Origin of the sequence: Enterococcus sp. DA9 (genome assembly GCF_008000875.1) — a bacterium.
In the GTDB taxonomy this organism is placed as follows: domain Bacteria; phylum Bacillota; class Bacilli; order Lactobacillales; family Enterococcaceae; genus Enterococcus_B; species Enterococcus_B lactis.
Genome location: NZ_CP042839.1, coordinates 2290586 through 2348256, shown reverse-complemented (window position 1 = coordinate 2348256; position 57671 = coordinate 2290586). Strand labels below are relative to the sequence as shown.

The following is a 57671-nucleotide window of genomic DNA, read 5'->3' as shown; positions in this document are numbered from 1 at the left end:
GAATTAGCAAAACATAGTTATTAGAAACAAGGGACTGGGGCGGATACAGATGTTTGCTCCAGCCTTCCCATTTTAAAAAGTAAGTCGAAGTTGGAGGAATGGCAATGACTGTTATTATTCAAAATGACCAGCTGATCGCTGAAATCGCTGAACACGGTGCGGAATTGATCAGTTTAAAATCAAAAGAACACGGTTTAGAGTATATCTGGCAAGGTGATCCAGCGTATTGGGGCAGACATGCACCAGTTTTATTCCCTTTTGTTGGACGTTTAAAAGATGACCAGTATGTTTACCAAGGGAAAACATATCAAATGGGACAACATGGATTTGCCCGAGATATGGATTTTGAAGTCATTGAACATGGACAAGAAATGGCTAGTTTCATCTTGCGGAGTACACCGGAGACATTAGAAAAATATCCTTTTGATTTTGAATTAGTGATTAGTTATGAATTAGGAGGAGACGGTATCACGGTCCATTACCAAGTAGCAAATACAGGTGAAGAAGAAATGTTCTTTTCTATCGGTGGACATCCTGCTTTCAATGTACCTCTTGAAGAAGGATTGTCATTCGAAGACTTTTATCTAGCATTTTCTCCATTGAAATCAAGATTACGCCTACCTTTAAAAGGCCCATTCATTGATATGGAACAAAAGACGTTAGGACAGACAAATACGAATCTGGCTTTGAATCGTGAACTTTTTGATCAAGATGCATTGGTTTTTGAAACAAGAGGACTAAATGCGTACGCCATTCGGAGTGAAAAATCTTACCATAGCATAACTTTAAGCTACAAAGATATGCCTTATGTAGGAATCTGGTCTCCTTATCCAAAAGAAGCCCCTTTCGTGTGTATCGAACCATGGTGTGGAATTGCTGACACGGTGAATAGCAGTGGAAACTTGATGGAAAAAGTAGGAATCAATCAACTAGGTGCCCATGAAATCTTCAAGACAAAATATTCGATCACAGTGAAGTAAGAGGGTGTAAAAAGCTATTCTACATCAAGTAATAAGAGGTTGTGACAGAAGTGGTCAGCTTCTGGAATACCGTTTGTTCGAAAAAAGGGAGTGTGACAAATCCATGTCACACTCCTGTTTTATCTCTTTGGACTGAAAAAATGTCAGGATTTTTTCTTGCTGCTGTTCAAACCAAATGGGATTCGACTTTCCGTATGGTTTCTGATACGCTTGATATTGTCTTTATGACGATAGAAGATAAAGGAAGAGACTAAAAAGGCAATGATCGTCAGCAACCAATTGGGCTTAGCCAAAATCACAGGAGCTACATAAGGAAGGACGATCGTGGAGAAAGTGATCAACGCTGCACTGATCATACTGCTCAAACTCACCATACTTGTACAAAATAGACTAACGATAAAAATGATACAGGAATAAACAAAAAATACAGGATTAAATCCTAAAAGCATTCCTGCACTTGTCGCAACAGCTTTTCCTCCTTTAAACCCAGCAAATATCGGAAATGTATGACCAAGAATCGCACATACCCCAAACCAAAGAGGGTTAATCCCAGAAAGGTGAAAAATCATCGGCAGACAAGTAGCCAATGTACCCTTTAAAATATCCATAAGAAGGACAACAATCCCGGCGGTTTTGCCTAATACCCGAAATGTATTGGTGGTTCCAGTATTACCGCTCCCATGTTGCCGGATATCTTTTTTGAAAAACAATTTGCCAATCCAGACGCCGGAAGGAATAGAACCTAAAAGATATGCTAAAATAAGTAATAAGATCAATTTCATTTTTTACCCTCTCTCAAGTTGAAAACTATCCTTTATTTTAGCATGAATAGGTAACAGGAACAATTGAAAAAATGAAAGATAGAAGTATAATAGATGAAATAAAAAGAAAAGCAAGGGGTGACAGAAATGTCTATAAAAAATCCAACACAAGAAACGATTTTTAACTATTTGAAAGAAGCAAAAAATATTGCCATCGTAGGCTTGAGCAATAAACCAGAGCGAACAAGTTACATGGTTGCACAGGTATTGCAAGACAATGGATATAAAATCATACCAGTAAATCCATTATTGGCTGGTGAAGAAATTCTAGGAGAGAAAGTCTATGCAAATTTAACAGAAATCGATGATTCAATCGATATCGTAGATGTATTTAGACGGAGCGAATTTTTACCTGAAGTAGCAGCTGATTTTTTGAAAACCGATGCTAAAGTGTTTTGGGCACAACTAGGGATCGAAAACGAAGAAGCAGATGAGATGCTAAGAAAAGCAGGACGCACAGACGTCGTAATGGATCGCTGTATCAAGATTGAACTTGGTAAGTTGAAAGAAAACCAAAAATAAAAATGACCACAAAGAAGAGATGATCGATAGAGAGGAATGTCGAAAAAGCGGTTAGGAGATAATTAAAATTGATTTCTCATCTAACCTCTTTTTTTTCACGACCTTTTCTAGTATGATAATCGTGGTGCGGTTTTGCCGCAAAGTATTATTGAAGGAGCGTTTGCCTTGGCAAAAAAAGTAAACAACGAATATAATGACTCGTCCATCCAAGTATTGGAAGGATTAGAGGCAGTTAGAAAAAGACCAGGGATGTACATTGGATCCACTGACAGCCGAGGCTTGCATCATTTAGTCTATGAAATCGTCGATAATGCAGTTGATGAAGCATTATCAGGATATGGCAGTGAGATTGATGTGACCATCCATGAAGACAATAGTATAACTGTTGCAGATAGCGGACGTGGGATGCCTGTAGGGATGCATGCTTCCGGTATCCCAACAGTTGAAGTGATTTTTACTGTGCTGCATGCTGGCGGAAAGTTTGGTCAAGGAGGATACAAAACTTCTGGTGGGCTTCACGGTGTAGGAGCCAGTGTGGTAAATGCCTTATCGAAATGGCTGACTGTAACAATCGTTAGAGATGGCGTAGAGTATCAGCAGAAATTTAAAAACGGCGGTAAACCTGACGGTACGTTGAAAAAGATAGGAAAAACAAAAAAAGCAAATGGGACGATTGTCCATTTTTTACCAGACGATACAATATTCAGTACAACAAAATTTTCATATGAAATTTTAGCCGAACGGTTAAGAGAATCTGCCTTTCTTCTAAAAGGCGTTAAAATCTCACTTTCTGATCTTCGGGGAGAAGAACCAGTCAAGGAAGTTTTCCATTATGAAGAAGGAATCAAAGAATTTGTTGATTACCTGAATGAAGAAAAAGATACATTGACACCGGTCGTTTATTTTTCAGGAGAAAAAGAAGGTATCGAAGTAGAGGTCGCTTATCAATACAATGACGGGTATTCAGAAAATGTCTTATCTTTTGTCAATAATGTTCGAACAAAAGATGGTGGAACCCATGAAGCTGGAATGAAAGCGGCAATGACGAAATCTTATAACGAATATGCGAGAAAAGTCGGCTTGCTGAAAGAACGGGACAAGAATCTGGAAGGTAGTGATTTCAGAGAAGGATTAGCTGCTGTTCTCTCTATCCGTGTACCTGAAAATCTTCTGCAATTTGAAGGTCAAACGAAAGAAAAACTTGGTACGCCAGTTGCTCGAACCGTAGTAGATAACGTCATCAGTGAACAAATGGGCTTTTATTTGCAGGAAAATAGCGAAATGAGCCAGATGTTGGTCCGTAAAGCAATCAAAGCGAGAGAAGCGAGAGAAGCAGCTCGTAAAGCCAGAGAAGAAAGCCGAAATGGGAAGAAGCGTAAAAAAGGCGAATCTCTTCTTTCAGGAAAATTGACACCCGCACAATCCCGAAATCCTAAGAAAAATGAATTGTATTTAGTCGAAGGGGATTCTGCCGGCGGATCTGCTAAACAAGGAAGAGACAGAAAGTTCCAAGCAATTCTACCTTTACGAGGAAAAGTCATCAATACCGAAAAAGCAAAAATGCAAGATATCTTGAAAAATGAAGAAATCAATACGATGATCTATACGATTGGTGCAGGAGTCGGCCCTGAATTTTCTATCGAAGACTGTAATTACGACAAAGTAATCATCATGACCGATGCGGATACAGACGGCGCCCATATTCAAGTATTACTGCTTACTTTCTTTTATCGTTATATGAAACCGCTGATTGAAGCTGGAAAAGTATATATCGCGTTACCGCCTTTATATAAAGTATCCAAAGGACAAGGGAAGAAGCAAGTCATTGAATATGCGTGGACAGATGACGAATTGGCAGCAATGATTAAAAAAGTCGGCAAAGGATATATGCTACAGCGATATAAAGGACTTGGAGAGATGAATGCGGAACAATTGTGGGAAACAACGATGGATCCAACTTCCCGTACGTTGATTCGCGTCCGTATCGACGATGCTGCGCAAGCTGAGCGTCGAGTAACCACACTAATGGGTGACAAAGTAGAACCTCGAAGAAAATGGATCGAAAATCACGTACAATTTACGTTGGAAGAAGATGGCAGTATTTTAGATAAAAAAGAGGATACTGAAATCTCTCCTTCAGTTTCTAATGAATTATTAGATGAAGAACGAGCAGATAAAAACGAAGACAATCAGTTATTTGAAGTAGAATAGGAGGTCACCTGATGGAAAATCGACAAGAAGTACAAGAATTAACTTTAGAAGAAGTGATGGGTGACCGCTTCGGACGTTATTCCAAATATATTATCCAAGAACGTGCACTGCCTGATATCCGTGATGGATTGAAACCAGTGCAACGCCGGATATTATTTGCCATGAACAAAGATGGCAATACGTATGACAAAGGATTCCGTAAATCAGCAAAATCTGTCGGAAATATCATGGGGAATTATCATCCTCATGGTGACAGCAGTATTTATGAAGCGATGGTCCGCATGAGCCAAGATTGGAAGTTGCGGGAAGTACTGATCGAAATGCACGGGAATAATGGGAGTATGGACGGTGATCCACCTGCTGCGATGCGTTATACTGAAGCCAGATTATCCAAGTTAAGTGGAGAGATGCTAGCAGATATCGAAAAAGAAACAGTCGATCTCGTGTGGAATTTTGATGATACAGAAAAAGAACCAACAGTCCTTCCAGCTCGATACCCAAACCTTCTAGTCAATGGATCGACAGGTATATCTGCTGGATATGCGACAGAAATCCCGACTCATAACTTAGCTGAAGTGATCGACGGCACAATCTATATGATCGATCATCCACAAGCGAGCCTTGAAAAATTGATGGAATATATTCCTGGACCTGACTTTCCAACAGGAGGGATCTTGCAAGGGAAAGATGAAATCAAAAAAGCTTATGAAACAGGGCGAGGAAAAGTTATTCTTCGTTCGAAAACAAAGATAGAAGCAATGAAGGGCAATAAACAGCAAATCGTGATTACTGAAATCCCATATGAAGTAAATAAAGCGACGTTGGTGAAAAAAATGGATGAGATCCGTTTGAATAAGAAAATCGATGGAATAGCTGAAGTACGAGATGAAAGTGATCGAACTGGTCTGCAAATTGTCGTTGAATTGAAAAAAGATGCCAATGCTCAAGGAATTTTGAATTATTTGTTCAAAAACACTGAGCTACAGATCAATTACAATTTCAATATGGTCGCTATCGATCATATGACTCCGCACCAAGTTGGACTGAAAGACATTTTAAGAAGTTATATCGAGCATCGAAAGCAAGTCATAACAAAACGCAGCCAATTCGATTTAGCCAAAGCTCAAAAACGACAGCATATCGTGGAAGGCCTGATGAAAGCTTTATCGATTCTGGATGAAGTAATCGCAACGATTCGTGAAAGTAAAGACAAAAAAGATGCTAAAAAGAATTTAGTCGATGTTTTCCAATTTACAGAAGAACAAGCAGAAGCAATCGTCACATTGCAACTATACCGTTTGACGAACACAGATATCACAGAGCTTCAAAAGGAAGCCGAAAGCTTGATTGCACAAATCACAGAGTTGAATAAAATCCTTTCAAACGACAAAGAGCTTTTCTCTGTTATGAAAAAAGAATTGCGAGAAGTGAAAAAAAATTACTCTTCCGCTCGTCTGACGACAATCCAAGACGAAATCGAAGAAATCAAAATCGATACGCAAGTTTTAGTGGCGCAAGAAGACGTAATCGTCAGTGTGACGCGAGAAGGCTATGTGAAGCGAACAAGCCTTCGTTCTTATAGTGCTTCGAAACCAGAAGAAATCGGGATGCGAGAAGGCGATTACTTGCTGTACTCAGGTGAATTGAGCACATTGGACCATGTTCTTCTGATTACGAATAAAGCAAATGTGATCTACCGTCCTGTTCATGAACTACCCGATTTGAAATGGAAAGATGCTGGCGAACACATTTCTCAAACAATCTCCAATCTGTCTGTAGATGAATCGATCTTAGCTGTTTTCCCATATCAAAAAATCCAAGCAGAAAAAACATTTGTATTCATCAGCAAGAATGGATTGATCAAGCAAACACGAATGACAGAGTTCGAACCATGGCGCACCTATAAGAGCCGTCCGCTCAGCTGTATGAAGCTAAAGGCGGAAGAAGATGAACTTATTGCTGTATATCTGAAAGAAGATCAGCCAGGCTTAGATGTGTTCTTAGTAACGCATCAAGGAATGGGCTTGCGCTATCCTTTAACAGATGTTCCCGTTGTTGGAGCAAAGGCAGCTGGAGTGAAGTCTATGAATTTGAAAGATGGAGATAGGATTGTCAATGGGCTGCTTGTGTTAGCAGACGGAGATACGCCAATCGTAATCGTTACTCAGCGAGGAGCCGTGAAACGCATGCTTGCTCAAGAAATCAGCCAAACTTCACGTGCGAAGCGGGGAGTGACGGTCATGCGTGAGCTGAAAAAAAATCCGCACCGTATTATCTATATGTCGGAAGGAAGATCAAAAGAAATAACCTTGATGAATCAAAAAGGACAACAGATAACGATTGATCCAACGGATTTTCCTATAGGTGATCGAACATCGAATGGTTCGTTTGCTATGGACGAGAAAAAAGGTGGAGAAGTCATCGAAGTTATCGATGCTCCTGAGATTTTCATTGAATCATAACTGTTATGATATTTTAGTGAAGAGGGGCCATCTGTATTAATACAGATGGCCCCTCTTTTTCATTCATTTTTAATAAATCCTTATACGTTTGCAAAAAAAGATGAAAGTGTTCACAATGCTTAAATATTGGTAAATCAACGTTACTTGCAATATACATAGATAAAACATAAAAATTGTTAAATAAAAAACAAGAAAACCCTTGCAAAGATAAGGTGCTGTGTTATACTAATCACGTAAAAACTGTTACATAAAACAGAAATTTAGGAGGTCCATACAATGGAGCAATGGAATGGATTTAAAGGTACCAAATGGAAAGAAGGCGTAGACACTAGAGACTTTATTCAAAACAACTACACTGAATATCGCGGTGATGACAGCTTTTTGGAAGGTCCAACAGAAGCAACAGAAAAATTATGGGATGAATTGCAAAAGCTGAATGATATCCAATTCGAACGTAACGGTGTCTATGATATGGACACAGAAATCGTATCAACCATTACTTCCCACGATGCAGGCTATTTGGATAAAGATTTGGAAAAAATCGTCGGTCTACAGACAGACAAACCTTTGAAACAAGCATTCATGCCGTTCGGTGGAATCAATATGGCTAACAATGCGCTGAAAAGCAATGGCTATACACCAAACGATGAATTAACACATATTTTCACTGACTGGCGCAAAACACATAATCAAGGGGTGTTTGATGCTTATACTGCTGAAATGCGTGCAGCTCGTAAAAACAAAATCATTACAGGGCTTCCAGACGCTTACGGTCGTGGACGTATCATCGGCGACTATCGTCGTGTGGCATTGTATGGAATCGACTATTTGATGGAACAAAAGAAAAAAGATCATGATATGACTGGTTATCATACGATGAGTGAAGAAGTGATTCGTTTACGTGAAGAAATCACTGAACAATATCGTGCATTAGCACAAATGAAAGAAATGGCTGCAAAATACGGCTATGATATCTCTAAACCAGCTGCAAATGCAAAAGAAGCTGTCCAATGGTTATACTTCGGTTATTTAGCAGCAATCAAATCACAAAATGGCGCTGCGATGTCAATCGGACGTATCTCAGCATTCCTTGATATCTATATCCAACGTGATTTGGATAATGGAGTAATCACAGAAAAAGAAGCGCAAGAATTGATCGATCACTTAGTAATGAAATTACGTATGGTCAAATTCGCGCGTACACCTGAATACAACCAATTATTCTCAGGATTCCCTATCTGGGCTACTTTATCCATTGCTGGTATGGGCTTAGATGGTCGTTCATTAGTGACGAAGAATGATTTCCGTCTGCTTCACACATTGACAAATATGGGACCTTCACCAGAACCAAACTTGACTGTTTTGTACTCTGAACACCTTCCAGAAGGATTCAGAACATATGCGAGCCGAATCGCTATTGAAAGTTCTTCGATTCAGTTTGAAAATGACAATCAGCTTCGTGAACAATGGGGTTCTGATGATTGTGCGATTGCTTGCTGTGTATCAGGAACAGTTGTTGGAAAAGACATGCAGTTCTTTGGTGCTCGTGCTAACTTGGCTAAAACACTATTATATGCTATCAATGGCGGGGTCGATGAAGTGACTGGCGCCCAAGTTGGACCAGAATATCGTCCGATCACATCAGAAGTACTAGATTTTGAAGAAGTGAAACATAACTTCATGAATATGATGGATTGGTTAGCAGAACTATATGTCAATACGTTGAACATCATTCATTACATGCATGATAAGTATTCTTATGAAGCAGCTCAGCTTGCCTTGATGGATTCTGACTTGCAACGCACATTTGCTACAGGTATTGCTGGAATCTCTCATGCGGCAGACAGCTTGTCAGCCATCAAATATGCAAAAGTAAAAGCAATCCGTAATGAAAAAGGAATAGCAGTTGATTTTGAAGTAGATGGCGATTTCCCTAAATATGGAAATGATGATGACCGTGCAGATGAATTAGTTTCATGGATCTTGGAATACTTCATGGGACAAATCAAACGTCATAAAACTTACCGCAACTCAAAACCAACAACTTCATTATTGACGATTACTTCAAATGTTGTTTACGGTAAAAATACAGGAAATACTCCTGATGGCCGTGAAGCTGGAAAACCACTTGCGCCAGGAGCAAACCCAAGTTACAATGCAGAACAAAGTGGGTTATTAGCCAGCCTGAACTCAACAGCTAAAATGAATTACGGTTGTGCATTGGATGGAATTTCAAATACCCAAACAATCAATCCTTCTGGTCTTGGAAAAGAACAAGATACAAGAATCGAAAACTTGCGTAATGTCTTAGACGGATACTTCTCAAAAGGGGCTTATCATTTGAATGTCAATGTATTCAGTAATGATCTATTGCGTGATGCAATGGAAAATCCAATGAAATATCCGAACTTGACGATCCGGGTATCTGGTTATGCAGTTAAATTCCGTGACTTGACAAGAGAACAACAACTAGATGTCTTGATGAGAACTTCACACGACAGAATGTAAAAAAGTTTGTGAAACAGCCTTTCGACTCAGTGCCGAAAGATCGTTAGATATCCTTCGCATCATAATCGAATGATCAGTATGCTTATTTGAAAGACACGATTTACAGGGGCAGGACATGTATGTTCCGTCCCTGTAAATTTTACACATAACGAAGCGGTGATTGCGAAAAATTTTGTTCAAAAAGCTTCGCTTCGACAGCTAACTTGTACTTAAAATGAAATCAAAGAAAAGATGTGAATTTAAATGGAAGAAAAAACAATCGGCTATGTTCATTCTATCGAAACTTTCGGTTCAGTAGACGGTCCTGGACTGCGCTTTGTCGTGTTTATGCAAGGATGCCGCATGCGTTGCCAATTCTGTCACAATCCTGATACTTGGAATATTGGCGGAGGGAAAGAGTACTCAGCAGATGAACTTTTAGATAAGGCGGAACGCTTCAGACCTTACTGGGGAGATAAAGGTGGTATTACTGTTAGTGGTGGAGAGCCTCTATTGCAGATCGATTTTTTGATCGAACTATTTAAAAAAGCAAAAGAGCGGGAAATGCATACTACATTGGATACATGCGGAAAACCTTTTACGTATGAAGACCCCTTCTTCTCTCGTTTTCAAGAATTGATGAAGTATACAGACTTACTGTTATTTGATATCAAACACATCGATAATGAAGAGCATAAAAAACTAACGCATTGGGACAATGAAAATATTCTAGAAATGGCTCAATATTTGTCAAAAATTAACAAACCGGTTTGGATTCGCCATGTATTAGTTCCTGAGCGAAGTGATTATGATGAATATTTGATCCGACTAGACAACTTTATCCAAACCTTGTCCAATGTAGATAGAGTAGAGATCCTTCCTTATCATACGATGGGAAAATACAAGTGGGAAACACTTGGTTTGAAATATCCATTAGAAGGAATCGAACCACCTACAAAAGAACGTGTCGAAAATGCTAAACGATTGCTTCATACAGAGGAGTATACAAAATATTTAACGCGATAGAACGCATCGGAAAGAAGTTAAGTATTGCTTCTTTCCGTTTTTTTGCTATTATTAAATAGGAGAAATCACAAAGGAGCGAATGACATGTCAAAAATTATAGTTTTTGGTCACCAAAATCCAGATACAGATGCAATTGGGGCAGCCATTGCCTTTTCACACTTGCAAAATGAATTAGGTAACGAAACAGAAGCAGTTGCTCTAGGTACACCTAATGAAGAAACACAATACGCATTAGACCACTTTCAATTATCTGCACCACGAGTAGTAGAGTCAGCTAAAGCAGAAAATGCAGATGTCATGCTTGTGGATCATAATGAATTCCAACAAAGTATTTCAGATATCAGCGAAGTAAATATTTTGGCTGTAGTAGACCACCATCGTATTGCAAACTTTGAAACAGCTAATCCATTGTACTATCGTGCAGAACCAGTTGGATGTACAAGTACGATCATTTTAAAACTATATAAAGAAAACCAAGTAACGATCCCTAAAGAAATTGCTGGGATTATGCTTTCAGCTATCATTTCAGATACATTGTTGTTCAAATCGCCAACATGTACACCTGAAGACGAAGCAGCTGCAAAGGAACTTGCAGCAATCGCTGAAGTAGATCTAACTGCCTATGGTCTTGAAATGTTGAAAGCCGGAACGAATCTAAGTGATAAATCAGCTGCGGTTCTTCTTGATTTGGATGCAAAAAGTTTCCCAATGGGCAGTTCCAATGTGCGTATCGCTCAAGTCAATACAGTGGATCTGAATGAAGTGATGGATCGACAAGCAGAACTAGAAGCAGCGATGGAAGAAGAAATGAAAGCAAATGGCTACGATTTATTCGTATTAGTTGTCACAAATATCTTAGACAGCGATTCAGAATTACTTGTTGCTGGTAAAGGTAAAGAAAAAGTAGAAGAAGCTTTCCAAACAACTTTGACCAATAACCGAGCTTTACTTAAAGGTGTCGTTTCACGTAAAAAACAAGTCGTACCTCAGTTGACGGCTGTAATCAGCTAATCAAATGGTAGGATGAAGCATTCAAAGTGAATGGGATAAGCGATTGAATAAAAAGAAACACAGAACATACTAAAAGTCTAAGAAGTGGAGGAGAATAACAGTCAAACATGACTCTTGTTCTTCCTCCTTTTTATGTAAAAGTCTTTTAAGTAAAATAAAATGGATAGAAAAGAGAACATATATGAACTATTATTATTCAAAAAATAAGGAAAATTTTTATCAAAAACTGACCGGTGATCCGCTTTTTTCTTTATTGACCGATTATCTATATGAACATCGAGAAAAAGAAACGATTCTAAGAGAATTGAAAAAAGAATTTCCGCAAAACAAATTTTCTCATTTTCTTGATCTGTTGATCGATGCAGGATTAATCAAGAGAGAAGAGCGAAGATATCATTTGAACTTTCCAGTATTTGATCCCAACGATTACTTGCAACAAGTCACTTCGGCTGCTGAAACCATAGCCGACCAATTGAAGAGACTCTCTGTTGCTGAACAAAAATTAGCGATGGGAGAAGTTATTTGGGCGTATTGTTTTGAAGATGAACGAAAAGAAGCATATTTTTATGGAGTAAGAAACAGCCGAGAGACAGAATTGCTGAGAACGACTGCAGGAAATCAGAAGTACCGTTTTATTACACTTTCCTCTAAAGAACACTTCCCGCTTACGTTGGCTAATTATTTTTTTATACAAAAGAATCAGCTTCCTGTAACGAAGGCATTCAAAGAATTAGCCGAACTTATTGGAGATGTAAATGAAGCGTACTTTTTTGATCAAATAGAAGTTATCGTTGACAGGATACGTAAAAATAAATATAAAAATCGTCGGCCTAGTATTTTCCATCAGTCATTACTTGTGACGGATACCATAAAGGAAGAAGAATCATTTACACTAGCATTGCCTATTGTCGAAAAAAACAATCCTGAGATTGAATTTCCAACATTGGATCCTTCATTGACAATGGAGGAAACGGCCTTTCTTAAACGACAAATCTTTTCTGAGTTGAGCAAAAAATTTATGCCGCATGCATTTTCTTATATCAAAGAATATGGAGCAATATAGAACAATATAGAACAGCTTTGGTGAGAAGAATCTAAGAGAGCAGTAAGCTAAAATTATGCTGATTCTTGCAAGAGGAGTCTTTCTCTTCTTTTATAGTTAAAAGAATTATTGGAGTATTTTGCCTATCTACCACATATTGGATTCACTACATGGTATGGAAATAAAGGAATGCAAAAAATTGGTGAGAAATGTGGAATGACAAAGGAAGGGGTCATAAGAAAAGTTAGATTTTTAAATAATTAATATTATGATTCAGTCAAGTATGGCATTCTAAGGGAAGAACTAGCGATTAGATTAGGAAGTTCATTTGGTGATCCAGAATCACTCAGAAACGAATGGTAAGTCATTATTAATCATCTATCCAATCTTGGGTTATTCTTTTAGATTGAAGTGTTTAAAATTAAAAAAGCATTTATGAAGTCGTCGTAGTCAGGCTTCAAAATGCTTTTTATTTTGTTTCTTTTTTCTTTGCCACATAAATACACCTAGACTGACGATGAAGAGCATATCCAACAGATTTCCTGCGACTTGGATCGTCGAAGGGTTGGCCAATGGTATCAAAGCAAGGACAAAAAAGGAAAACAAGCTGTAGATAAAACATGTGACAGGAACTAATCGAAAGAAGAGCGGACATCTCATTTGGCTAAAAATGAGTGAAAAAATAAAATAAGTGAAAATAGATAAAATCACGACTAAACCATTCATGATAAAGAAGAAAAGCGTATTGTGATTAAACGAATAAAAAAGGATAGCTAAAAAAGAAAACGTTTTAAATGCAATCAATACACCTGAAGCTTCATTTAACTTACCAGGATGTCGATGAAAAAAATAGGCACTGAAATACACAGAAAACATCAAGGCGCATAGAGAAGATAAAATTAAAAAAAACGGATTTTCTTCTGTTTCTGTAATATCAGAATGATCTAAAAGCAACCAGCCTAATGCACTAGAAGGCGCCTGTGAGGTCTTAACGTACGAATAACATAGAAAAAATAAAATCGTCAAAGTTGCAAAAAAAGAGCCTAAATGTAAAAAATTAGTTGTTTTACGTTGAATTTCCATAATATCTCCAAATTAAATTGATAAGTATATAAAGTATAATAACAAATCAATGAGTATATGTCGATGTTTTTTAATCAAAATAATAAATAAAAAGCTGTCGAACATCTAAAATTTAATTTATATGTTCGACAGCTTTTTAGTTTGTGAGTTATTTTCCTTGTCTTTTTCTTACTTTTTTAGTCCAAAAACCACCTGAAATATATTTTGGTTCATATGAGATGATGAAAGCACGCTCTTCAATTTCTTTGATCAGGCGATACAGTTCACGTTCGCTTTTTCTAGGAGAAAGTATTTCCAGGACCAGTCGCTCGCCTTCTAGACCCATTGCAGAAGTCTGTGTTACACCGTAACCGTGTTCTCTCAGTATACCAGGCAAACTTTTATCTTCCGCGCTATTTGCTGGCAAAATCGTTGTGACCATGATGTATCCTAATGCCAGCTTGTCTTCAATCAAAATCCCAACACTGATACCTACTGCGTAACCTAACGCATAGACAAATAAATTCAGCGGATTATCTAAACGATCCAATACAAGAGATAGCCCTACGATATAGATCGTGATCTCAACCATACTGACAAGGGGAGCAATCAGCCGGTAGCCTTTCATTGTTAGCATAAAACGTAACGTGTTCAAAGTGATATAAGCAAAATTGATGAGGAAGATCATCCCTAACATTTTAGGATCAATCATTTGTAAAACTCCTTTCATTTGTATAACAACAATATCAAAAAAAATCGCAAGTGAAGAAAAATTGAAACTTTATTGGTGCCAAAAAATGATAAAATGATTATAATAGAATTATAAAGATAGGTTAGGTGATTAAAATGAAAACGGTCAATCGAGTATTTTGTGCCAGTCACGTGCTCAGTCTCCTTCTCAGTATATACTTAGGTGTCTATGCGATTCAACAGCCAATTGATGTAGAGAACATTGTTTTTCAGATGTCGCTGACAGATGGTTTGATTCTAAGCGTTTTTTTCTTTTTGATACTATTTATTGGTAATATTTTCGGTAGCGTTGCCAGTTTTTTGAATTTCTCTATTTATCCTCTCCTTTCGCTAGCATTAGGAGTGGTGGGGCTTTGTTCCCTATTCTTATTTCCTGAGCCATTCAGTCCTGCATTTATATTATTTGGTATACTGAACCTGTTCCAGACGACTGTCGGATCATGGTTGCTATGGCGATCAGGAAATTTAATGAAAATAGGTGAGTAGCCATTGAATCCAATTATATTGAAACGTTCTGTCAATCAAATTCCAGTGTTAGAAGTTGTCCTGAAAGAATTAAGAGAAGAACGGATTCCCGTTGTCATCTATTATCACGGATGGCAGACAAGTAAGGAGTTAGTTTTGACACAAGGAAGGAAAATTGCACAGCAAGGTATTCGCGTGATCCTGCCAGATGCGATGAATCATGGGGAACGAAAACAGCCAGTTTCTTCTATTCCATCCTATACATTTTGGGATAGTATCTACGGGAACTTGTTTGAGTTTGACACGCTTATCAAGCATTTAGAAAAAAGAGATCTTTTACATGATCGGCTTGCAGTTGGTGGGGTTTCGATGGGCGGAATGACAACATGCGCGTTGTTAGCTAAGCATCCTCATATAGCAGCAGGTGTATGTTTGATGGGATCTCCTGCGCTTCTGGAATATGGGAAAGAAATCGCAAGACGAGCGTCAGAATACAACTATATCTTGCCAAAAGACTATTTTGATTTGATCTCGTGGGTCAAGAGTTATGATTTATCATTGCAACCGGAAAAGCTAGATGGACGCCCTCTGTTCTTTTGGCATGGACAAGCAGATGAAAAGATCCCTTATATACAAACGGAAAGATTTGTAGAGAAAAACCGGCCTGAGCCTTACGGAAAAGAAATTGTTTTTCGTTCCTCCAAAACACAGCGACACATGGTACAAATACCACTGATGGAGGAAGCTTCCGCTTTTTTAGCAAAGAATTTGATAAAAAAATAGAAATAGCTGAATTGGGAAATCACTTAAGGAGGATAGGAGATTTTCTGATTTTTCTTTTGGGCTATAATGAACCCTGTTAGGAAAATTTGGTATAATTGGTAATAAGAACGACAACATGTTAGAAAGGAAGAGAGCATGCCCACTTTAGCAGATGTTGCAAAACGTGCCAATGTTTCAAAAATGACGGTTTCTCGAGTCATCAATCATCCGGAACAGGTGACGGATGAATTGAAAGAGCTAGTTTTCTCAGCAATGGCTGAATTGGATTACCGCCCAAATATTGCTGCAAAAGCACTTGTCACGAATCGGTCACAGATCATCAAATTATTTATACTGGAAGAAATCGACACAACCGAGCCCTACTACATGAATTTGCTGATGGGGATCGCTAAACGGATCGGAAAAGCGCATTATTCTCTCCAACTAGTTACAAATGACGCATTCGATGTCGGTTCTTGTGATGGATACATCATCACAGGTGTCAGAAAAAAAGACTTCGATTGGATTGACCGCTTGGAAAAACCAGTTGTTTTGTTTGGAGAAAATTGTGAAGGATATGACTATGTAGACAGCGATAATGAATATGGTACAGCAAAAGCAACGCAATATGCCTTAGAAAGAGATTACCAAACAATTATTTATATCGGGATTGAAGTGGACGAATCGTTTGAGCTTTCAAGGGAAGCTGGTTACTTATCTGTGATGAAGGAAGCTGATCTTCCAAGTAAGATCTTGCGATTTCCAAATCATTCGACAGAAGTAGAAAGATATATGATAGAAAACTGGGCAGGTTTCACCGATAAAACTTGTTTTGTATGCAGCTCAGATCGACTGGCACTAGGAGCGGTAAGAGGAATTGTAAATGCTGGTGGGCGCTTGCCGGAAGAATTTGGTGTAATCGGCTTTGATGGCGTGTTTTTAGACCAAATCAGTTCGCCTAAATTGACAACGATCAAGCAAGATATTATCCGTATGGGGGAAGTATGCGGGGAAATGTTGCTGAAAAAAATAGAAGAGAAAGGGGCAAGTCAAGGTTATCGTCGCTTTTTCCCTGAACTAGTTATCAGAGAAACGACAAATTAAGCCTCGTTACTTTTTATATATTTATGAAATTCATCGCTATTTTCTTAAAATAATCAGCGCATTGCTACTGAAAACAAAAAATCTGTGCTATTATTGAGAAAAGTTCCATTTTTGAGAAGGATGGTTTGAATGAAAGAAATCAGACGAAAACATTTCCGTTTTCCTGCGTACGATGACGAGTTAGGCGTAAAATTAACCAGCGAGAAGAAGCGGGTATTATTTGACGGGCAGGAAGATCTTTTGACTGAACAGAATCAGCACCCGTTTGAACAAATGAACGAATTCCATTTCACGAACACAAACACTGAACAGGTCCGACGCAAGCGCCGTGCAACAAATGGATTGAAGTCAGCTCCGCGCAAGGAAAATTTGGAAAAACATAAAGAAAAATTACCGGATTATACTGGACATCATCAATCAGAACTCACGTCGACTGGACGAAAAAAACTTTTTGGTGAGTCTTCTCGTCCTGTCAGGCAAAGTGAAACGAGGACAGAGTCTCGAAATACTATGAGAAATTCATCTGTGGACACAAAGGTACGGGAACGTTCTTATTTTGTTCCTAAATATGTACCTGCATCCATTATTCCAGACCCTAGAGAAAGTAAAATTTCTGAAGAGCATTTGATCGAATCAATGAAAAAAACAGATGACTCTTATCTGTTGTTTGATACAGAACCAACGCCTTATCAAGAAAAAAGAAATGATGAGCCGTCTGTACGCACGTTCAATCGAACAAAAACATTAGGGGAAGCAAAGCAGTCAGAAGAAAAAAAATCGAAAAAAAACCACGGTATCTTAGAACGTTCACTGCAAGGGCTGATTGACGATCAGGGAAATTCTTTAGGAGAGAATAGCTATTTTAAATAAGACAAATACAACCTTGTATTATGTTATAGTGGAGAAGGAAACGCTGCGGCGTTTCTTTTTTTATACTCTACTCGAAAGATTATATCGTAACCTATTTTTTTCTCAGCTGATGTTTTCTGCCGTGAGCAAGAGGAGAAAGGGTGAAGAGTAAAAAACAAACTATTTTAACAGAGTGTCTGCAAAAATAGTTTGTTTTCATATTTTTATAGAAAATTTTATTGAAAAAATATACGTTGTAGTTTACATAATGATTTTTTAGTATAGTAACTAAAATAGTAAAAATAAGAATTAGTGCTCTAACTGTTCAAGAGGATCAAGTGGTTCAAATGTTTCTGTAGTCTGTTTTGCTTCCAAATGGGGCAAAATAGGTCCCATTTCCAGATACTTCACTTTATTCAATGTATAAGATAGAATAGAACAGCTAAGCAATGTATACAGAAAATGTGTGAGATCCAAATAAAGCAAGGAGACAACTAAAATACCAAAAGTAATCAAGAAAAGACTTTTGCCAATCTTAATATGAAAATATTTTTCAATGGCTTGATAAATGATATCTGTTCCGCCTGTGCTTCCGCCAAATCGAAAGACGAGACCGCAACCAATGCCAGAAAGAATCCCTGTCATCAAACTATTGATCAGTAGACTATCTACAGCAAAATGTATATGAAGGCTTTCCCATAAATGTAAAAAGAAAACCAGCGCAAATGTTCCGACGATCGTCCGAAGAAAAGCGTGTTTTCCAAAAAGAAACAATGAGATAAGCAGTAAAGGTAAATTAAAAAGCAGCGAAGTGATAGAAGGCGCGAATCCAAAAAGATTATGCAAGAGTAAAGCAATACCAGTAACACCACCGTCTGCCAGTTTAGATGGAATATTGATGCCTGTCACAGCCAATCCATAGATCCCAGCGCCTAAAATGATTCCGCACAATTCTGTCATTAAATTTAATTTTTTCATTTCTAGCCTCTTTTCTTTTGAAAATTTTCAGCAACCTCTTCATTATACTGACTTATACTCTTTCTTCAAGAGGAAAATGAAAAAAATTTATTTTTGGTTGTTTCTTCCAAATTATCAAAAAGGAGTGGAAAAATGCGAGCAGCAGACTTATTGACAATTCTTACAAAATCACCCAAAAAAACAGATTATCAAGGTGTTTTTTTGGCTCAAGACCAAAAACTGATTCCTGTGACAAGAATCCAGATAAATGAATCGTATCAATTCATCTTTGTGTTTGAACAAGGCAAAGCACCACTTGCTATGAAAGAAATCTTTCTATTTTTGATGAAGAACCGTGAAAAAGCTGTTTATTATCAGTCAAAAGAAGAACTCATTCCGCTTTATGGAGTGAAAGAGATAGAAAATAAAGTGGTGATATAAGTAAAAATAAGAAAACAAGACGTTTATGATGCCAAAACAACCGTTTTTTACATTTTTGGCAAAAAAGTGTCATGATACAGTATAATACTTGTTGAACAGGTCAATAAAGGTGTTCTCCCCCACGAGATTTCTACTTTATTGGCTGTTTCTTTTTAATTAAAAGAAAAGTTGTATATGAAAAACGATACGGTTGATTCCGAGTGATCATTTCGTATAGATGTATTGGATGTTCGTTGTGAAGAAACGAGAACCAATAAATCTATCCGATTTTGTTGCTCGGATTCTTTTTTTATCCGCATATTTAGAGGTGATATTTTTATTAATTACTGACGCCTAGTAGGGTTAAGGTAAGTCAAGTTAGTTGGGAAAATGTAAAGAAATGTTTATACTTAAAGAATAACAGAAAGGAAGGTCGCATGAATAATTTTATACAAACATTAAGTGAAAGAAAAGGCGAGTTGCTGGAAGCTGCATTTCAACATCTGTCTATTTCTCTCATTTCTTTGCTGATTGCAGCACTGATTGCTATTCCTCTAGCAATTTGGGCAGCTAATCATAAAAAAATGGCAGAAGTCTTATTGCAGATCACGGGTGTGCTTCAAACGATTCCTTCACTTGCCTTATTAGGGTTACTTATCCCATTTGTAGGGATCGGAACTGTTCCAGCATTGATTGCACTTGTTATTTACGCTTTGCTTCCGATTTTCCAAAATACGTACATTGGTCTAGCTGAGATTGACCCGTCTATTGAAGAAGCGGCGGTAGCATTTGGTATGTCCAGGATGAGACGCTTGCTGAAAGTAGAACTTCCCATCGCATTGCCTGTCATTATCTCAGGTATCCGAACTGCCTTAGTTTTGATCATCGGTACGGCTACTTTGGCGGCATTGATCGGAGCAGGTGGATTAGGAACATTTATTTTATTAGGTATCGACCGCAACACACCAGTTTTAACATTGATTGGTGCAATCAGTTCTGCCTTGCTTGCCATTATATTCAGCGGATTGATTCGCTGGTTGCAGCATAAGAAACCTCGATATTCTATCATTACTTTAGCAGCCGTGGTGTGTTTAGTTGGGGGCGTTTCTTTATATCAGTCTGCCTTGTTTAAAAATGAAACCATCACGATTGCTGGAAAATTAGGAGCGGAACCTGAAATCCTGATCCAAATGTACAAAGAATTGATTGAAGACAACACAAAAACAGAAGTTGAATTAAAACCGAATTTTGGCAAGACTAGTTTTTTGTTCAATGCCTTGGATCAAGGGCAAATCGATATCTATCCTGAATTCACAGGGACTGTCCTAGAGAGCTTGGTGAAGGTACCTGAAGCAATGAAAAATGCTGATTTGACAAAAGAAAAAACATATGACGAAGCAGAAGAATTATTGAACAAACAATTCGATATGACATTATTGAAACCAATGGCTTATCAAAATACGTATGCCTTGGCGGTCAAGAAATCTTTTGCAGACGAGCATCAACTTAAAAAGATTTCCGATTTAGCAGCAGTTTCTAATCAGATCAAAGCGGGATTCACACTGGAATTTATTGATCGTTCCGATGGATATAAAGGAATTCAAGAAGCATATGGATTGAATTTTTCAAGTGTACAAAGCATGGAACCAAGTTTGCGTTACCAAGCAATCAATAATGGAGATGTCAATATTGTGGATGCTTATTCCACAGATAGCCAACTCAAGGAGTATGATCTAGTCACTCTAGAAGATGATCAAGGGCTATTCCCAGCTTATCAAGGCGCGCCACTGATGAAAACAGATTTCGCCAAGGACCATCCTGAAATCGTTGAAGCGCTGAATAAATTAAGCGGAAAAATAACAGAAAATCAAATGATCGATATGAACTATCAAGTCAATGTCGAAAAGAAAAAACCGGCAGAAGTAGCACGAACCTTCCTGGAAAACGAAGGATTACTAAAGGAGGGAGATCAGTGACTAAATTAATCGAATTCAAACATGTGCAAAAAAAGTACGATGGAAAATATGTCATTGATGACCTAACTCTTGCAATCAAAGAAGGAGAAATCTTTGTTTTGGTTGGGCCTTCTGGTAGTGGAAAAACAACTACTTTGAAAATGATCAATGGATTATCTAAACCATCAGCAGGAGACATCTACTTCAAAGGAAAATCGTTAAATGAATATAATCTGCAGAAAATGCGGTGGAATATGGGGTATGTGCTGCAGCAAATCGCTTTGTTCCCGACCATGACAGTCAAGCAAAACATTGAAGTCATACCTGAAATGTTAGGTTGGGAAAAGCAGAAAAGAGCAGATCGTGTAGATGAACTTCTTCAAAAAGTTGGCTTATCTCCTGATATTTATCGAGATCGTATGCCTAGAGAGTTGTCTGGAGGAGAACAGCAACGAATCGGGATCATCCGAGCCATTGCTGCAAGCCCAGATGTGATTTTGATGGACGAGCCATTTAGCGCATTAGATCCTATTTCAAGAAATTCATTACAAGAATTAGTTTTATCTTTACATGAAGAACTAGGAACGACCATCGTTTTCGTTACGCATAATATGGAAGAAGCAATCAAGCTAGGAGATCGTATTGCGTTTATGAAAGATGGAGAAATTATCCAATGCGACACACCAGAACAGTTATTGATGAATCCTAAAAATGAATATGTACGGCATTTCTTTGATGAACCGAAACAGACGAAAGAATGGCGAGTCGAAGATTTAGTCGTCAATGGATATTTTTTAAAAGAAGTACCAAAAAACAGTCATCAACAAGTTTGCCTTGATACGCCTCTGAAAGAAGTGTATTCACTTCTTTCAGTGTACCCAAACATTGTGATAGTAGAAAAAGGAAAAAATATTGGTTCACTGACAAGTAAAGAAGTCTTTACTTTTTTAAGTCGAGAGGAGGAAGAAAATGAAAACATATGAGGCAATCGTCATCGGTTCAGGTGTGAGCGGCTTAAGTGCTGCTTATGGATTGAAAGAAGCAGGTAAAACAGTACTAGTGGTCGAAGAAGATCTATGGGGCGGGACTTGTCCTAACCGTGGATGTGATCCTAAAAAAGTCTTGTTGAGTGCAGTAGAAGCCCGTAATCGGATAAAACAATTGAATGGAAAAGGATTTAACGAGATCCCAACTGCTAATTGGGAAGAACTCCAAAAATTCAAACGCACATTCACAGATCCAGTTCCAGAAAATCGAAAAAAACAATTGGCAGAAGCTGGAATCGATCATCTTTCAGGGACCGCTCGTTTCTTAGACGACTCATCTATTGAAGTCAATGAAGAAGTTTTTCATGGAGATTACTTTGTTCTGGCAACAGGACAAAGACCCACGATCTTACCGGTGGAAGGAAAGGAATACTTGAAGACTAGTGCAGATTTTTTATCATTGCCTGTACTGCCTAAAGAAATTATTTTTATCGGCGGCGGATATATTGCTTTTGAACTGGCTACGATTGCCAATGCTGCAGGGAGTAAAGTAACCATTGTCCATCATAATCAACGACCATTAAAAGAATTTGAGGCGTCTTTGGTAGAGGAAGCCGTCCATCAAATGGAAGCATCTGGTATTCAGTTTGCTTTTGATGTTGAAACCCAAAAGATCATCTCGGAAGGAACTCGATATCGTTTAGTCGGAAAAGAGACGGAATTAGTAGCAGATATGATTTTTTGTGCGACTGGGAGACAGCCGAATACAGAATCTTTAGCACTTGAACAAGCGAATGTCGTCTTTGATAAACACGGGATTGAGGTCAATGATTATCTGCAAACGAGCAATCCAAAAATTTTTGCGTGTGGAGATATTGTTTCAAGGAAAACACCCAAATTGACACCAGTCGCCACTTTTGAAGGGAATTATGTAGCTAAGCGGATAACGGATGCAACAGGCGACCCTATCAAATATCCAATTATACCCACGATCGTCTACGCTAGTCCTAAGCTTGCTGAAGTAGGGGTTACAAAAAGTCACGCCTCTTCGTCAGATCAAGTGGTAGAGATGGATCTTACCAATTGGTTCACCTATCATCGCGTCAATGAACCAGTTGCTAAGGCTGAATTAACTTTCGACCAGCAAAATTATTTGATTGGTGCTGCAGTGATTAGCGAGCAAGCAGACGAATTGATTGATGATTTGACACTAGTCATCAATCAAAAATTGACTAAAAAAGAGTTGGATAGCTATATCATGGGGTATCCGACATTGGCAAGTGATCTCTCCTATTTATTGAAATAATCAGCATGATAACTAAAGCGCTTGTTGCTTTTTCCTTCTTGTGCTACACTTTAAAAAATGAATACCTGTTTCTGGGGATGTCGTAGACGACATGAGAGTAAGTTGTGAACTTAGACCCATTGAACCTGTCAGTTAATACTGGTGAAGGGAGAAACATAGCAGACGCTTGAAGCGGGTTACTATGTCGTGCCCATTTCAAGCGTTTTTTGTTATCCATATTAGAAGAAAGGAGGCGTCAAAATGAAGAAAAATCTTTATCCAGCAGTCAGTATGGCATTCATTTTAATTATTTGGCAGATTGTTGTCTTAGTTTGGAAAATACCCGCTTTTATTTTACCCGGACCTGCTGCTGTATTTTCTGCGTTAACAGCAGATGCACAAGTATTGCTTTCCCATTCTGTCACAACATTAAATGAAGCAGTGATTGGTTTGGCAATAGCTAGCGTTCTTTCTTTTATTACTGCTTTGGCAATGGATTATTGGAAGTTCTTAGAAATGTCTTTTTATCCATTACTAGTGATTTCTCAAATGTTGCCAATCATGGTTTTAGGGCCATTATTGACCCTATGGTTTGGTTTCGGTATGCTTCCAAAAGTGATTCTTGTTGTGTTGATAAGCTATTTTCCGATCGTAGTTTCTTTTTCGGATACATTGAGGAAAGTATCGAAGGAGCAAATCATCTTTTTGAAAACGATGGGGGCAGATACAGGGAAGATTTATCGAATATATAAAATACCAGCGGGTTTATCCGGATTCTTTTCCGGTTTAAAAGTAGCCGCTACTTATTGTGTCAGTGGAGCAGTCGTTGGAGAATGGCTAAGCGCTCAAGCAGGCTTAGGGTATTATATGATACGCGTAAAAAACAGCTACCAGATTGATAAAGTTTTTGCTGCGATCATTTGTGTCATTTTATTGAGTTTATTGCTGAATGGCGCTTGTTCATTATTGAAAAAAGGGTATTACCGTATGCTTTATACTTTTTAAGAGAAGGGGATCAAATGAAAAAATTATGGCTTTTATTACCGCTACTGTTGCTTTTATCCGCTTGTGGCACTGCAAAAGAAACAAGTAGCAAACAAGAAACGAAGGATTTGAAAAAAGTGACACTTGTTTTGGATTATGTACCAAATACTAATCATACTGGCATCTACGTAGCAAAAGAAAAAGGCTATTATAAAGAGGCTGGTTTAGATGTCCAAATCGTCGAACCAGGAGATAATTCGACAAGTATTGGTCTAGTAGGTGCGGACAAAGCACAATTTGGTATAAGTTATCAAGAAGATGTCACTTATGCGCACGCAGATGGAAAGAATATACCAGTCAAAGCAATTGCTACAGTGATCAAACATAATACTTCTGGATTCGCCACCCTATCAGACAGTAACATCCATTCACCAAAAGATTTTGAAGGAAAAACATATGCAGGTTGGCAAAGTCCAAGTGAAGAAGCTGTCTTAAAAGCTGTGATGGAAAAAGACGGCGGTGACTTTTCAAAACTGACAATGGTAGGAAGCAATGGAGAAGGGCCAGAAAGCTTAGGAAAATCCTCAGATATCCAATGGTACTTTGAAGGTTGGGATATGATCAAAGCAAAAGAAGCGGGTATTGAACTAAATTATATCCCATTGAAAGAATTAGATGAACGGTTAGATTACTATACTCCGGTAATTATTACGAATGATCAACTGATCAAAAATGATCCAGGATTGGTACAGTCTTTTATGGATGCCACGAAAAAAGGCTATCAGGAAGCTATTAAAGATCCAAACGACAGTGCTAAACTGTTGCAAAAATATGCAAAAGGAAATGAATGGACGTTTTTAGAAGAATCACAAGCATTCTTGTCAAAAAATTATACGGATGATCCTGAGAATTGGGGATTGATGGAAGAAAAAGTTTGGCGCAATTATACAGCTTTTATGCAGGAAAACGGATTGATCAAGCAAGATGTACCTTCGAAAGAACTATTCACTAATCAGTTTATAAAATAGGAGTGATAGATGTGTCAATCCAAATCAGCCACTTGAATGTAGTCATTGAAAACCTGAAAATATTAGAAGACATCCATTTCACTATCCCTAAAGATACTTTTACATCGATTGTCGCGCCAAGCGGAGCCGGTAAGTCAACATTGCTGAAAACTTTAACAGGAGTCCAGCCTATGACTTCTGGAACGATCAAAGTAGACGATCAAAAAGTAACTGGTCTCCATACAGCATTTAGTTATATGCCGCAAGAAGATATGTTACTTCCTTGGCTGAGCGTCTATCAAAACGTTACGTTATATCAAAAAATCAATCATCTAGCAATCAATGAAGAACAAATAAGGGATTATCTGGATATCTTTGGGTTAAACGGCTATGAACATTTTTTGCCGGAACAATTATCTGGCGGGATGAAGCAGCGAACGGCCTTGTTACGAACAATCATGAATCCTTCTTCTTACTTGCTTCTTGATGAACCATTTGGAGCGTTAGATGCTATGACCAGAGGGCAGATGCAAGACTGGATGCTGAAACTGCCTAAAAAAGCAAAGCGAACTACTTTGCTCGTGACACATGATATTGAAGAAGCAATTTATTTATCAGACAGGATCCTTGTGCTTTCCACCCGTCCGGCACATGTGATTGCTGAGATTCAAGTGCCTGAAAAACGACGGTCACGTGAATGGCTACTGCAGCAATCAGAGTTGAAGCAAACGATTTATCAGTTATTGGCAGGTGAATGAGATGTTAAGTGATGCTCATTGTCATTTAGATGGGAGTCAGAGTTTAGCACTTCTTCAGCAGGAACACACGATTTTGACGATCATTAATTGTGATTCGCCAGAAGAATGGGAGAAAAACAGACGGCTTGCAACAAGCAAGAATCAAGTCTTAAGTTACGGTATCCACCCTTGGAAAGCGGATAGCTATACGTTTGCACATGTTGAGCTTTTTTTGAAGAAAGCAAGGATCATCGGTGAAATAGGGTTAGACAATATCTGGACGAATGTGCCACTGTCTACACAAAAAAGGGTGTTTGAGCAACAGCTTGCTTTTGCAGCCATAAATAAGAAACCTGTTGTACTGCATACAAAAGGATGCGAAAAAGAGATCTTAAGCTATATCCAAGCTTACCCTAATCACTATTTGATTCATTGGTATTCTTCTTTGGACTATCAACAAGACTATATTGATTTAGGCTGTTATTTCAGCATTGGTCTTGATTTGAAAAAGAACCCAGCAGTCTGGCAACTAGCTAAAACAGTCCCAATCGATCACTTACTTATTGAAACGGATGGACTACATGCAGCAGAGTGGGCGTTAGGGGATAATTTTTCAGAAAAAGATTATGTCTCACTGCTTGAAGAACAGTTAAAGACAATCGCTGAAATCAAAGAGCTATCAGTTGAAGAAGTTAAGAAAAATACTTATCAAAACTTGGAACGTTTCATTAGATTAGGTAAATAAAAAAAGAGGTGTGACACAACTAGTGTCGCACCTCTTTTGGCTTTCTTTGTATAAAAGTAAACCGTTCGATTAATAAATGAATCTTAGTACCAACCGTTTGCTTCCCAGAATGCTTTCGCAGCTTCCCAAGAACCATAACGTGAAGCAACATATTGTTCTGCCACTTTTTCTTGGTTCGCAGCAGAGTAATCACCATTCAAGTAAGAAGAATCTAATTGGTAACGTCCGATGTAACGTCCGTTCGTTGCTGTGTAAGAACCGCTTGATTCTTTTTGTGCGATCCATTCTTTTGCAGCATTCGTGCTTGTTGCCGTTGTTTCTGTTGTAGCAGATTGTGTTTCAGCAACAGGGGCTGCTTGTGTTTCCGTTTGAACCGTTTCTTGTACAACAGGTTGTTCAGCTTGAACAGGTTCAGCTTGGACTGGTGCTTCTTGAACGGCTGCTTGAGGTTCAGCAGCTGCTTGTGTAGAGCCTTCTGTTGGAATCGTTAATTGTTGTCCTGAGTAGATCAGGTTAATGTCAGAAATTGAATTTGATTCTGCAATGGCATTGATCAAGGAGTTGTCACCAACGTATTTTTGAGAAATCGTTGATAGAGTATCACCTGATTGAACGGTATAAGCTTCGTCCGCATGAGCAGTCGTTCCCATGAAGAATGCAGCACCGGCAGCCAAAGTTGTTCCAAAAAGTAAAGTTTTAAGTGATGTCATGAAAAATCTCCTTTATTCGTTAAAAAGTTTTATTTGTTGTGTTCAACGAGGAATACTTTAACACGTGAAAATATTTCATAGGTAAAAGAAGCATGACAATTTATGACAAATCCTCGTTTTTTGTAATAAACACAGTAATTTATGAAATGAAAAGGATTACGTTTAAGAAAAACTAGTTTTTTTCATTTATTTTTACCATACATCTATATTTAAGAAAGTGTTAAGGTATATTTTTCTCTATGAAAAGTTTTTTCAGATACATAAAAAAGGAAGATTAAATGAGAATTTAATAGCGTTTCTATTAAAATTACAATCGTAATTTAAAAGTGCTTGACATTGCATGTGAAATCACTTACTTTTAGTGTGTAAAAAGATTAAATGAAGGAGCTACATAATGAAAAAGAAAATTATTGTTGGTGGGATCGTGGTTGCATTTTTATGTCTAATTGGCTTTACAGGCACGCGTTACGCAAATGAAATTATTTTGTGGGGTGGAGAGACAGATATCGATACAATCAATGAGAATCTGACACAGCTTGACCATACGTTGACAGATAAAGAGCAAACGATTACAGATCTTACCGCACAACTAGCACAAAAAGAACAGACATTGCAAGATTCAAAGGCAGATGTCCAAGAATACCAAGCAAAAGTAAATGAATTAGAAAACCAAAAAAATCAATTGGCAGCAGAAAAACAAAACTTAGAAAGCCAATTAGTCAGCAAGGATGCACAACTACAAAGCAAACAAAATGAAATCAATGCGAAACTAGACGAAATCAACCAAAAAAATGATGAAATCAATCGATTGAATGCAAATTGGACTGCAAGACTACAAGAAGCACAAGCAAAACTTTCAGAATTACAAAATACTGTAAATGGTTTGAACCAAAAAATCGCAACACTGACACAAGAAAAAGAAAATTTAGAAACTCAGTTAGCAGATACGCAAAAAAAATTAGACGAAGCAACTGCTGAAAACACAAGTTTGAAACAATATATTCAAAAGTTAGAAAAAGCAAAAGGCGAAGTGGAAGATACAGCTGATAAATCTCAACAAATCGTTGAAGAACATTTGAGTAAATAATCTTTTATGATAAGTAACCCTTGATCAGCAATGCGGCGACAGCAATTTATGCTGTTGCCGCTTTTTTGTTAATAAGTGGTCCTTCATCGTTGTAAGAAAAGTTATATGTTCTTTAAGAAAAATAGCTGGACAAAAAATTACAAGATAAAAAGTGTTTCCTCTTTACAAAAAGGAATGTATGTTCGTATAATGGTGATGAGGTGAAGGCAATGGAGAAAAAATATGGAACAGTAGATAAAATCCGTACGTTGCAGGTCAGCGCCAGACCACTGATTCGTTTTAGCTTAAATGAGGTCAATTGTTTGATTGCTTCCCATAGTTTGAACTTCCTAGCTGAAGTAGACGAAGGGATGAAACTAGTTGTTACAGGATATTACAATAATAGAAAGCAATTCGTTGTGAGATCTTATCATGTGTTAGGAAAACCAAAAATTGTGGTAGAATATGAGAAAAGTCTATACCCAAGAAAAAAGGTCCAATAAGATGAAAGAATGAACGAGAAAAAGAAAAGCGGCTGAGACAAAAATGTCCTAGCCGCTTGTTTTGAAAGAAAAATGCAGACGATGGGATTTGAACCCACACGAGCGTACGCTCACAAGACCCTCAATCTTGCATGTCTGCCGTTCCATCACGTCTGCATAAATAATAACACAATAATGATAGCGGGGTTTTACATAGTTGTCAAGCTCAAAAAGTGGGAGGTCTTATGAAGATGGAGAAATATGACGGAGAATTTTCAGGACTGGGGATGATCCTAGGCATATTGATTGGCCTTGCATTTGGCCGTTTTCTATTTGGGTTGATGCTGGGAATTATTTGTGGGATTGCAATGGATTGGGCAGCAAATCTATGGAATGACTATCATGACCAGTAAGTTCTCAGCGCTTCTCTGCGTTTTTTTCGATACTTATGTTTTTCCTAAATAAGTGGCAAATTTTTCTAGGATGGAGTATGATATTGAAATAGTAAATAACAAAAAATTTGGAAAGTTCTAACTTTTTGAAATGAGGGATTGGCTAAGTGATGAGAGAATTTGAAAAATCCAACAAATTAGAAGGTGTTAGTTACGACGTTCGCGGTCCTGTTCTAGAAGAAGCAGAGCGTATGCAAGAAGTGGGCATCAGTATTTTAAAATTGAATACAGGAAATCCCGCACCTTTTGGATTCGAGGCACCAAACGAAGTCATTCGTGATTTGATCATGAATGCTCGTGATTCGGAAGGCTACTCAGACTCCAAGGGAATTTTTTCTGCTAGAAAAGCAATTGAGCAATATTGCCAACTGAAACATTTTCCGAATGTGACGATCAATGATATCTATACCGGAAACGGAGTCAGCGAACTGATCACGATGTGTATGCAAGGGTTGCTAGATAATGGAGATGAAGTACTGGTTCCAATGCCAGACTATCCGTTGTGGACTGCCTCGATTGCTTTAGCTGGAGGTACACCTGTTCATTATATTTGCGATGAAGAGGCAGAATGGTATCCTGATATTGATGATATCAAATCAAAAATAACGAGTCGGACAAAAGCGATCGTCATCATCAATCCTAATAATCCTACTGGGGCACTTTATTCAAAAGAATTATTAGAAGAAATAGTTGAAGTAGCCCGACAAAACAACCTGATTATTTATTCTGATGAAATCTATGACCGCTTAGTGATGGATGGCCTAGAACATATTCCGATTGCTACATTAGCGCCTGATTTGTTCGTTATTACGCTGAATGGTCTATCTAAGTCTCATCGTGTGGCAGGCTTTCGAGTCGGCTGGATGGTCCTAAGCGGAGATAAATCACACGTCAAAGGCTATATAGAAGGGCTGAATATGTTGTCTTCCATGCGTTTGTGTTCTAACGTCTTGTCTCAGCAAATCATCCAAACGGCGCTGGGCGGTTATCAAAGTGTTGATGAGCTGCTCCTGCCAGGCGGAAGGATCTATGAGCAAAGAGAATATATCTATAATGCAATCAATGATATTCCTGGTCTTTCAGCTGTAAAACCAAAAGCTGCTTTTTATATATTCCCTAAAATCGATACAAAACGATTCAATATTTTGGATGATGAAAAATTCGTCTTGGACTTTTTACATGAACATCATATTCTGCTCGTGCACGGTGGCGGATTCAATTGGAACCAACCAGATCATTTTCGGATCGTCTATCTTCCTAAAATGGATGATTTGAAACAAACGGCTAAGAAAATGAGAGAATTTTTAGCGACATATCGACAAAAGTGACTTTAAAAAAAGCAAATTTTCCAGAAAGAGAGCCACAGACAAATATACTGAGGCTCTCTTTCTAATGGAGATCTCTTAAATAACTAAAGTCATATTATTTAGTTGCAAGTCTTTTCTTGAAGTTTGCGACTTCCTAAAGTAAAATACGGATAGAATGCGAATACGCATATTTTGGGGAGGATACTTATGGAAACGTTAATCGAGTCCTTTGGCACGATCATTAAAGAGATTCGAAAAGAACAAAAAATGACGCAAAAGATGCTTTCGCAAGATATTTGTTCACAAAGTGTACTAAGCCGGATCGAAAATAATGAGGAACTGCCAAATGTATTGGTGATGATGCAGATTTGTCAACGGCTAGGAGTAACGATTGATCATGTGATGAATCTCTCTCGAAAAACTACTCGGACAAACGATAAATTATTTGAACTGTTGGATAGTTGTTTCCAAAAACGTGATTATCGCAAGTTAGAACAAGTACTAAAATCTTCTGATATTTCTGAGAATCTGTATCAAGCAACTGACTTTCAACGATATTATTATTATCTCGGTGTTTGTGAATTCACGTTGCGTCAAAATATTTCTCAGTCTCTTTATTATTTAAAAGAAGCATTAAGCTACTCTAGCCAAAAAGAAAGAATCCATGTTTCTGACACAGAAATACAACTGATTAGTTGTATCGGAAAAATATATGGTGTGGCAGGAAAAACTGCTGAAGCCCGCTACTATTTGAGTCGAAGCATCCAACTGCTGCATCAATCAGCTGATGAACGATCAAAAAGTGAATTTTCGCAAATTTTTTATAATTATGGAAATTTCTTATTCCATCAAAATGAAATTGACGAAGCACTAGAGCAGGTGAACCAAGGAATCTATTGGGCTCAAGAGAAAAATAGTTACTATTATCTCAATGATTTATTTGTGCTTAAGAGCTTGATATACAAGCGTAAAGAAGAACCAGAAAGAGCAGCATTTTATGAAGGATTGGCACAAGCTGTGAAACAAATTTCAAAAAATCTATAAATGGTGTAGACCATTCTTGACTTCTTCTCTAAATAAGAGTACTTTAGAGGTAGAAAAACAAAGGGAGAGAATAGAATGAGAACTTTTATCTATGCTGACAAATTCTTTTTAGCGTCAGGCGTCAAAAATGCAGGCTATCTTGAAATTACCGATGGGCTTTTTGGTGAATACACCAAAGAACTACCTGAGGGAGAAGTCAACATCATTGACCAAAGCGGCAAATGGATTGCTCCTGGTTTGGTAGATACACATATTCACGGCTATATGAATCATGATGTAATGGACAACGATGCAGAAGGTATCAAAGTGATGTCTGAAGGTCTATTATCTTGTGGAGTGACTTCATTTTTACCAACAACATTGACGTCAAGCAAAGAACGTTTAAAAGATGTAGCTGAGACAATCGGCAAAATGTATCAGGAAGCACCAGGAGCTAAAATCAAAGGAATCTATTTTGAAGGTCCTTTCTTCACAGAAGAACACAAAGGGGCACAAAACCCAAGTTATTTCGGTGATCCTGATTTGGATACTTTCCATGAATGGCAAGAAGCTTCAGGCGGTTTGATCAAAAAAATTGCTTTAGCACCGGAACGTCAAGGTGTAGAAGAGTTTGTCAAACAAGTGACTGAAGAAGGAGTAGTTGTTTCTCTAGGGCACAGTAACGCTACGCTAGAAGAAGCGCAAAAAGCTGTTGAAGCAGGTGCCAGCGTGTTTGTCCATGCTTTCAATGGGATGCGCGGATTGAATCATCGCGAACCAGGTATGGTAGGTGCGTTATTATCTTTAGAACATGTCTTTTCTGAATTGATTTGTGACGGACATCATGTACATCCAAATGCGGCAGGAATCCTAATGGAAAAAGCAGGACATGAGCATGTTGCTTTAATTACAGACTGTATGATGGCCGGTGGGATGCCTGATGGAAATTACAATTTAGGTGAATTTCCGGTAGTAGTAAAAGAAGGAACGGCACGTTTGGAATCTGGCAACTTAGCTGGAAGTATCTTGAAATTGAAAGAAGCAATTAAGAATGTCGTGGATTGGGGACTTGCAACACCAGAGCAAGCAGTCATGATGGCTAGTCTGATTCCAGCAATCAGCTGTAAAATCGATGACACATGTGGAAAAATCGCTCAAGGACGCGACGCAGACTTTATCGTATTGAACCCTGATATGACATTGGAAGCAACTTATCTAGATGGTGTGGAACGCTTCCACGCATAATATAATCCAAGATAACCTTAAAACGAAACTTCTCAAGTTTGGTTTTAAGGTTTTTTTGTGTTCTAATGAATATCACTTTACATAAGTTTCAAAAGTTTCTTTAATTCCTTATTGTTCAATAGTTAACAATATAAAGATAAAATAAAAAATGTTAATACGTATTAGCTAAATAAAAGCATTTTTTATTGTGAAAAAATGAACAAAAATAGGAGGGGAAAGATGAACTTATTTGATATTTTCCGATCGACTTTGACGGATATGTCGATTGTTAGTGCAATTACTTCAACAGTTTTTATTATATTATTAGGGTTTATTTGTAGAAAAAAGGAAATTTTTTCTGGATCTGTTGGAAAAATCCTATCGAAAGTTGTCTTAACAGTGGCTCTACCAGCACTTGCATTTCGAGCTTTCATGCAAGATATCAATACAGAACTCTTGATGCAAGGAATTAATGTGTTGATTTGGGGGTTAGTTATTTATATTATTCTTATTCTAGTTTCAAGACCTTTTTTCTTAAGTTATAAAGGGGATAAGCAATCAACGTTGCGTGTCCTGACAATCTTTGGTTCTACGACCTTTTTCGGGACACCAATCGTCAGTGCGATTTATGGACCGGTCGGCGTGATGTATTCCTCAATTTTCAACATTGGTTATCGGATCTTTTTGTATTCTTATGGATACATAAAAATGAGTGGCTTGAAGATGGAAGCCAAAAATATCAAAGCGATGTTCGTTAATCCAATCATCATCGCTACTTTTGCCGGCCTTTTCATTTGGCTTTTCCAAGGATATCTTCCACAAGTGTCAATCACAGGTGCAGAAGGAGAGATAAGCCAAGTAGCGTTTTTGCGAATTGACCAGACAGCACCTTGGCTATTTCAGCCAATGGATTATTTAGCTGGTTTAAGTTCGCCATTGGCATGGCTAGCAATCGGCGCAACATTAGGTGAAGTAAGTTTCAAAAAAGCTGCTTCTGAAAAAACATCATGGTATTACAGTTTAGTCAAAGTGGTATTTGTACCTGCGTTGAATATCGTGATTTTAGCAGTTTTGACGGCAACAAATATTCTACCGGTCAATTTTGAAGCACTGGCAACGATTGTTATTATGATGGCTACACCAGCCGCAACTGTGGCAGCAGCCTATGCTATCAGTTTTGATAGGGAGGCACTTTTAGCCTCTAATGCATCCTTACTGTCAACTATTTTTGCTGTAGTACTGACACCTGTATGGATCGTTGTATTGCAAATGATTCACGGCATAGGTTTGTTTTAATAGGAAATGGAGGAGGAAAGTATGAGAATCGCATGTTATGGTGTTCGTCCGAATGAGATCGATTTTTTTGAGCAATTGAATGTTTACCATTATGAACTGAGTCTTTATGAAGAACTACTGACGCATGACAATATTGAATCAGCTAAGGCCCATGACGCTGTACTGCTGAGAGGAAATTGTATAGCAGATGCGATCAATCTTGCAAAAATGCAGAAATATGGGATTCGCTATGTTTTTACCCGAACTGTGGGAGTCAATCATATCAATCTACAAACGGCAGCTGATTTTGGTATGACAGTAGCCCGTGTACCATCATATTCGCCAAATGCTATAGCAGAATTATCTTTGACTTTTGCCATGATGCTTTTGAGAAATACAGCGTATACGACGATCCGAACATCTTTCAAAGATTTTCGAGTAGATGAACAAATGTTTAGCCGTGAAATCAGAAATTGCACAGTAGGTATCATAGGAACAGGCAGAATAGGATTGACGGAAGCGGTTTTGTTTAAGGGGCTAGGAGCCAAAGTAATCGGTTATGATATCCATCAGACAGAAGCTGCTAAAAAAGTATTGACGTTTCACTCACTCGAAGAATTGTTAGCAAAAAGCGATATCGTCAGTATCCATGTACCTCACATCCCAGGTGAAAACGATCAAATGATCAATGAAGGATTTTTGGCTCAAATGAAAAGAGGCAGTATCTTGATCAATACAGCTCGTGGAGAGCTTCAAGATAATGAAGCTATTTTAAGAGCTTTGAAAAGCAATCATTTAGCTGGTTTTGCAACCGATGTTTTTGCAAATGAAACAGATGTCTTTTTCCGATCCTTCAAGCCATGGGAGACGATTCCAGATCCTGCTATCCAGCAACTAGTAGAATTATACCCTAGAGTTCTTATAACCCCTCATGTAGGTTCAAATACAGATGAGGCATTGTCAAATATGATTTCGACAAGCTTCGAGAACTTCCACGAAATAATAGAAACTGGAAAAACGAAAAATGAGGTATCTCTTCCTAAAGCGCGTCAATTAAAGTAAGGAAACATGGGCACTCATCACTAATACTAATATGTTTAAAAATAGAGGTTGTGAAAAAGCTGCTCTGCATCAAGCAGTAAGAACAATCAGATAAAAATAGCACTCTATATTTTTCATCTGATTGGGATTAGTGCCGTAGATGCAAGCTTTTGAACACCGTTTATTCGGAAAAAAGGCTGTGACAAGACTTTTGTCACAGCCTTTATTTAGTATTAGATAACTCGATGACTCAACAATAATCCGTGAGTTTTTTCCGCCCCTTCTTTGTCAATTCATAACAGATTAGTGGTCGGCCAATCTCCAAATATCTGATTCTTTCATTCAGTATATCTTGTTCCACCAAAAAATTTAAATATTTCTTGACGGAGATACGTGAAAGTGCACTTTTTTGAGCCAGTTCTTTTGTTGAAAAAATAGTCTCTGCTTTTAGGATAGATGCACAGATTTTTTTTAAAGTCAGTTTTGACAGACCTTTAGGCAAATCAATGAATGAAGGTGCTTCGTGAATGGGAGTAGTATGGTTGAATACTTGATCGATCAATTTCTGATCTGCTTTTTCAGTCGTTTGGATCGTCTGAGAGAAAGCAAGGTATTTTTCAATCGCCAACTGGAAACGTTGCAAAGTGAAGGGTTTGATCAAATAATCTAAGGCACCATATCGAATCACATTTTTTATGGTTTCGATATCATCTGCAGCGGTTATCAAGATCACTGGGATATCATTTCCTTGCTGTCTCAGCCAAGATAAAAAATGGATACCACTTTCGCCAGGCATATATACATCAAGCAACAGCAGATCTGCGTTTTTTTGTCTGAAATATTTTTTTCCTTCTTCTACATTTCTGAAACTTTCGATTACGTTCATATTAGGTATACTTTCCACAAACGTACGATTCAATTCTGCAACCATTGGATCATCTTCAATTATTAAGACATTTGTCATCATTTTGATCTTCCTTTTTTGGTAATTCTAGATAGACGATTGTACCGCCATTTGCTTGTTTGGAAAATTCTAAGATCCCACCGTGACGTTTGACAATTGAATGGATGATATTCAACCCATATCCACGATTGATTCCTTTCGTCGAAAAACCTAGCGTAAATATTTTTTCTGAGATTTCTTCTGATATTCCGACACCGTCATCGCAGACGGTCACGATGAATACTTCCGCTTCTGTGTCATAGTTTAAATGGAGCCGAACCTGTCCGTTTCTTTCAGGCATTTGAAGTACGGCTTCTTTAGCATTATCAAGTAAGTTCCCTAACACTTGCAAAAGTGAATGGATGGAGTCGTCCATCTCCATTTTAGGGATAAAAGAATCGCTTTCTAACAACATTTCAACAGATTGTTCTTTGGCTTCATTTATTTTGCCTAATAAAAAACCGGCAATCGCAGGGACTTTGATCAGATTTGAGACTTGACCGATCTCTTTTTTATAATTTTGATTTAGCTGTTGGATAAAATGGGTGACTTCTTCATACTTCTTCAAGTCAATCAAGCCAGAAATGACGTGAAGTTTATTCATAAATTCATGAGTTTGGGCTCTCATAGAGTTTATATATTGTTTCGTCCCTCCGAGCTCCTCCATTAATTTCATTACTTCTGATCGATTTCGTAAAGTTGCGACTGCTCCTAAAAAACGGTCATTGCTAAAAAGAGGTGTAACGCTAGAAATAGTTTCTATCCCATTTAAATACATGGATTGAGTCCGAACAGTCGTTTGATGATCGATTGTCTCTTTAAACAATACGTCATATAGATTATCGCTGATTTTTTTTCCTACTTCGAAATCCGACAGCCGTTTTGTTTGATAGAAAATATTTTTTGCAGGTGTATTGATCAAGAGGATAGTTTTATCAGAAGAGATGGCCAGTATTCCTTCATCTACTTCATTTTCGATAATCGTTTTTTCGCTTAACTGTTCCGCTATTTCTTGCGGTTCAAGTCCAAGCAGTACTTTTTTCATTTTTTGGGCAAGAAAAACGGCGCCTATGATGCCTACGATAAGCCCGATGATCAATGAAAAAACAATCATTTTTTGTCCATCTTTGACCTGATTGTCGATCGTGTTGTTCGTCAAGCCAACACAAACTGCACCAATAATCTCTTGATCATAATAAATAGGGACGAAATAACGGAAGCCGAACCCTAACATTCCTTCTTTTTCAGAGAAAAATTCTTGTCCTCCAATCACTTTTTTCACATCTTCATGACTTGAGAAAGGAAGACCGATGTAACTTGGGTCTGCATGAGAATATCGAATGTCTTCAGGGTCCATGACAACAATAAAATCTAAATTCGATGCTACCATGATTTCATTTGTGATTCCTTGAATCACATGTGTCGGATCACCAGTCTGAAGCTTTTTTTGGATGAGTTTATCGCTGGCAACGATTTTAGCGATACTAGAGATTCTATCTGACACACTCGATCGGTTCATCGAAAGAATAAAATTCCTAATCAATATGGCAGAAACAATCAAAGAAACGAATGTGGAGAAACAAACGACAAGAATGATCGTATTTTGGAGCTTTAATGGTTTTTCTTAAGGAAAGGAAACATAGGCTACCTCGAAAGAATTTATTGTGAAAATTTTAACATGAAAAACAAAAATTAACAAATTGGCATTGATAAATAGATGCTTTCTATGAATAAATACCTTTGAATTGGTGAAAGAAGCTATACAGAATTTTCAAACATTGGTATGATAGACGTAGAAATGGAAGGAGGCGTGTATATGATAGGGGGAATCGCACTTGAGACGATTTATTGGTATACATTGCTGATTTGTGCGGGGTTGGCAGTTCTTTTGATTATTTTTGGAGATGTCTTCGATTTTGATGGCCCACTTGATCCAATGCTTATTATACCCTGGCTAACTTTTACAAGTTTGTTTGGTTTTCTTGGTGAGCGTCTAACGGATCAATCCTCTTTATTTTTATTTATTGCCAGTGGAGCCATATCGACAGTTTTGGTATTTTTGCTTAATTTCTATCTATTGATGCCGATGAAACATGCCGAATCAACGATGTCGTCTTCTGAAAAGACTTTGGAAGGGCAAGTAGCTGTTGTGATCACACCAATCCCTGTACGGGGCATGGGAGAAATCCAATTAAAAAGTGTTACCGGTTCCATCAGTCGTCCTGCTTGTTTCTACAGCCCCCAAGAACAGATAGCGGAGCGGGGAACGAAAGTATTGATCATTGAGATCAAGGAAAGAATCTGTTATGTCATGCCTTATGAAAGCATGATAAAAGCTTAAAGGAGCGTATGTTAAATGGGAATACCAATTGTTTTTATCGCGATCGCAATCGCAGCGTTGATTTTGCTGATGCTACTGATCGTCTTTGTAGCGAAGTACCAAACAGCAAAACCAGATGAAGCGTTGATCATCAGTGGAAGTTATTTAGGAAGCAAAAATGTACACAAAGATGAAAGTAACAACAAAATCAAAATCGTGCGAGGAGGCGGAGCGTTCGTCTTGCCGGTTTTCCAACGTTCGAATCGAATCAGTCTATTATCCAGCAAATTGGACGTTTCTACTCCAGAAGTGTATACAGAACAAGGTGTACCGGTGATGTGTGACGGTACTTCGATCATCAAAATTGGTTCTTCTGTAGAAGAGATTGCTACAGCAGCAGAACAGTTTTTAGGTAAGACTAGAGAAGAATTGGAGAATGAAGCAAGAGAAGTATTGGAAGGTCACTTACGCTCGATTCTAGGTTCTATGACTGTAGAAGAAATCTACCAAAATCGTGATAAGTTCAGTCAAAGCGTACAAGAAGTCGCTTCTGTAGACCTTGCAAAAATGGGATTGATCATTGTTTCTTTCACTATCAAAGAGGTCAGAGACAAAAATGGTTATCTCGACTCTTTAGGGAAACCAAGAATCGCCCAAGTCAAAAGAGATGCAGATATAGCAGAAGCAGAAGCTTTAAAAGAAACGCGTATCAAAAAAGCTCAAGCAGAAAAAGAATCACAAGCAGCTGAATTACAACGACAAACAGAAATTGCAGAATCATTGAAAGAAAAAGAATTGAAACTAGCAACCTACAAACAAGAACAAGATGTTGCTAAAGCGAAAGCAGACCAAGCCTACAACTTGGAAAGTGCCAGAGCACAACAACAAGTAATCGAACAAGAAATGCAGATCAAAATCATAGAACGTCAAAAACAAATCGAATTGGAAGAAAAAGAAATTACACGTCGAGAAAAGCAATATGATTCGGAAGTGAAGAAAAAAGCAGATGCCGATCGTTACGCTAAAGAACAAGAAGCACAAGCTCAAAAAGTCAAAGAAGTGACCGAAGCCGAAGCCGAACGTTTCCGTGTGGAAGCACTAGCAGAAGCAGAAGCCAATAAGACAAGGTTAGCTGGACAGGCAGAAGCAGAAGCAGCATTAGCAAAAGGAAAAGCAGAAGCCGAAGCAAAACAAAAAATTGCCAATGCCTTCAAGGAATATGGCGAAGCAGCTGTCTTGAGTATGGTTATCGATATGCTACCGCAATTGATGCGCGAAGCAGCACAGCCGCTAGGAAATATCGAAAAAATCTCTGTTGTCGATACAGGAAACAGCTCAGGAGAAACCAGTGGAGCGAACCGAGTGACAAATTATGCCACAAACTTGCTTTCTACTACTCAAGAAACATTAAAAGCGACAACAGGACTTGACTTGAAGGAAATCGTAGAGAATTTGTCGACACGTGGGACTACTAGCCAAGTAAATATGTATGAAGCGCCAAAAGAGGCAGAACAACACGCGATGAAGGAAGAATAAAGTAGTACACTTCACCGATCAATAAAAAATGGAGGAAGACTTTTCAAGTTCTTCTCTCCATTTTTTATGTTATTTCAAAAGAAAATCAGTCCTCGCTATTTTTCTTTTGTTTTTGGATCTTAGCTTCTATCTCTTGTAAACTTGTTCGCAGCAATCGTTCTTTCTTTTGGAGTTCGACCAAATCTTCTGATAGTTCTTCCTTCTTTTCTGTTTCAGGCGGACGAAGAAAGAAATTGATACCAATCGCAATGAATGTTCCTATAAAAGTATCTAGTACTCGTTGGATCGCGTACAAAGCAGATTCACCTTGAGGGATACTCAATGCAATCAGCAATAACGTAGCGATTGCGGAAATGATGCCAGAATTATTGTTGATGCCATCTGACACGACAATTACAATAATTACTAGAATAGGAAGCAGGATCAATTCTACCAAAAAATCATTGTGAAAATAGCTTTTGACAAAAAAATAAATGATAGCTAGTGTACCACCTAATGTGTTGCCAATGATCCTAGATTTTCCAAAAGAAACGGTTGTAGTCAAGTCCTGACGCAAAGAAAAAACAGCAGATAATGCAGCAATCATTGGGATTCCTCGTTGAGTCAAATGAAAAAACAAGATACATAAAAAAACAGCTAAGGCACTTTTGATCGTACGCATACCTAGTCGAAAACGGCCAAATTGCATAGAGATTCTCCTTTTTGGTCTTTTTACTATCATACCTAAACTTTTGTCTGATAGCTAGTTTTTCATTATTCAAGTATAATTAAAATAAAAAAAGGGGGAAGTAAATGCGTATAGGAATGCGAACAGTCAAAACAGTGATCAGTGTCTTCTTTTCGATGGTCACAGCGGGTAGCTTATCGCTGTTGTATTGGCCAGCAGCAGGAATCATTGCATTATTGAGTGTGGGAAATACAAAACGCTCTACATTGCGTACAGGGATGAATCGAATCGCAGCCTTTATACTAGCTACAGCAACAGCGCTGTTCAGTTTTTTTGCTGTTGGGTATACTATTTTTGGCTTCAGTCTTTTTTTATTCCTGTTCATCCCGCTTGCCTCTCGCTTCAAATTAACTGAAGGAATCGTCGTAAATTCGGTTTTGGTCACTCATTATTTAGTGGAGGAAAACATGTCTTGGCAGCTGATCGGCAATGAAGCGGGTTTAATGGCGATTGGATTAGTATTTGCTTTGCTTGCGAATGTCTATATGCCAGATCGTACGAAACAGCTGAAGGAAAACCAAATACAGATCGAAAAAGAATTTCGGAATATCTTGAGACAAATGGCAGAATTTCTTTTATCGGAAAATAAAGGAGATGTGCAGATCAAATGCGAACATTTGCTGACATTCATTCGCGAAAGCCAAGAAGATGCCAGAGAACATCAAGAAAACTACTGGCTCAGACAGCCGCTATACTATGAAACTTATTTCTCTATGAGACGAGCACAGGTCAATGTGATTAAAGACATGTTGGAAAATCTAAAGCGGATCCAACAACCCGCTTATTATGGAAAACATATCTACGGTTTATTGATTTATACGGCAGAAACATTTTCAGAGTCAAATGATGGCAGACAAATCTTAGCACGTATTGAAGAAGTTTATGTATTGTATCGGCAAATGCCTCTGCCGACTAGCCGCCCTGAATTCGAGGACCGAGCAGAATTGTTCCAGTTTTTGCAGTCTTTTAAAAGTTTTATTGAAATCAAGGCAGAATTCTCCCAACAAAAAATCAAAAAATAGAGGTTTTGAATTCAGCTAATACTTAGGTCAAAGCGCTGATTTCACAACCTCTTCCTTAAACGGTGTTCTCCTGCCAACTCCTCGGTCACAAGTCACAATATTCAACAAACATGAGAAGCTGTTTTTTGAAATTGCTCCTTGTGACTCGGAGCTGAACGGCAGGCTCACAACCTCTTGGTAAACAAGCTTGCATCTGCTGGAATAAGTCCAGCCAAACGAAAAATAGGAGGAGCTATTTTTCGTTTGGCTGTTCTTATTACTTGATGCAGACCAGCTTTTTCACGACCTTTTAAAATTACATATTTTGCCATAAAACTTGCATTTGATCCAAGATGTCGATGACATCTTTTGTCAAGAAGAGAGAACGATTTGGCAAGTCACCTTCGATCATGTGTACCATATTGTTTATTTCGTAATTCATGGCTTCAGAAGTACTTCCGCTTTCGATGAATTCCTTCGTACCGTCTGTAAATAGGATCTCCGCACGATCCGCACGAGGATAATCAGCAATCGTCACATAGCCGTTTTCAAAGGCAACGATCCCGACTTTTGGCATTTTTGCCTGAAAAGTCAAGCTGACAGCAGCAAGTTCATTTTCTTTGTTGCGCAAAATAGTGACTGATTGCTCGTCTACGCCTGTTTCAAAAGGGACCATTGTAGAGGCAACTACTTCAGGCTGAGAACTCAAAAAGAAACGAGCAAAAGATACCGCATACGTACCGATATCCAATAGAGCTCCACCAGCTAATTCAGGATTGAAGAATCGGTTTTCTGGATCTGGTTCCTTATAACTGCCGAAAGGTGCTTGGATCATTTTTAAAGCCCCTAGTTTTCCTGTATCCATTATTGAACGTAATTGCTGATAAAGCGGCATGTTGAAGATAGTCATGGCTTCTGCTAAAATCAGATTCTTTTCTTCTGCTAAACGCATAGCGTCAGCTAGTTCTTTTTTGTTCATCGTGATAGCTTTTTCGCATAAGACGTGTTTGCCTGCTTCCAATGCTGCCAAGATATGGTCGATATGCTGTTTATTTGGTACAGCAATGTATATGATGTCGATTTCAGCATCGTCTAACATTTCTTGATAGCTTCCGTAAGCTTTTGGAATATTGTAACGGTGTGCGAATTTTTCCGCTTTTTCTGAAGTTCTGGAAGCAACCGCTGTTAGTTCACTTGTCTCTTGATTGAAGCTTTCGGCAAACTCATGTGCGATGGTACCGAGACCCACGATTCCCCATTGATATTTTTTCATCTGAAAATGCTCCTTCATAGTTAGATTGAGATTCTTTTCTGTCTATTATTATAACAAAAATCACGAAGAATGAAGGGGAGAGGACTTGAAACATTAAAAAAAATGAAAGCAGCGATTTAACAGGTGCTTTTTGACTAAAACTTAAGTAGAATAGTTAAAAGGAGGGGATAAACGTGCATCAAGTATATATTGATCTTATTATGAGTGTATTATTGGAACAGTTTGAAACTGAAAAAAATTTTTTAGATGAATACTTGCTGATCAGCCCAGAACAATGGCAAAAATGGAAAGATGGCGAGAAAAATTTGCCTTCTGAAGCGATGCAGAAAGTAAAAAATCTTTTCACTGATTATGAATGGATGCTTACGCAAAAGATTTTGCGTCAAACGATTATTTTTCCCGAGAAACGAAATATTGCTGTTGCAGAGTATAAACAAATTAAAACACGTATCGCGCAAAAATGGCTAAGCAGCAAAGCAGCAAAAGTCGAGCTGATCCCTTTGAAAAACAATCAGCAGGCTGGTAGATACCTTGACTTGAAAGTAAGTATTCAATATGATGAATGGGGCTATGATGATATTTTGAATTTTCGTTTGCCAGCAGATGTTCAAAAACAGATTGAAGGAGAAAAAATCGAACTTCTTGATTGGGTGAATGAAAATCTGGAAGAAACTTACGTTCATGATACGAACGGGGAACGTGAAGAACAACGAAAGGATTTTTCAAGTGAATAAATTTTTAGGATTTGGAGCAGTTGTGATTATGATCGCAGCAATGGGCTATGTTATTTTTAGCGATGATGACGCGCATGTTCAAGCTGGCAATCAAACGGTCGAACGAACAAGCACCAAAACAACTGCTAGTAAAGAAAAGAACAGTCAAACAACAAGCAGCAAGGCAAAGGACAAAGAAACACAAGATCGTACATCCAAACAATTGCCAGATGTTAAAACAGACGATTGGCAACTAGTTTTGGTTGGTCCAGATCACAAATTAGAAAAAGAAATCGATGAGTCTACTCAATTGGCATCATTGAGTAATGGATATTTGATCGACAAACGCATTGCTCCGGAATATGAAGCATTTGCTAAGGCTGCCGAAGCAGCTGGGTTTCCGTTAGTTATGGTCTCAGCTTACCGGTCTGTATCATCCCAACAACAAGTTTTCGAACAAAATGTCCAAGATGTGATGAGTCGTCAAGGTGTATCAGAAGAGGAGGCGACAAAAATCACTAAAGAAACGATTACGGAGCCAGGATACAGCGAACACCACACAGGTCTGGCAGTCGATGTCGTCGATCAAAACTGGTACAACAGTTATCCTTCTACTGTATTGGATGCAAGTTACGGAGATCAGCCTGGAGCTAAATGGATCGCAGATAATGCTGCCCAGTATGGATTTATCGTTCGTTATCCAAAAGGACGCGAAGATATAACTAAAATCACATATGAACCTTGGCACTTACGTTATGTCGGTAAAGAAAATGCTGAGTATATCACCAAACACCAATTGACGCTAGAAGAATATCTGAATGAATTAAATGAAAAGTAGGAATTGATCATGGCGAAAAAAAAGTGGAAAAAGCAAAAGCGCAAGAACATCCGTTGGCCAGCAGTGGTTGCCGGTGTAGTAGTGATACTCCTAGCCTTTGTTTTTTCCTTGAAGAATCTGTCTTCTCCTTTTACTGATAATCAGCAAGAAAATGAAGCGCAATCCCATCAGCAATTTATTGAACGGCTTGTTCCACATGCCCAAGAACTACAAGATGGTTATGGAGTGCTTCCTAGTATCATTTTAGGACAAGCTATATTAGAATCGAATTGGGGAAAAAGTACCTTGGCTAGCAAATACAATAATCTTTTCGGGATCAAGGCTTATGGGGATCAGAAGAAAGTAAGCCTGGAAACAAAGGAATTTGTTAATGAAGAATGGATAACTATCCAAGGAGACTTCAAAGTGTATGATTCATGGGAACAGTCCATGGATGACCATACACAACTGTTCGTCCAAGGAGTAGATTGGAATCCTGCACTGTATGAAAAAGTGATTACGGCCACCAATTATCAGGAAGCCGCACAAGCATTGCAAGAGGCAGGTTATGCGACAGACCCCGGTTATGCGCAAAAAATCATCCAGGTCATCGAGACGTACCAGTTGAATCAGTATGACCGGAGATAGCAAAGGAGAAGTGGCTGATGGCAGAACAATTTACGCCGGAAATCATGACGGAATTGAGAAAAGATATCGTAAGAGTACCGGAAATCATTTTAGAAGCAAGCGGGATCAAGATATTTGGAAAATTGATTCGTTCGATCATCTTTACTACGGATATCGCAATCATACGAAATACAAATGCAAATGCAGTAATTGCTGTGTATCCTTTTACACCACATCCAGCAATTACTAAAAGTATCATTGAGGCAGCTGATATTCCAGTTTTTTCCGGTGTAGGAGGCGGATTGACACAAGGTGCTCGTTCTTCTTACATGAGCATGTTTGCAGAAGCGCAAGGTTCTTTAGGGGTTGTTTTGAATGGTCCTACGCCTTTAGAGACAGTGAAAGAAGTTTGTCGAGTAGTTGATATCCCAGTTATCAGTACGGTAACATCGAAATATACGGAAATTGATGAAAAGTTAGCAGCTGGTATTTCGATTATCAATATCAGTGCGGGAAAAGAAACTGTAGAAGCAGTACGTCATTTTCGTAAAAAGTATCCTGTACTTCCTATCATTGCGACAGGCGGTCCAACGGAAGAAAGTATTGCTGAGACCATTCAAGCAGGAGCAAATGCCATCACGTATACGCCGCCAAGTAGCGGAGAGCTTTTTAGTCGTAAAATGGAAAAATATCGGGAAACTGAGAAAAAGAATCATGAATAACAGGTGAGAATCAAAAGACGAGGAAGAGCAGATAGTGGCTCTTCCTCGTCTTTTGTACTCCAGTACTATTTGTTCGGAATTCAAAAAAAGAGAAATTTTTTTGTTTTTTTATCTGTAATGTACATAAGAATAGTTAAAATCTTTTGTTATTATTAGCATTCTAACAAAAAAATGTCTTGATTTATTGAAGCGCTTTCTATAGAATGAAAAACGAATAAAAACTAAAAAAGGCACCCGGCAATTTAGTAGCAGCTAAATCACCGGGGCTTGAAAAGTCAGCGGGAACTGACCAATCAAGTTGCCATAGTCAATGCTTGTGCATCAACGTGTATATTGTACCTAATTTCATACAGAATTACTAGTTATTTTTTCTGATTTTTTAGGGAATAATATACGCAGAGTGGCACGCTTATTTAGCTATGTCAAGGATATTGGACGGTTGTCTGATATCCTTTTTCTTTGCGCAATTATCCTCCCATCATTGAAGCAAGAAGCATTTGTAGCAATGGAAAAAAATCAGCACTATCTAATTTTCCTTGAAAGTATTGAGTTGTTCATCCTAGGCAGAACAAAAAGGCAAGCCTTGGTTTTTATTCGCCTTTAAAAAAGAGGATTTTATAAATATATACTGTATAAGAATACAGTATATTGAAAAATGTCAATGGAAGTAGAGGTGTAGGAAATGAAGAAAAAAATGAGAATCATCTTAGCATTAAGTGTTATATTATTATTCTTGACGGCTTGTGGGCAAGAAGAGGACGACGAAAAAATTACGTTGAACATGGCTTGGTGGGGTTCACAAGTTCGACACGATGCAACGGTAAAAGTAATCGAGCTTTACGAAGAAAAAAATCCTCATGTGACGATCGAGTATGAATTCTATGATTATGAAGGATATTACACAAAATTAGGTACGCTAGCAGCATCAAATGATATCTGGGATATTTTTCAATTAAATAATCAATTTCCTCAATACATCAATCAGATTGAACCATTAGATGAATATGTGGAAAAAGGGATAATTGATGTTTCTAATGCGGATGAATCCTATTTGGCAACGACGATTTACGACGGGCAATTAGTTGGACTGTCCAACGGGGTGAACTCGTTTGCGATTGCTTACAATAAAAATATATTTGAACAATTAGGTATCCCTGAACCTGCTTCCAATTGGACATGGGAAGAATTTGAACAAATCAGCTATCAAATTACTGAAGAATTAGGGATTTATGCTATTTCAAGGTTCGAAGATTTTATAGCTGGCTGTATTATTCAAATACCGCAAGTTGAGAAAGGATTGAATTTTTATAATCAGGAGGATTTATCTAACAGTTTGGGATTCGAAAATCCGGATTATTTAACAGATTTTTTCCAGCTGCGTAAAAATCTGGTAGACAAAGGTGCCCATCCAGAACCGGGTGGTGGAGCTGCAAGTACGACAGATCTGTCTTTTCAGGCAGTTAGAGATAGCGAAGCAGCGATGGTTTTTCTATCAAGTAACCAGTTGACAGAAATTTTGTCAGGCGCTCCTGAAGATATGGAAATTCGATTGATTAATCCTCCTCGCAGAAAAGCAGATGGAGAATCTGGTATTCCATTACGTTCTTCGCAAATGCTGAGTATGGCAAAAAATTCAGCACACAAAGAAGAAGCGGCTAAATTTATTGATTTCTTCCAAAACAGTGAAGAAGCCAATGAGATTTTAAAAGGAGAACGCGGTGTACCAATCATGTCCAATATTCGAGAACAACTCGCTCAGACAGATGATACAACTTTACAAGCGACATTCGACTATTTAGAAATGATATCCGATATGGACAACGGTGAAGTAAATGTTTTTGATAGCGCTTTAAATCCAGAAATCCAAGATCAATACAATCTTTTAGTAGAAAAAGTTATCTATGAAGAAATGACGGCAGAAGAAGCAGCAGAGAGTTTTTATGAGTTTGCTTCAAACGTTCTGGAATAGTAACAGGAGGAAAGCATGAAAAAAGAAAAACTAAAACGATTCATGAATCAAGATAACGTGGTCGGTTACGTATTTGCTTCTCCATTTATTCTAGGATTTCTATTGATAACGGTAATACCGATGATCTTGTCTCTTTATTATTCGTTTACCGATTATCGTCTGGGGAATCCAGTCTCATGGATCGGCTTGGATAATTATATAAAAATGCTAAGTGATGCTCGTTTTTTGAACTCCATCCGAGTCACTTTTCTCTATGTATTCGCCTCTGTGCCTGTGAAACTGATCTTTGGTCTATTGATTGCTTATCTTTTAACGAGAAATATCAAAGGGACGACTTTCTTTCGTTCTTTGTATTATGTACCTAGTTTGATTGGCGGCAGTATTTCTATTGCTCTAGTGTGGCGAGAATTATTTTCTAAAAATGGATTAGTGAATATTTTTCTAGAACGCCTAGGCGCACCAGCACTTTCTTGGTTTGGCGATCAAAAATTGGTCATGATCCCTCTTGTTTTGATGTCTGCTTGGCAATTCGGTTCGGCAATGATCATCTTTGCTGCAGGTATCAAAGAGATCCCAGCCTCGTATTATGAAGCGGCAGAGATCGATGGAGCGAATAAATGGCAGTCGTTTTACAAGATCACGCTACCTCTTCTTTCGCCAATCATTTTGTATAACTTAGTCATGCAGACGATTGCAGCGTTTATGACTTTCACGCAAGCGTTCATCATTACCCAAGGTGGTCCGAATGATGCCACGAACTTTTATGCTCTTTATGTGTATAACCAAGCATTCTCTTTTAATTCTATGGGGTATGCTAGTGCTATTTCGTGGATCATGCTGTTGATCATGGGTGCTGTCACCTTTCTGATTTTTAAATCATCAAAAAAATGGGTCGTTGTGTGAACGGGGGGAGGAAAAAATGAATAAAACAGTAATGAAATGGTTCCAGTACGGGTTTATTTTGCTATTAGGTCTAGTCATGATTTATCCAGTCTTGTGGATGATTGCCGGTTCTTTTAAAACGGATCAAGAGATTCTGAGTGGTTCACTGAATTTGATTCCAGAAACTTTTCGATGGGAAAATTACGCAGAAGGATGGGTAGGTTTTGCTGGAATCTCATTTTTCACGTTCTTTAAGAATTCGTTTGTCATTTCTGCAGTATCAACGATTGGGACAGTGCTGAGCTCGACTTGTATTGCTTACGCATTATCGAGGATCGATTTCAAAGGAAAAAGGTTTTGGTTCGTTGTCATGTTAGTAACGATGATGATTCCTGCACAAGTGATTTTGATTCCGCAGTTTATTATTTACAATCGGCTAAATTTGGTTGGTACATATGTGCCGCTGATTTTACCGCACTTTTTTGGACAAGCATTTTTTATTTATCAGATCATGCAATTCATGGTCGGCATTCCTAAAGAGTTAGATGAATCTGCGATTATTGACGGATGCAGCAAATATAGTGTCTTTACCAAAATTATTTTTCCTTTGCTAAAACCTTCGATCATCACCACGATCATTATCCAGTTTTATTGGAAATGGGATGATTTTATGGGACCGCTGATCTATTTGAACAAGCCGAGATCTTATACCGTATCGATTGCCATCAAATTATTTGCAGATGCTGGATCTAGCACGACTTACGCCAGTATGTTTGCGATGTCTACGCTGTCTCTGCTGCCGGTTTTTTTGATTTTCTTATTCTTCAATAAATATCTCGTCCAAGGAATCAGTACAAGCGGCTTGAAAGGCTGAAGATGAAAAAGCCAATAGAGGTGATGTTTCTTTACAAGATCAACTACTATTTCTGTCGGATTTTTTTAACCAGTCTTATCAGTCATGGTCTTTTCGCTTTTTTCCTAGGATGTTTTTTCACTTTAGGATTAACGCTTTCTGCTCATGTTGTCTATCTGATTTATTTTTTGATGATGTATCCTGCTTATTATCTATCTGCCCATTATTTGGCGGAAAAGAAGGTAGGTTGGCGGAAAGAAAAAATCAAAAGGTCATGTTTCATTGTTGCGTTGTTTCAGCTGTTCGTTCTTATTTTTGCAGCTGATTGGTATTTGTTCATAGAAAAGGCTGATGCTTGGTATCTGATTCCTTTTCTATTGTGTCTGTTGCTTTTTGTATCCCATGGTTTTTTTAGTACGCTAATTGATGTCTGCAAAGAAGAAAAAGCAGATAGTCTTATTTATTTGATCAAAAGAAATATCTGGCTGTTGTCAAAAAACGTCAAAGGGTTTCTGTGGTATTTTTGTCTTTTGTATGGGCTGTTTTGGTGTATACAATATGATCTGTTACTTACTGCATTGTTGTATCCCGGACTGCCGTTTGTCACAGCATGCTGGTTAAAAGAAAAGGAGAATGAGTTCAAATGAAGAAAAAATATGTACAAGTCGGTCTTGGCGGAAGAGCGCGCTTTTTTTATGAGGCAATTGCCTCTACGTATCATCGAACTTGTGAACTGGTCGGTTTTTGTGATGTGTCTCAAACAAGAATGGATTATGCAAATCGAGTACTTGTGAATAAGTATGGACAGAAGAAAGTAAAGACATGTATGCCATCGCAATTTGAACAGCTACTGGATGATGTACGGCCAGATGAAGTCATTATCACGTCAGTAGATCGAACTCATCATGATTATATCATTCGTGCAATGAGAAAAGGGTATGATGTTATTTGCGAAAAACCTCTGACTATTGATGAGGAAAAAGCGCAAGAAATAATAACTGTCCAAAAACAAACGGGAAGGAATCTGTGAGTCACTTTCAATTATCGTTATGCGCCATATCACACGAAGATAAAGGAACTGCTGGAAAAAGACATAATCGGCGATGTTTTCTCTATCCACTTTGAATGGTTGCTGAATACGCAGCACGGGGCAGATTATTTCAGAAGATGGCATCGAAATAAACACAATAGTGGCGGACTTCTCGTGCACAAATCTACCCATCATTTTGATCTGGTGAACTTTTGGTTGAGTAGCCAGCCAAAAAAGGTATTCGCATTTGGTGGATTGAATTTTTATGGAATGCATAATGCGGAAAAACGCGGAGTAGAAACATTTTACAGTCGATGCTATGGAAGCGAACTAGCCAAAAATGATCCATTTGCTATAGATCTATCAGCCAATGAGGAATTACGAGAAATGTATTTGGAAGCAGAAGAAGACAGTGGATACATTCGTGATCGCAGTGTATTTTCCGATGATATTTCTATTGAAGATACGTTAGGAGTGACGGTCAAATACGAGACCGGTACGATATTGACGTATTCGCTAAATGCGTATATGCCGTGGGAAGGATTCAATGTTTCTTTTAATGGCAGCAAAGGACGGATCGAAATGAAAGTGATCGAAAAGTCCTATATCAACGCTGGTGGAGATAAAAAAGATGAGGGAGCAGCCGTTCTTCAGTCCATCCAGGTCTATCCGATGTTCGGTAAACCCTATGAGGTAATCGTTGAACAAGAAGCAGGTGGACATGGCGGAGGAGATCCACGTTTGTTGGATGATCTATTTGGCGAAGTAAAGGAAGAAGATCCGTGGAATCGAGCAGCAACTCACGTAGATGGTATCCTGTCGATTTTGACAGGAATCGCAGCGAATCACTCTATTGCTTCAGGAAAAGCAGTGGCGATTGACGAACTTGTCAACTTCAAGGAATAAGAAGGAATTTACGAAAATTATTTCCTGTACGTTATAAATCTGTGCGCTATTGCCGTAGATTGTCTTTGGAACACTATTTATTCGAAAAAGGGGTTGTGACACGTTTTTTTTCACAATCCTTTTTGTGTGAAATAGAATTTTTGGATAAGTGAAAATAAAAATAACTATTTAAACCCGAACAAAAAAGAGTAATGCATTAAAAAACATTAGATTTTACAAAAAAATAAGTAAACCACGTTGTCAGTTTCAGAAAGTAGTGTTAGACTATTTTCAATATTTGAAACAACATTCTTTATTCAAATATGTCAAACTGCCTTCACGTGCAAAACAGTTGCAAGAAAATGATTTTACACTATTATTAGTTTTACATACCTACTTATATATCGTCATAATATGGATGACAGTTTCTAGCCAGTACCGTAAATGCTGGACTATAAGTAAAAGATTGGCTATTTCACCCTTCTTTTCTTATGATAAAGTGGAGGGTGTTTTTCTTTAACAGAAACATAGTAGGTTTTTGCACAAAAGCGGTTTTTTGGTATTAATAAATGATAAAGGAGCAAATAAAGTGAAAGAATTAGTTGAACGTATTCAAAAAGACGGACGTATATTAGGCGAGGGCGTACTAAAAGTCGACAGTTTCGTCACTCACCAAGTAGACCCTGTATTGATGGAACAAATGGGGCAACGGTTTGCAGAAGTATTTAAAGAACAAGGAATCACGAAAGTTGTGACCATTGAAGCTTCTGGGATCGCACCAGCTTTATTTGCTGCAAAAGAATTAGGTGTTCCAATGATCTTCGCCAGAAAAGCCAAAAGCTTGACGATGGATGAAGAATTATTGACGGCTTCTGTTTATTCTTTTACGAAACAAGTGACAAGTACGATTTCTATTTCTCGTAAATTCTTATCTTCAGAAGATAAAGTATTGATTATTGACGATTTCTTGGCAAACGGACAAGCGGCAAAAGGATTGATTGAATTATGCCAGCAAGCTGGAGCTCAAGTAGAAGGAATTGGGATCGTCATTGAAAAGTCTTTCCAAGATGGACGTCAGTTGCTTGAAGAAATGGGATTGAGAGTCGTTTCTCTTGCACGTATCGCTTCCTTGACGAATGGACAAGTTGAGTTTCTTGAGGAGGACGCATAATCGTGGAAAAAGAAACACAAAATGGAAAAGCCGCGGTTTTAGGGCTGCAGCATCTGTTAGCGATGTATGCAGGAGCAGTAGCGGTGCCTCTTTTGATCGGTACAGGACTAGGCTTTAATCAAGAACAGATGACTTACTTGATTTCAATTGACATCTTTATGTGTGGATTAGCAACATTATTGCAATTGACCGTTAACCGATTTTTCGGAATTGGCTTGCCTGTTGTTTTAGGATGTGCGATCCAAGCAGTAGCTCCGCTGATCTTGATCGGAACTAATGAAGGAGTAGGAGCTATTTATGGATCTATTATCGCTTCAGGTATCTTTGTTGTGTTAGTTTCAGGTATCTTTTCTAAAATCAAGAAATTATTCCCGCCTTTAGTAACAGGAACGGTTATCACCGTTATTGGTTTGACATTGATCCCAGTAGCAATTGAAAAAATGGGTGGCGGTAATGCAACAGCGGCTGATTTTGGTGACAAAACAAATCTACTACTTGCATTTGTGACGATTCTCCTCATTGTAGGTGTGCAAATGTTGGCAAAAGGGTTCATTCGTTCCATCGCGGTATTGATTGGTTTAGTCGGTGGAAGCATCTTAGCTGCTTTCATGGGAATGATCGATCTGAGTGCGATTGGAGATGCACCATTGTTCCATGTCCCACAACCCTTTTATTTTGGTAAGCCAACTTTTGATGTATGGTCGATTTTACTGATGATCATCATTTCTATGGTCAGTATGGTAGAATCAACGGGTGTATATTTTGCGCTTGGGGACATTACTGGAAAGAATGTTGGAGAAGAAGAATTGAAAAAAGGATATCGTGCAGAAGGACTTGCCGTTATCTTAGGCGGTATTTTCAATACATTCCCTTACACAGGCTTTTCTCAAAATGTCGGATTGGTTCAACTTTCGGGAATCAAAACGAGAAAACCTATTTACTTCTCTGCGTTCTTCTTGATTGTTTTAGGATTATTCCCTAAAATCGGTGCGTTAGCACAAATCATTCCTGAGCCGGTACTTGGTGGAGGAATGTTAGTCATGTTCGGGATGGTGGCAGTCCAAGGAATCCGTATGCTGTTGGAAGTTGATTTCAGTAATGATAAAAATCTATTGATTGTTGCTGTTTCTGTTGGATTTGGGCTAGGTTTCAATATTACGCCGACACTATTCAGTCAAATGCCTCAAACATTGCAAATGTTCACTGGCAATGGCATCGTAATGAGTAGTATTACGGCTATCATATTGAATCTGATCTTTAATGGTTTAAAAAAAGATGAAGAAATAGTAGAAGAAGCCTTCAAAAAATAATGAAGTAAAAGAAAAGTTGCGAAACCAGCGTTTTGAGTGAATATCGAGGGTCAGCTGTTTGAATACCATTTATACTAAAAAAAGGATGTGACATCACTTTTGTCACGTCCTTTTTCCTACGATTAGTCAAGTAAAAGGTGCAAGAAAAATAGCTCGTAAACGAAAGCGACAAAATCAAGGCACACCAAATAAAGCCCCGTTCGTAAAAAATTTTCGATCTGGGCAAAGAAGTGGTATACTGTAAGTGGTTTAGTTAATGGTCCACTGAGACCGCGTACGCATAGTCGTACTCTGTATGTGCCCTAACCATAGCGTGCATACATTTCAGAAGCTTGTTCATACAAGCAACTGTGGCAACCTTCTCTTTCTTAGGGATAGGTTGCTTTTTTAATTTGTAGTAATAATCGACAATATGATTAGGAGCTGCGCGTTGCTGGCGAATCATATTTCGAATGGTGAAGAAAATAATTTTCCGTGCTTTGGGATTACCACGCTTATTGATGCGGTCTTGGCCAGTATACTTACCTGATTGATACCGTCGGATGTCGATTCCGACAAAAGCATTCAATTGTTTATGGGTTTTAAATCGTGTGATATCTCCTAATTCACCGAGCAATAAAGCGGCTGTGAGTGCGCCAATCCCAGGGAACGTTTGGTACAACAAAAAGCAAGGAGAGCCTTCGGCTTTTTTGATCATTTGTGTCGCCAGTGCTTCTTTTTGTTCGAGTAAATCTTGGAGAAGTTCGGCGTAATAGATTGTTTTTTGACATTGGATACTGTCTTTTTCAACAGCTGGATAGGCACACTGTGCATAGTGGATGATTTGATCTGCCTTTTGCTCGGCACGATTCGCGGAGATTTTTTTCCGTGTTTCGTTGATCAGTTTATTTTTTATTTTTGTCCGAGTAGATGCCAATACAAAATCTGGATGGGGAAAAAGACGGATCAATGTCAATGCGTAAGGGGTCAGCCTGTTTGAAAAGAACTGTTCAAGCTCTGGAAAAGTCAACTGAAGACAGTTGTGTAAATCCATGCGCAGACGAGTGATTTTCTTCTCAATTTCTTGATAAAAACGGGCTAAATCGCGCATCTCTAAGTAAAAATTGCTTTGTACTTCTTTTGGCTGACGTTGACTTTTAAGATGAGTCTGTGCGAGCCGATGGGCATCCGATTTATCTGTTTTCCAACTGCGTAAGGTGCTTTCTTCCATCTGTTTTTTCGCTTCTAACGGGTTTAACAAACAGTAAGAAAAGTGATGATCTTGAAAGAACTTTTCGACTGGTCTGGAATAAATCCCCGTTGCTTCAAAAACAATCAATGGACGTTCAGGCAAGTGCTGGATCTCTTCGAGTAATGCATGAAATCCTCTTTGAGTGTGTTCAATCTCGTCTTCAAATAAGCAGGTGTCGTCTTTGTATAGGACACTGTAGCTGTGTCCCATTGAAACATCTAATGCAAGAATGTAAGGCATTTGTTTTCCTCCTTTTTAAGTTTTGAAAGAACTTTACTGCTTCATTTCGATTCCAATTTCCTATACACGGGCTCATGGCCCCAACATACGTAAACCTGATTCTAAAATGACAGTAAAGAAGTTCGGTTTTTGATAGGGACTCGTAGTCCTCAAGGCTTTGTTCGAACTTTCTTTCACTCTTCACTATAATCTAAAAATAGAAAATAGAGGAGAACATCATTCGTCAATGATGTTCCCCTCTAATCTTAGTATGTTTTATGTATTGGATAAACACGAACAATAAAATGGTTTTCTTTATCAATATTCGAAATTTCTTTGACAACAAAAAATACGATTGTTAAAATATGGATGTAGAAAAACTGGGAGGAAAAACAATGACAGCAAAAATCTCTGTGATCATGGGGAGTACTTCAGATTGGGAAACAATGAAAGAAGCATGTCAAATATTGGAAGAATTCGGTGTGTCTTATGAAAAAAAAGTCGTTTCTGCTCATCGCACACCAGATTTGATGTTTGAATATGCACAAGGCGCTCGAGAAAAAGGAATCAAAATCATTATTGCAGGAGCAGGTGGAGCCGCCCATCTACCGGGGATGGTTGCGGCAAAAACAACTTTGCCGGTTATCGGCGTACCGGTCCAATCACGAACATTAAATGGTTTAGATTCGCTTCTGTCGATTGTTCAAATGCCTGGAGGCGTGCCTGTGGCTACTACGGCAATCGGAAAAGCTGGAGCAATTAATGCTGGACTACTTGCGATACAGATGCTTTCCATGTATGATTTAGAATTGGAGGCTAAATTGGCTGAAAGACGTTCAATGTTGGCTAAAACTGTTATAGAAAGTAGTGATCAACTTGGTTAAACCTTTGTTGCCTGGTTCAACGATCGGGATCGTCGGCGGCGGTCAATTAGGTCGTATGATGGCGATTAGTGCAAAAGAAATGGGCTTTAAAGTAGGTGTGCTGGATCCTGTAAGTGATTGTCCAGCCGCACAAGTTGCAGATTGGCACATTGAAAGTGTCTATGATGACACCTTTGCGCTGAAAGAGCTTGCTAGAAGAACAGATGTCATTACCTATGAATTTGAAAATGTCAGTGTAGAGGCGCTAAATGCGATCTTACCCATGTCATTTATTCCTCAAGGGACAGACTTGCTTGCGATTACGCAAGACCGCCTATTGGAAAAATCTTTTTTGGAAACGAACAACATCGTGATTGCTCCTTATGCAACGATCGTCAGTCCGACAGATATCCAAGATGCGATTGACGGGATCGGTTATCCCTGCGTTTTGAAAACCACTCGAGGCGGTTATGATGGCAAGGGGCAGTATGTTTTGAAAAGTCGTGCAGACTTGGCCCCTGCAATGGATCTTTTAAGAGAAGGAACCTGTGTTTTAGAAGCTTGGATCCCATTTGAAAAAGAGATTTCGATCATGGTAGCAGGAAATGGACAAGGAGATTTCACAACTTTTCCGGTCGTGGAAAATATCCATCGAAACAACATTCTGCACGAAACGATTGCTCCAGCTGCGATTGATCAGGATGTGATCGAGGAGGCTGAGCGTATTGCCCGTGTGATTGCAGAAGCAGTAAGTCTTTCAGGTGCTCTAGGGGTAGAAATGTTCTTAACAAAAACAGGCGGGTTATATGTGAATGAATTAGCCCCTCGTCCTCACAATTCTGGGCATTATTCTATCGAAGCTTGTTCTATGAGTCAGTTCGATGCCCATATTCGAGGTATTTGCGGCTGGCCATTAGGAGAAAAAGTGCGTCTGACAAGCAATGCAGTGATGGTCAATGTTTTGGGAGAACAACTGTTGGAAAGCTATCGCTTGATTGAGAATAAGCCAGACTGGCAATTCCATTTCTATGGAAAAAAACAAGCGAAAAAAGGTCGCAAGATGGGACATATCACTATCTTGACAGAAGACATCCAGCAAACGCTGGAAGAAATCAAACAAACGAATATTTGGGATTAGAGGAGAAAAAACATGTTAGAACGTTATACACGCCCTGAAATGGGGAATATCTGGACGGAAGAGAACAAATACCGTGCGTGGCTCGAAGTCGAGATTTTAGCAGATGAAGCTTGGGCAGAACTTGGTGAAATCCCACAAGAAGATGTGAAAAAAATCCGTGAACATGCATCATTTGATATCGATCGGATCTTGGAAATCGAAAAATCAACACGCCATGATGTCGTTGCTTTT

The 57671-nt window shown here is 38.4% G+C and carries 56 protein-coding genes, 1 tRNA gene, 3 pseudogenes and 2 riboswitches (2 of these 62 running past the window's edge); of the genes and pseudogenes, 47 read left to right on the top strand and 13 right to left on the bottom strand.

The window, feature by feature from the left end; translation table 11 throughout:
- Both codY and FTX43_RS12245 read left to right on the top strand, forming a co-directional pair.
- Positions 1-24 carry the end of a GTP-sensing pleiotropic transcriptional regulator CodY gene (codY, locus tag FTX43_RS12250; RefSeq protein ID WP_002309554.1) on the top strand. It extends 768 nt beyond the left edge of the window, so 24 of the gene's 792 nt are visible here — the last part of the coding sequence; the start codon falls outside the window, past its left edge; it ends in the stop codon at positions 22-24.
- Positions 25-104: 80 nt separating this feature from the next.
- Positions 105-980 carry an aldose 1-epimerase family protein gene (locus FTX43_RS12245; protein WP_002309552.1) on the top strand — a complete coding sequence of 292 codons (876 nt, stop codon included), beginning with the start codon at positions 105-107 and terminating at the stop codon, positions 978-980.
- Positions 981-1123: 143 nt separating this feature from the next.
- Here FTX43_RS12245 and plsY read toward each other — a convergent pair whose 3' ends face one another.
- Complete coding sequence (gene plsY, locus FTX43_RS12240) at positions 1124-1762, bottom strand: glycerol-3-phosphate 1-O-acyltransferase PlsY (RefSeq protein ID WP_002309550.1); 639 nt, start codon at positions 1760-1762, stop codon at positions 1124-1126.
- Between the two features lie 126 nt (positions 1763-1888).
- On the opposite strand from plsY, the gene FTX43_RS12235 reads away from it, so the two are divergent.
- From FTX43_RS12235 to FTX43_RS15520, 8 genes and pseudogenes are all read left to right on the top strand, one after another.
- The gene (locus tag FTX43_RS12235; RefSeq protein ID WP_002309549.1) at positions 1889-2323 is read left to right on the top strand and encodes a CoA-binding protein; all 435 of its coding nucleotides are present in this window, start codon (positions 1889-1891) and stop codon (positions 2321-2323) included.
- A gap of 165 nt (positions 2324-2488) precedes the next feature.
- Positions 2489-4534 carry a DNA topoisomerase IV subunit B gene (parE, locus tag FTX43_RS12230; RefSeq protein WP_080491758.1) on the top strand — a complete coding sequence of 682 codons (2046 nt, stop codon included), beginning with the start codon at positions 2489-2491 and terminating at the stop codon, positions 4532-4534.
- Positions 4535-4545: 11 nt separating this feature from the next.
- Entirely contained in the window at positions 4546-6996 is a 2451-nt protein-coding gene (gene parC / locus FTX43_RS12225; protein ID WP_002316184.1) for a DNA topoisomerase IV subunit A, read from the top strand.
- 276 nt (positions 6997-7272) lie between these two features.
- Complete coding sequence (gene pflB / locus FTX43_RS12220) at positions 7273-9504, top strand: formate C-acetyltransferase (RefSeq protein WP_002309546.1); 2232 nt, start codon at positions 7273-7275, stop codon at positions 9502-9504.
- 243 nt (positions 9505-9747) lie between these two features.
- Complete coding sequence (gene pflA, locus FTX43_RS12215) at positions 9748-10509, top strand: pyruvate formate-lyase-activating protein (protein ID WP_002309545.1); 762 nt, start codon at positions 9748-9750, stop codon at positions 10507-10509.
- Between the two features lie 84 nt (positions 10510-10593).
- Positions 10594-11520: a manganese-dependent inorganic pyrophosphatase gene (locus FTX43_RS12210; protein ID WP_147607087.1), complete on the top strand. Its 927-nt coding sequence runs from the start codon at positions 10594-10596 to the stop codon at positions 11518-11520.
- 181 nt (positions 11521-11701) lie between these two features.
- Entirely contained in the window at positions 11702-12583 is an 882-nt protein-coding gene (locus FTX43_RS12205; protein ID WP_002309543.1) for a DUF1803 domain-containing protein, read from the top strand.
- Positions 12584-12700: 117 nt separating this feature from the next.
- A pseudogene (locus FTX43_RS15520) lies at positions 12701-12826 on the top strand (GNAT family N-acetyltransferase); the annotation flags it as partial.
- 186 nt (positions 12827-13012) lie between these two features.
- Here the strand turns inward: FTX43_RS15520 and FTX43_RS12195 are convergent.
- Together FTX43_RS12195 and FTX43_RS12190 are read right to left on the bottom strand one after the other, a co-directional pair.
- Complete coding sequence (locus FTX43_RS12195; RefSeq protein ID WP_002313864.1) at positions 13013-13645, bottom strand: hypothetical protein; 633 nt, start codon at positions 13643-13645, stop codon at positions 13013-13015.
- 148 nt (positions 13646-13793) lie between these two features.
- Positions 13794-14336, bottom strand: a complete 543-nt coding sequence (locus FTX43_RS12190; protein WP_002289260.1) for a DUF2179 domain-containing protein — start codon at positions 14334-14336, stop codon at positions 13794-13796.
- Positions 14337-14470: 134 nt separating this feature from the next.
- Between FTX43_RS12190 and FTX43_RS12185 the strand changes: the two genes are divergently transcribed.
- The 4 genes from FTX43_RS12185 (at position 14471) to FTX43_RS12170 (ending at position 17575) form a co-directional block, all read left to right on the top strand.
- Positions 14471-14860 (top strand): hypothetical protein, encoded by a 390-nt coding sequence (locus FTX43_RS12185; protein ID WP_002290241.1) that lies wholly within the window; start codon positions 14471-14473, stop codon positions 14858-14860.
- 3 nt (positions 14861-14863) lie between these two features.
- Complete coding sequence (locus FTX43_RS12180) at positions 14864-15622, top strand: alpha/beta fold hydrolase (RefSeq protein WP_002313863.1); 759 nt, start codon at positions 14864-14866, stop codon at positions 15620-15622.
- A 135-nt stretch (positions 15623-15757) separates the two neighbouring features.
- On the top strand, positions 15758-16705 hold the full coding sequence (locus FTX43_RS12175) for a LacI family DNA-binding transcriptional regulator (RefSeq protein WP_002309535.1): 948 nt from the start codon (positions 15758-15760) through the stop codon (positions 16703-16705).
- Between the two features lie 129 nt (positions 16706-16834).
- Positions 16835-17575, top strand: a complete 741-nt coding sequence (locus FTX43_RS12170; protein WP_073490586.1) for a hypothetical protein — start codon at positions 16835-16837, stop codon at positions 17573-17575.
- 288 nt (positions 17576-17863) lie between these two features.
- Here the strand turns inward: FTX43_RS12170 and FTX43_RS12165 are convergent, their stop codons facing one another.
- Positions 17864-18532: a YitT family protein gene (locus tag FTX43_RS12165; protein ID WP_073490587.1), complete on the bottom strand. Its 669-nt coding sequence runs from the start codon at positions 18530-18532 to the stop codon at positions 17864-17866.
- Between the two features lie 132 nt (positions 18533-18664).
- Here FTX43_RS12165 and FTX43_RS12155 point away from each other — a divergent pair, with 132 nt between their 5' ends.
- The 8 genes from FTX43_RS12155 to FTX43_RS12120 all read left to right on the top strand — a co-directional run bounded on the left by FTX43_RS12155 (position 18665) and on the right by FTX43_RS12120 (position 26630).
- Positions 18665-18952 (top strand): hypothetical protein, encoded by a 288-nt coding sequence (locus FTX43_RS12155; RefSeq protein ID WP_002309528.1) that lies wholly within the window; start codon positions 18665-18667, stop codon positions 18950-18952.
- 416 nt (positions 18953-19368) lie between these two features.
- Complete coding sequence (locus FTX43_RS12150) at positions 19369-20907, top strand: ABC transporter permease/substrate-binding protein (RefSeq protein WP_073490588.1); 1539 nt, start codon at positions 19369-19371, stop codon at positions 20905-20907.
- Positions 20904-21869, top strand: coding sequence for an ABC transporter ATP-binding protein (locus FTX43_RS12145; RefSeq protein WP_002309526.1), 966 nt, complete (start codon positions 20904-20906; stop codon positions 21867-21869). The genes FTX43_RS12150 and FTX43_RS12145 overlap by 4 nt, the downstream gene beginning before the upstream one ends.
- Positions 21856-23178 carry an NAD(P)/FAD-dependent oxidoreductase gene (locus tag FTX43_RS12140; RefSeq protein WP_002344150.1) on the top strand — a complete coding sequence of 441 codons (1323 nt, stop codon included), beginning with the start codon at positions 21856-21858 and terminating at the stop codon, positions 23176-23178. The genes FTX43_RS12145 and FTX43_RS12140 overlap by 14 nt, the downstream gene beginning before the upstream one ends.
- 62 nt (positions 23179-23240) lie before the next feature.
- Positions 23241-23345: riboswitch (TPP riboswitch) on the top strand.
- Positions 23346-23418: 73 nt separating this feature from the next.
- Positions 23419-24162 carry an ABC transporter permease gene (locus tag FTX43_RS12135; RefSeq protein WP_002309524.1) on the top strand — a complete coding sequence of 248 codons (744 nt, stop codon included), beginning with the start codon at positions 23419-23421 and terminating at the stop codon, positions 24160-24162.
- 14 nt (positions 24163-24176) lie between these two features.
- Positions 24177-25169, top strand: coding sequence for an ABC transporter substrate-binding protein (locus FTX43_RS12130; protein ID WP_002309523.1), 993 nt, complete (start codon positions 24177-24179; stop codon positions 25167-25169).
- An 11-nt stretch (positions 25170-25180) separates the two neighbouring features.
- Positions 25181-25906, top strand: coding sequence for an ABC transporter ATP-binding protein (locus FTX43_RS12125; RefSeq protein WP_002344152.1), 726 nt, complete (start codon positions 25181-25183; stop codon positions 25904-25906).
- Between the two features lies 1 nt (position 25907).
- Positions 25908-26630, top strand: a complete 723-nt coding sequence (locus FTX43_RS12120) for a TatD family hydrolase (RefSeq protein ID WP_002319981.1) — start codon at positions 25908-25910, stop codon at positions 26628-26630.
- 83 nt (positions 26631-26713) lie between these two features.
- On the opposite strand, the gene FTX43_RS12115 is transcribed toward FTX43_RS12120, so the two are convergent.
- A complete protein-coding gene (locus tag FTX43_RS12115; RefSeq protein WP_002310878.1) occupies positions 26714-27340 on the bottom strand; it encodes a LysM peptidoglycan-binding domain-containing protein in 627 nt (208 codons plus the stop codon).
- A 394-nt stretch (positions 27341-27734) separates the two neighbouring features.
- Between FTX43_RS12115 and FTX43_RS12110 the strand changes: the two genes are divergently transcribed.
- Positions 27735-28427 (top strand): hypothetical protein, encoded by a 693-nt coding sequence (locus tag FTX43_RS12110; protein WP_002309519.1) that lies wholly within the window; start codon positions 27735-27737, stop codon positions 28425-28427.
- 209 nt (positions 28428-28636) lie between these two features.
- Entirely contained in the window at positions 28637-28909 is a 273-nt protein-coding gene (locus FTX43_RS12105) for a hypothetical protein (RefSeq protein ID WP_002313858.1), read from the top strand.
- Between the two features lie 73 nt (positions 28910-28982).
- Here FTX43_RS12105 and FTX43_RS12095 read toward each other — a convergent pair.
- Positions 28983-29065: transfer RNA gene (locus FTX43_RS12095), tRNA-Leu, on the bottom strand.
- A gap of 74 nt (positions 29066-29139) precedes the next feature.
- Here FTX43_RS12095 and FTX43_RS14990 point away from each other — a divergent pair.
- The 6 genes from FTX43_RS14990 (at position 29140) to FTX43_RS12070 (ending at position 35231) form a co-directional block, all read left to right on the top strand.
- On the top strand, positions 29140-29301 hold the full coding sequence (locus FTX43_RS14990; protein WP_002335007.1) for a hypothetical protein: 162 nt from the start codon (positions 29140-29142) through the stop codon (positions 29299-29301).
- Positions 29302-29450: 149 nt separating this feature from the next.
- Positions 29451-30668, top strand: a complete 1218-nt coding sequence (locus tag FTX43_RS12090; RefSeq protein ID WP_147607140.1) for a pyridoxal phosphate-dependent aminotransferase — start codon at positions 29451-29453, stop codon at positions 30666-30668.
- Positions 30669-30854: 186 nt separating this feature from the next.
- Positions 30855-31691, top strand: coding sequence for a helix-turn-helix domain-containing protein (locus FTX43_RS12085; protein WP_002292704.1), 837 nt, complete (start codon positions 30855-30857; stop codon positions 31689-31691).
- Positions 31692-31766: 75 nt separating this feature from the next.
- A complete protein-coding gene (gene nagA / locus FTX43_RS12080) occupies positions 31767-32915 on the top strand; it encodes an N-acetylglucosamine-6-phosphate deacetylase (protein ID WP_002292705.1) in 1149 nt (382 codons plus the stop codon).
- 219 nt (positions 32916-33134) lie between these two features.
- Positions 33135-34190: an AEC family transporter gene (locus FTX43_RS12075; RefSeq protein ID WP_086307342.1), complete on the top strand. Its 1056-nt coding sequence runs from the start codon at positions 33135-33137 to the stop codon at positions 34188-34190.
- Between the two features lie 21 nt (positions 34191-34211).
- Complete coding sequence (locus tag FTX43_RS12070; protein WP_147607086.1) at positions 34212-35231, top strand: 2-hydroxyacid dehydrogenase; 1020 nt, start codon at positions 34212-34214, stop codon at positions 35229-35231.
- A 229-nt stretch (positions 35232-35460) separates the two neighbouring features.
- Here the strand turns inward: FTX43_RS12070 and FTX43_RS12065 are convergent, their stop codons facing one another.
- From FTX43_RS12065 to FTX43_RS15445, 3 genes and pseudogenes are all read right to left on the bottom strand, one after another.
- Entirely contained in the window at positions 35461-36177 is a 717-nt protein-coding gene (locus FTX43_RS12065) for a response regulator (RefSeq protein ID WP_086307336.1), read from the bottom strand.
- Entirely contained in the window at positions 36152-36931 is a 780-nt protein-coding gene (locus tag FTX43_RS15450; protein WP_065763807.1) for a sensor histidine kinase, read from the bottom strand. The genes FTX43_RS12065 and FTX43_RS15450 overlap by 26 nt, the downstream gene beginning before the upstream one ends.
- A 405-nt stretch (positions 36932-37336) precedes the next feature.
- Positions 37337-37672: pseudogene (locus FTX43_RS15445) on the bottom strand (histidine kinase); the annotation flags it as partial.
- A 297-nt stretch (positions 37673-37969) separates the two neighbouring features.
- Here FTX43_RS15445 and FTX43_RS12055 point away from each other — a divergent pair.
- Positions 37970-38494 (top strand): NfeD family protein, encoded by a 525-nt coding sequence (locus FTX43_RS12055; protein ID WP_002292922.1) that lies wholly within the window; start codon positions 37970-37972, stop codon positions 38492-38494.
- 15 nt (positions 38495-38509) lie between these two features.
- The gene (locus FTX43_RS12050; RefSeq protein ID WP_002309508.1) at positions 38510-40009 is read left to right on the top strand and encodes a flotillin family protein; all 1500 of its coding nucleotides are present in this window, start codon (positions 38510-38512) and stop codon (positions 40007-40009) included.
- Between the two features lie 85 nt (positions 40010-40094).
- Here FTX43_RS12050 and FTX43_RS12045 read toward each other — a convergent pair whose 3' ends face one another.
- On the bottom strand, positions 40095-40697 hold the full coding sequence (locus FTX43_RS12045; RefSeq protein WP_002292924.1) for an aromatic acid exporter family protein: 603 nt from the start codon (positions 40695-40697) through the stop codon (positions 40095-40097).
- A 104-nt stretch (positions 40698-40801) separates the two neighbouring features.
- Between FTX43_RS12045 and FTX43_RS12040 the strand changes: the two genes are divergently transcribed.
- Positions 40802-41758 carry an aromatic acid exporter family protein gene (locus FTX43_RS12040; protein ID WP_002313853.1) on the top strand — a complete coding sequence of 319 codons (957 nt, stop codon included), beginning with the start codon at positions 40802-40804 and terminating at the stop codon, positions 41756-41758.
- A 164-nt stretch (positions 41759-41922) separates the two neighbouring features.
- Here FTX43_RS12040 and FTX43_RS14985 read toward each other — a convergent pair whose 3' ends face one another.
- Positions 41923-42069 (bottom strand): hypothetical protein, encoded by a 147-nt coding sequence (locus FTX43_RS14985; RefSeq protein WP_171847347.1) that lies wholly within the window; start codon positions 42067-42069, stop codon positions 41923-41925.
- The gene (locus tag FTX43_RS12035; RefSeq protein WP_002319932.1) at positions 42054-43010 is read right to left on the bottom strand and encodes a Gfo/Idh/MocA family protein; all 957 of its coding nucleotides are present in this window, start codon (positions 43008-43010) and stop codon (positions 42054-42056) included. Before FTX43_RS12035 ends, FTX43_RS14985 begins: the two co-directional genes overlap by 16 nt.
- Positions 43011-43183: 173 nt before the next feature.
- Between FTX43_RS12035 and FTX43_RS12030 the strand changes: the two genes are divergently transcribed.
- From FTX43_RS12030 to FTX43_RS11975, 11 genes and pseudogenes are all read left to right on the top strand, one after another.
- A complete protein-coding gene (locus tag FTX43_RS12030; protein ID WP_002293272.1) occupies positions 43184-43744 on the top strand; it encodes a hypothetical protein in 561 nt (186 codons plus the stop codon).
- On the top strand, positions 43737-44561 hold the full coding sequence (locus tag FTX43_RS12025; RefSeq protein WP_002344160.1) for a D-alanyl-D-alanine carboxypeptidase family protein: 825 nt from the start codon (positions 43737-43739) through the stop codon (positions 44559-44561). Before FTX43_RS12030 ends, FTX43_RS12025 begins: the two co-directional genes overlap by 8 nt.
- A 9-nt stretch (positions 44562-44570) precedes the next feature.
- Positions 44571-45188: a glycoside hydrolase family 73 protein gene (locus FTX43_RS12020; RefSeq protein ID WP_002309502.1), complete on the top strand. Its 618-nt coding sequence runs from the start codon at positions 44571-44573 to the stop codon at positions 45186-45188.
- 17 nt (positions 45189-45205) lie between these two features.
- Positions 45206-45889, top strand: coding sequence for a hydrolase (locus FTX43_RS12015; RefSeq protein WP_073490710.1), 684 nt, complete (start codon positions 45206-45208; stop codon positions 45887-45889).
- Between the two features lie 682 nt (positions 45890-46571).
- On the top strand, positions 46572-47858 hold the full coding sequence (locus FTX43_RS12005) for an ABC transporter substrate-binding protein (protein WP_002309499.1): 1287 nt from the start codon (positions 46572-46574) through the stop codon (positions 47856-47858).
- Positions 47859-47873: 15 nt separating this feature from the next.
- Complete coding sequence (locus FTX43_RS12000; RefSeq protein WP_002313850.1) at positions 47874-48761, top strand: carbohydrate ABC transporter permease; 888 nt, start codon at positions 47874-47876, stop codon at positions 48759-48761.
- A 16-nt stretch (positions 48762-48777) separates the two neighbouring features.
- Complete coding sequence (locus tag FTX43_RS11995) at positions 48778-49614, top strand: carbohydrate ABC transporter permease (RefSeq protein WP_073490709.1); 837 nt, start codon at positions 48778-48780, stop codon at positions 49612-49614.
- 2 nt (positions 49615-49616) lie between these two features.
- On the top strand, positions 49617-50240 hold the full coding sequence (locus FTX43_RS11990; RefSeq protein WP_147607084.1) for a hypothetical protein: 624 nt from the start codon (positions 49617-49619) through the stop codon (positions 50238-50240).
- Positions 50237-51529 (top strand): annotated as a pseudogene (locus FTX43_RS11985) (Gfo/Idh/MocA family protein). The gene FTX43_RS11990 and the pseudogene FTX43_RS11985 overlap by 4 nt, the downstream one beginning before the upstream one ends.
- 356 nt (positions 51530-51885) lie before the next feature.
- Positions 51886-51983, top strand: a riboswitch (purine riboswitch).
- Positions 51984-52097: 114 nt separating this feature from the next.
- A complete protein-coding gene (locus tag FTX43_RS11980; RefSeq protein ID WP_002292242.1) occupies positions 52098-52679 on the top strand; it encodes a xanthine phosphoribosyltransferase in 582 nt (193 codons plus the stop codon).
- Positions 52680-52681: 2 nt separating this feature from the next.
- Positions 52682-53989: a nucleobase:cation symporter-2 family protein gene (locus FTX43_RS11975; protein ID WP_002292241.1), complete on the top strand. Its 1308-nt coding sequence runs from the start codon at positions 52682-52684 to the stop codon at positions 53987-53989.
- Positions 53990-54242: 253 nt separating this feature from the next.
- Here the strand turns inward: FTX43_RS11975 and FTX43_RS11970 are convergent, their stop codons facing one another.
- A complete protein-coding gene (locus FTX43_RS11970; RefSeq protein ID WP_073490895.1) occupies positions 54243-55460 on the bottom strand; it encodes an IS110 family transposase in 1218 nt (405 codons plus the stop codon).
- A gap of 374 nt (positions 55461-55834) precedes the next feature.
- Here FTX43_RS11970 and purE point away from each other — a divergent pair, with 374 nt between their 5' ends.
- The 3 genes in view from purE to purB are tightly spaced (at most 12 nt apart) and all read left to right on the top strand, a layout consistent with a single transcriptional unit that may run on beyond the window.
- Positions 55835-56323 (top strand): 5-(carboxyamino)imidazole ribonucleotide mutase, encoded by a 489-nt coding sequence (purE, locus tag FTX43_RS11960; protein WP_002309494.1) that lies wholly within the window; start codon positions 55835-55837, stop codon positions 56321-56323.
- Positions 56316-57440, top strand: coding sequence for a 5-(carboxyamino)imidazole ribonucleotide synthase (gene purK / locus FTX43_RS11955; RefSeq protein ID WP_002309493.1), 1125 nt, complete (start codon positions 56316-56318; stop codon positions 57438-57440). The genes purE and purK overlap by 8 nt, the downstream gene beginning before the upstream one ends.
- A gap of 12 nt (positions 57441-57452) precedes the next feature.
- Positions 57453-57671 carry the beginning of an adenylosuccinate lyase gene (purB, locus tag FTX43_RS11950; RefSeq protein ID WP_147607083.1) on the top strand. 1077 nt of this gene lie beyond the right edge of the window, so only the first 219 of its 1296 coding nucleotides appear in the window; its start codon is at positions 57453-57455; its stop codon lies off the right edge, out of view.

What these genes read in the sequence shown, in the direction of transcription:
- FTX43_RS12245 (WP_002309552.1), top strand. Translation starts at nt 105, where the DNA reads ATGACTGTTATTATTCAAAATGACCAGCTGATCGCTGAAATCGCTGAA.
- plsY (WP_002309550.1), bottom strand. Translation starts at nt 1,762, where the DNA reads ATGAAATTGATCTTATTACTTATTTTAGCATATCTTTTAGGTTCTATT.
- FTX43_RS12235 (WP_002309549.1), top strand. Translation starts at nt 1,889, where the DNA reads ATGTCTATAAAAAATCCAACACAAGAAACGATTTTTAACTATTTGAAA.
- parC (WP_002316184.1), top strand. Translation starts at nt 4,546, where the DNA reads ATGGAAAATCGACAAGAAGTACAAGAATTAACTTTAGAAGAAGTGATG.
- pflB (WP_002309546.1), top strand. Translation starts at nt 7,273, where the DNA reads ATGGAGCAATGGAATGGATTTAAAGGTACCAAATGGAAAGAAGGCGTA.
- pflA (WP_002309545.1), top strand. Translation starts at nt 9,748, where the DNA reads ATGGAAGAAAAAACAATCGGCTATGTTCATTCTATCGAAACTTTCGGT.
- FTX43_RS12210 (WP_147607087.1), top strand. Translation starts at nt 10,594, where the DNA reads ATGTCAAAAATTATAGTTTTTGGTCACCAAAATCCAGATACAGATGCA.
- FTX43_RS12205 (WP_002309543.1), top strand. Translation starts at nt 11,702, where the DNA reads ATGAACTATTATTATTCAAAAAATAAGGAAAATTTTTATCAAAAACTG.
- FTX43_RS12195 (WP_002313864.1), bottom strand. Translation starts at nt 13,645, where the DNA reads ATGGAAATTCAACGTAAAACAACTAATTTTTTACATTTAGGCTCTTTT.
- FTX43_RS12190 (WP_002289260.1), bottom strand. Translation starts at nt 14,336, where the DNA reads ATGATTGATCCTAAAATGTTAGGGATGATCTTCCTCATCAATTTTGCT.
- FTX43_RS12185 (WP_002290241.1), top strand. Translation starts at nt 14,471, where the DNA reads ATGAAAACGGTCAATCGAGTATTTTGTGCCAGTCACGTGCTCAGTCTC.
- FTX43_RS12175 (WP_002309535.1), top strand. Translation starts at nt 15,758, where the DNA reads ATGCCCACTTTAGCAGATGTTGCAAAACGTGCCAATGTTTCAAAAATG.
- FTX43_RS12170 (WP_073490586.1), top strand. Translation starts at nt 16,835, where the DNA reads ATGAAAGAAATCAGACGAAAACATTTCCGTTTTCCTGCGTACGATGAC.
- FTX43_RS12165 (WP_073490587.1), bottom strand. Translation starts at nt 18,532, where the DNA reads ATGAAAAAATTAAATTTAATGACAGAATTGTGCGGAATCATTTTAGGC.
- FTX43_RS12155 (WP_002309528.1), top strand. Translation starts at nt 18,665, where the DNA reads ATGCGAGCAGCAGACTTATTGACAATTCTTACAAAATCACCCAAAAAA.
- FTX43_RS12150 (WP_073490588.1), top strand. Translation starts at nt 19,369, where the DNA reads ATGAATAATTTTATACAAACATTAAGTGAAAGAAAAGGCGAGTTGCTG.
- FTX43_RS12140 (WP_002344150.1), top strand. Translation starts at nt 21,856, where the DNA reads ATGAAAACATATGAGGCAATCGTCATCGGTTCAGGTGTGAGCGGCTTA.
- FTX43_RS12135 (WP_002309524.1), top strand. Translation starts at nt 23,419, where the DNA reads ATGAAGAAAAATCTTTATCCAGCAGTCAGTATGGCATTCATTTTAATT.
- FTX43_RS12130 (WP_002309523.1), top strand. Translation starts at nt 24,177, where the DNA reads ATGAAAAAATTATGGCTTTTATTACCGCTACTGTTGCTTTTATCCGCT.
- FTX43_RS12120 (WP_002319981.1), top strand. Translation starts at nt 25,908, where the DNA reads ATGTTAAGTGATGCTCATTGTCATTTAGATGGGAGTCAGAGTTTAGCA.
- FTX43_RS12115 (WP_002310878.1), bottom strand. Translation starts at nt 27,340, where the DNA reads ATGACATCACTTAAAACTTTACTTTTTGGAACAACTTTGGCTGCCGGT.
- FTX43_RS12110 (WP_002309519.1), top strand. Translation starts at nt 27,735, where the DNA reads ATGAAAAAGAAAATTATTGTTGGTGGGATCGTGGTTGCATTTTTATGT.
- FTX43_RS12105 (WP_002313858.1), top strand. Translation starts at nt 28,637, where the DNA reads ATGGAGAAAAAATATGGAACAGTAGATAAAATCCGTACGTTGCAGGTC.
- FTX43_RS14990 (WP_002335007.1), top strand. Translation starts at nt 29,140, where the DNA reads ATGGAGAAATATGACGGAGAATTTTCAGGACTGGGGATGATCCTAGGC.
- FTX43_RS12090 (WP_147607140.1), top strand. Translation starts at nt 29,451, where the DNA reads ATGAGAGAATTTGAAAAATCCAACAAATTAGAAGGTGTTAGTTACGAC.
- FTX43_RS12085 (WP_002292704.1), top strand. Translation starts at nt 30,855, where the DNA reads ATGGAAACGTTAATCGAGTCCTTTGGCACGATCATTAAAGAGATTCGA.
- nagA (WP_002292705.1), top strand. Translation starts at nt 31,767, where the DNA reads ATGAGAACTTTTATCTATGCTGACAAATTCTTTTTAGCGTCAGGCGTC.
- FTX43_RS12075 (WP_086307342.1), top strand. Translation starts at nt 33,135, where the DNA reads ATGAACTTATTTGATATTTTCCGATCGACTTTGACGGATATGTCGATT.
- FTX43_RS12070 (WP_147607086.1), top strand. Translation starts at nt 34,212, where the DNA reads ATGAGAATCGCATGTTATGGTGTTCGTCCGAATGAGATCGATTTTTTT.
- FTX43_RS12065 (WP_086307336.1), bottom strand. Translation starts at nt 36,177, where the DNA reads ATGATGACAAATGTCTTAATAATTGAAGATGATCCAATGGTTGCAGAA.
- FTX43_RS15450 (WP_065763807.1), bottom strand. Translation starts at nt 36,931, where the DNA reads ATGTATTTAAATGGGATAGAAACTATTTCTAGCGTTACACCTCTTTTT.
- FTX43_RS12055 (WP_002292922.1), top strand. Translation starts at nt 37,970, where the DNA reads ATGATAGGGGGAATCGCACTTGAGACGATTTATTGGTATACATTGCTG.
- FTX43_RS12050 (WP_002309508.1), top strand. Translation starts at nt 38,510, where the DNA reads ATGGGAATACCAATTGTTTTTATCGCGATCGCAATCGCAGCGTTGATT.
- FTX43_RS12045 (WP_002292924.1), bottom strand. Translation starts at nt 40,697, where the DNA reads ATGCAATTTGGCCGTTTTCGACTAGGTATGCGTACGATCAAAAGTGCC.
- FTX43_RS12040 (WP_002313853.1), top strand. Translation starts at nt 40,802, where the DNA reads ATGCGTATAGGAATGCGAACAGTCAAAACAGTGATCAGTGTCTTCTTT.
- FTX43_RS14985 (WP_171847347.1), bottom strand. Translation starts at nt 42,069, where the DNA reads ATGGCAAAATATGTAATTTTAAAAGGTCGTGAAAAAGCTGGTCTGCAT.
- FTX43_RS12035 (WP_002319932.1), bottom strand. Translation starts at nt 43,010, where the DNA reads ATGAAAAAATATCAATGGGGAATCGTGGGTCTCGGTACCATCGCACAT.
- FTX43_RS12020 (WP_002309502.1), top strand. Translation starts at nt 44,571, where the DNA reads ATGGCGAAAAAAAAGTGGAAAAAGCAAAAGCGCAAGAACATCCGTTGG.
- FTX43_RS12015 (WP_073490710.1), top strand. Translation starts at nt 45,206, where the DNA reads ATGGCAGAACAATTTACGCCGGAAATCATGACGGAATTGAGAAAAGAT.
- FTX43_RS12005 (WP_002309499.1), top strand. Translation starts at nt 46,572, where the DNA reads ATGAAGAAAAAAATGAGAATCATCTTAGCATTAAGTGTTATATTATTA.
- FTX43_RS12000 (WP_002313850.1), top strand. Translation starts at nt 47,874, where the DNA reads ATGAAAAAAGAAAAACTAAAACGATTCATGAATCAAGATAACGTGGTC.
- FTX43_RS11995 (WP_073490709.1), top strand. Translation starts at nt 48,778, where the DNA reads ATGAATAAAACAGTAATGAAATGGTTCCAGTACGGGTTTATTTTGCTA.
- FTX43_RS11990 (WP_147607084.1), top strand. Translation starts at nt 49,617, where the DNA reads ATGAAAAAGCCAATAGAGGTGATGTTTCTTTACAAGATCAACTACTAT.
- FTX43_RS11970 (WP_073490895.1), bottom strand. Translation starts at nt 55,460, where the DNA reads ATGCCTTACATTCTTGCATTAGATGTTTCAATGGGACACAGCTACAGT.
- purE (WP_002309494.1), top strand. Translation starts at nt 55,835, where the DNA reads ATGACAGCAAAAATCTCTGTGATCATGGGGAGTACTTCAGATTGGGAA.